38 protein-coding genes and 3 pseudogenes are annotated in these 54,642 nt (G+C 73.6%); 21 read left to right on the top strand and 20 right to left on the bottom strand.

Annotated elements, in window-relative coordinates:
- Positions 1-81 precede the first annotated feature (81 nt).
- The 5 genes from ACFW6P_RS19540 to ACFW6P_RS19520 all read right to left on the bottom strand — a co-directional run bounded on the left by ACFW6P_RS19540 (position 82) and on the right by ACFW6P_RS19520 (position 5,710).
- On the bottom strand, positions 82-327 hold the full coding sequence (locus ACFW6P_RS19540) for a type B 50S ribosomal protein L31 (protein WP_386354130.1): 246 nt from the start codon (positions 325-327) through the stop codon (positions 82-84).
- 35 nt (positions 328-362) lie between these two features.
- The gene (locus ACFW6P_RS19535) at positions 363-833 is read right to left on the bottom strand and encodes a DUF5709 domain-containing protein (RefSeq protein WP_386354128.1); all 471 of its coding nucleotides are present in this window, start codon (positions 831-833) and stop codon (positions 363-365) included.
- A 223-nt stretch (positions 834-1,056) separates the two neighbouring features.
- Positions 1,057-2,838: an ABC transporter ATP-binding protein gene (locus tag ACFW6P_RS19530; RefSeq protein WP_386354126.1), complete on the bottom strand. Its 1,782-nt coding sequence runs from the start codon at positions 2,836-2,838 to the stop codon at positions 1,057-1,059.
- Complete coding sequence (locus tag ACFW6P_RS19525) at positions 2,835-4,670, bottom strand: ABC transporter ATP-binding protein (protein WP_386424236.1); 1,836 nt, start codon at positions 4,668-4,670, stop codon at positions 2,835-2,837. Before ACFW6P_RS19525 ends, ACFW6P_RS19530 begins: the two co-directional genes overlap by 4 nt.
- A gap of 590 nt (positions 4,671-5,260) precedes the next feature.
- Complete coding sequence (locus ACFW6P_RS19520) at positions 5,261-5,710, bottom strand: MarR family winged helix-turn-helix transcriptional regulator (protein WP_386354122.1); 450 nt, start codon at positions 5,708-5,710, stop codon at positions 5,261-5,263.
- 102 nt (positions 5,711-5,812) lie between these two features.
- Between ACFW6P_RS19520 and ACFW6P_RS19515 the strand changes: the two genes are divergently transcribed.
- Positions 5,813-7,615, top strand: coding sequence for an ABC transporter ATP-binding protein (locus ACFW6P_RS19515; RefSeq protein ID WP_386354120.1), 1,803 nt, complete (start codon positions 5,813-5,815; stop codon positions 7,613-7,615).
- A gap of 43 nt (positions 7,616-7,658) precedes the next feature.
- On the top strand, positions 7,659-8,507 hold the full coding sequence (gene mltG / locus ACFW6P_RS19510) for an endolytic transglycosylase MltG (RefSeq protein ID WP_386354118.1): 849 nt from the start codon (positions 7,659-7,661) through the stop codon (positions 8,505-8,507).
- 15 nt (positions 8,508-8,522) lie between these two features.
- On the opposite strand, the gene ACFW6P_RS19505 is transcribed toward mltG, so the two are convergent.
- Entirely contained in the window at positions 8,523-9,599 is a 1,077-nt protein-coding gene (locus tag ACFW6P_RS19505; RefSeq protein WP_386354116.1) for an NAD(P)-binding domain-containing protein, read from the bottom strand.
- 71 nt (positions 9,600-9,670) lie between these two features.
- Between ACFW6P_RS19505 and ACFW6P_RS19500 the strand changes: the two genes are divergently transcribed.
- The 7 genes from ACFW6P_RS19500 (at position 9,671) to ACFW6P_RS19470 (ending at position 20,059) form a co-directional block, all read left to right on the top strand.
- A complete protein-coding gene (locus ACFW6P_RS19500) occupies positions 9,671-10,093 on the top strand; it encodes a YjbQ family protein (protein ID WP_386354114.1) in 423 nt (140 codons plus the stop codon).
- 177 nt (positions 10,094-10,270) lie between these two features.
- Complete coding sequence (locus ACFW6P_RS19495; RefSeq protein WP_386424234.1) at positions 10,271-13,660, top strand: SpoIIE family protein phosphatase; 3,390 nt, start codon at positions 10,271-10,273, stop codon at positions 13,658-13,660.
- A 101-nt stretch (positions 13,661-13,761) separates the two neighbouring features.
- Positions 13,762-15,312 carry a sugar ABC transporter ATP-binding protein gene (locus tag ACFW6P_RS19490; RefSeq protein ID WP_386354110.1) on the top strand — a complete coding sequence of 517 codons (1,551 nt, stop codon included), beginning with the start codon at positions 13,762-13,764 and terminating at the stop codon, positions 15,310-15,312.
- Positions 15,309-16,388, top strand: a complete 1,080-nt coding sequence (locus tag ACFW6P_RS19485) for an ABC transporter permease (RefSeq protein ID WP_386424232.1) — start codon at positions 15,309-15,311, stop codon at positions 16,386-16,388. Before ACFW6P_RS19490 ends, ACFW6P_RS19485 begins: the two co-directional genes overlap by 4 nt.
- A gap of 45 nt (positions 16,389-16,433) precedes the next feature.
- Positions 16,434-17,594, top strand: a complete 1,161-nt coding sequence (locus ACFW6P_RS19480; RefSeq protein ID WP_386424231.1) for a substrate-binding domain-containing protein — start codon at positions 16,434-16,436, stop codon at positions 17,592-17,594.
- Positions 17,595-17,621: 27 nt separating this feature from the next.
- Positions 17,622-18,203 carry an FAD-dependent oxidoreductase gene (locus tag ACFW6P_RS19475; RefSeq protein ID WP_386354106.1) on the top strand — a complete coding sequence of 194 codons (582 nt, stop codon included), beginning with the start codon at positions 17,622-17,624 and terminating at the stop codon, positions 18,201-18,203.
- Positions 18,204-18,574: 371 nt separating this feature from the next.
- Complete coding sequence (locus ACFW6P_RS19470) at positions 18,575-20,059, top strand: MFS transporter (RefSeq protein WP_386354155.1); 1,485 nt, start codon at positions 18,575-18,577, stop codon at positions 20,057-20,059.
- Positions 20,060-20,150: 91 nt separating this feature from the next.
- Here ACFW6P_RS19470 and ACFW6P_RS19465 read toward each other — a convergent pair whose 3' ends face one another.
- Positions 20,151-20,930: a hypothetical protein gene (locus ACFW6P_RS19465; protein ID WP_386354104.1), complete on the bottom strand. Its 780-nt coding sequence runs from the start codon at positions 20,928-20,930 to the stop codon at positions 20,151-20,153.
- A gap of 509 nt (positions 20,931-21,439) precedes the next feature.
- A complete protein-coding gene (locus ACFW6P_RS19460) occupies positions 21,440-21,865 on the bottom strand; it encodes a DUF779 domain-containing protein (protein WP_386354103.1) in 426 nt (141 codons plus the stop codon).
- A 155-nt stretch (positions 21,866-22,020) separates the two neighbouring features.
- On the opposite strand from ACFW6P_RS19460, the pseudogene ACFW6P_RS19455 reads away from it, so the two are divergent.
- Positions 22,021-22,206: pseudogene (locus tag ACFW6P_RS19455) on the top strand (Lrp/AsnC ligand binding domain-containing protein); the annotation flags it as partial.
- Between the two features lie 224 nt (positions 22,207-22,430).
- Positions 22,431-23,078: a DUF5701 family protein gene (locus ACFW6P_RS19450; protein ID WP_386354101.1), complete on the top strand. Its 648-nt coding sequence runs from the start codon at positions 22,431-22,433 to the stop codon at positions 23,076-23,078.
- Between the two features lie 66 nt (positions 23,079-23,144).
- Here the strand turns inward: ACFW6P_RS19450 and ACFW6P_RS19445 are convergent, their stop codons facing one another.
- The gene (locus tag ACFW6P_RS19445) at positions 23,145-24,635 is read right to left on the bottom strand and encodes an MFS transporter (RefSeq protein WP_386354099.1); all 1,491 of its coding nucleotides are present in this window, start codon (positions 24,633-24,635) and stop codon (positions 23,145-23,147) included.
- Between the two features lie 228 nt (positions 24,636-24,863).
- Between ACFW6P_RS19445 and ACFW6P_RS19440 the strand changes: the two genes are divergently transcribed.
- The gene (locus ACFW6P_RS19440; RefSeq protein WP_386354097.1) at positions 24,864-26,372 is read left to right on the top strand and encodes an MFS transporter; all 1,509 of its coding nucleotides are present in this window, start codon (positions 24,864-24,866) and stop codon (positions 26,370-26,372) included.
- A 108-nt stretch (positions 26,373-26,480) separates the two neighbouring features.
- Here ACFW6P_RS19440 and ACFW6P_RS19435 read toward each other — a convergent pair whose 3' ends face one another.
- Positions 26,481-27,362: an NAD(P)-dependent oxidoreductase gene (locus ACFW6P_RS19435; RefSeq protein WP_386424230.1), complete on the bottom strand. Its 882-nt coding sequence runs from the start codon at positions 27,360-27,362 to the stop codon at positions 26,481-26,483.
- Between the two features lie 139 nt (positions 27,363-27,501).
- Between ACFW6P_RS19435 and ACFW6P_RS19430 the strand changes: the two are divergent.
- Positions 27,502-28,100: pseudogene (locus ACFW6P_RS19430) on the top strand (TetR family transcriptional regulator C-terminal domain-containing protein).
- A 32-nt stretch (positions 28,101-28,132) separates the two neighbouring features.
- Here the strand turns inward: ACFW6P_RS19430 and ACFW6P_RS19425 are convergent.
- Entirely contained in the window at positions 28,133-30,874 is a 2,742-nt protein-coding gene (locus ACFW6P_RS19425; protein WP_386424240.1) for a SpoIIE family protein phosphatase, read from the bottom strand.
- A 103-nt stretch (positions 30,875-30,977) separates the two neighbouring features.
- Positions 30,978-35,249, bottom strand: coding sequence for a HAMP domain-containing protein (locus ACFW6P_RS19420; protein WP_386424228.1), 4,272 nt, complete (start codon positions 35,247-35,249; stop codon positions 30,978-30,980).
- Between the two features lie 443 nt (positions 35,250-35,692).
- Between ACFW6P_RS19420 and ACFW6P_RS19415 the strand changes: the two genes are divergently transcribed.
- Together ACFW6P_RS19415 and ACFW6P_RS19410 are read left to right on the top strand one after the other, a co-directional pair.
- Positions 35,693-37,405, top strand: a complete 1,713-nt coding sequence (locus tag ACFW6P_RS19415) for a SpoIIE family protein phosphatase (protein WP_386424226.1) — start codon at positions 35,693-35,695, stop codon at positions 37,403-37,405.
- A gap of 31 nt (positions 37,406-37,436) precedes the next feature.
- Positions 37,437-38,399, top strand: a complete 963-nt coding sequence (locus ACFW6P_RS19410) for a YihY/virulence factor BrkB family protein (protein ID WP_386424224.1) — start codon at positions 37,437-37,439, stop codon at positions 38,397-38,399.
- A 24-nt stretch (positions 38,400-38,423) separates the two neighbouring features.
- On the opposite strand, the gene ACFW6P_RS19405 is transcribed toward ACFW6P_RS19410, so the two are convergent.
- Positions 38,424-38,849, bottom strand: coding sequence for a DUF6003 family protein (locus tag ACFW6P_RS19405; RefSeq protein ID WP_386354149.1), 426 nt, complete (start codon positions 38,847-38,849; stop codon positions 38,424-38,426).
- Positions 38,850-39,033: 184 nt separating this feature from the next.
- On the opposite strand from ACFW6P_RS19405, the gene ACFW6P_RS19400 reads away from it, so the two are divergent.
- Both ACFW6P_RS19400 and ACFW6P_RS19395 read left to right on the top strand, forming a co-directional pair.
- Positions 39,034-39,915: a universal stress protein gene (locus ACFW6P_RS19400; protein ID WP_386354093.1), complete on the top strand. Its 882-nt coding sequence runs from the start codon at positions 39,034-39,036 to the stop codon at positions 39,913-39,915.
- Between the two features lie 100 nt (positions 39,916-40,015).
- The gene (locus ACFW6P_RS19395; RefSeq protein WP_386354091.1) at positions 40,016-40,177 is read left to right on the top strand and encodes a hypothetical protein; all 162 of its coding nucleotides are present in this window, start codon (positions 40,016-40,018) and stop codon (positions 40,175-40,177) included.
- A 34-nt stretch (positions 40,178-40,211) separates the two neighbouring features.
- Here the strand turns inward: ACFW6P_RS19395 and polX are convergent, their stop codons facing one another.
- Positions 40,212-41,939, bottom strand: a complete 1,728-nt coding sequence (gene polX / locus ACFW6P_RS19390) for a DNA polymerase/3'-5' exonuclease PolX (protein WP_386424223.1) — start codon at positions 41,937-41,939, stop codon at positions 40,212-40,214.
- Between the two features lie 116 nt (positions 41,940-42,055).
- Between polX and ACFW6P_RS19385 the strand changes: the two genes are divergently transcribed.
- Together ACFW6P_RS19385 and ACFW6P_RS19380 are read left to right on the top strand one after the other, a co-directional pair.
- Complete coding sequence (locus ACFW6P_RS19385; RefSeq protein ID WP_386354087.1) at positions 42,056-43,198, top strand: site-2 protease family protein; 1,143 nt, start codon at positions 42,056-42,058, stop codon at positions 43,196-43,198.
- A 114-nt stretch (positions 43,199-43,312) separates the two neighbouring features.
- Positions 43,313-44,647, top strand: a complete 1,335-nt coding sequence (locus tag ACFW6P_RS19380; RefSeq protein WP_386424221.1) for a phosphoribosyltransferase family protein — start codon at positions 43,313-43,315, stop codon at positions 44,645-44,647.
- A 573-nt stretch (positions 44,648-45,220) separates the two neighbouring features.
- Here the strand turns inward: ACFW6P_RS19380 and ACFW6P_RS19375 are convergent.
- Positions 45,221-45,340 (bottom strand): annotated as a pseudogene (locus tag ACFW6P_RS19375) (non-reducing end alpha-L-arabinofuranosidase family hydrolase); the annotation flags it as partial.
- A gap of 214 nt (positions 45,341-45,554) precedes the next feature.
- Between ACFW6P_RS19375 and ACFW6P_RS19370 the strand changes: the two are divergent.
- Positions 45,555-46,904, top strand: coding sequence for a DEAD/DEAH box helicase (locus ACFW6P_RS19370; RefSeq protein WP_386354146.1), 1,350 nt, complete (start codon positions 45,555-45,557; stop codon positions 46,902-46,904).
- A gap of 275 nt (positions 46,905-47,179) precedes the next feature.
- Positions 47,180-47,668, top strand: a complete 489-nt coding sequence (locus tag ACFW6P_RS19365; RefSeq protein WP_386354083.1) for a GNAT family N-acetyltransferase — start codon at positions 47,180-47,182, stop codon at positions 47,666-47,668.
- 242 nt (positions 47,669-47,910) lie between these two features.
- Here ACFW6P_RS19365 and ACFW6P_RS19360 read toward each other — a convergent pair whose 3' ends face one another.
- The 5 genes from ACFW6P_RS19360 to ACFW6P_RS19340 form a co-directional block, all read right to left on the bottom strand.
- A complete protein-coding gene (locus ACFW6P_RS19360; protein ID WP_386354081.1) occupies positions 47,911-49,596 on the bottom strand; it encodes a ribonuclease J in 1,686 nt (561 codons plus the stop codon).
- 313 nt (positions 49,597-49,909) lie between these two features.
- On the bottom strand, positions 49,910-51,427 hold the full coding sequence (gene adh / locus ACFW6P_RS19355) for an aldehyde dehydrogenase (RefSeq protein WP_386354079.1): 1,518 nt from the start codon (positions 51,425-51,427) through the stop codon (positions 49,910-49,912).
- A 109-nt stretch (positions 51,428-51,536) separates the two neighbouring features.
- Positions 51,537-52,766, bottom strand: coding sequence for a transcriptional regulator (locus ACFW6P_RS19350; protein WP_386354077.1), 1,230 nt, complete (start codon positions 52,764-52,766; stop codon positions 51,537-51,539).
- 647 nt (positions 52,767-53,413) lie between these two features.
- Entirely contained in the window at positions 53,414-53,902 is a 489-nt protein-coding gene (locus ACFW6P_RS19345; protein WP_386424238.1) for a hypothetical protein, read from the bottom strand.
- 347 nt (positions 53,903-54,249) lie between these two features.
- Entirely contained in the window at positions 54,250-54,633 is a 384-nt protein-coding gene (locus ACFW6P_RS19340) for a DUF5997 family protein (protein ID WP_386354075.1), read from the bottom strand.
- Positions 54,634-54,642: the final 9 nt, after the last annotated feature.

Genomic DNA, 54,642 nt, shown 5'->3' with positions numbered 1-54,642 from the left:
GTGTCTCCTCCCGCCGCGGGGGGGCGGGGGCCGCGGGGCCCCAACACAAACACGCCGCCCCCCCGCGCCTCCCACGGGGGATCAGCCGCTGCCGTAGCGGCGCTCGAAGGCCGCGACCCGGCCCTCCGAGTCCACCGTGCGGGCCTTGCCCGTGTAGAAGGGGTGGCTCTCCGAGGAGATCTCCACGTCCACGACCGGGTAGGTCTCGCCGTCGTCCCACTCGATGGTCTGCTCGCTGGTCGCGGTGGACCGGGTCAGGAACGCGTAGCCGGCGGCGCGGTCGCGGAAGACGACGGGGTGGTAGTCGGGGTGCTTGTCCTGCTGCATGGATGCTCCTCGGACGGCTCGGGCCGGGCTTGCGGTCAGCCGGGCAGGGTGTCCTCGTCGACGACGTGGACGGCGGCCTCCTCCGCCGACGCCGCTGCGCCGTCGATGCCCACGTCCGTGGCGACCAGCGCGCTCTCCTCGTCCTCGTGCGCGCCCTCGTCGGGTGCGACGAGCCGGCCGGAGCGTGCGGCGCCGACCTCGTTGTCGAGGAGCTCCCCGTCGGTGCCCGCGCAGTCCCCGAGGCCGTCACCGTCCTGGGCGGCGGCGTCGGGAAGCTCCTCGGCGAGCCGCTGGTCCAGGGTCTCGCCACGCTGCCGCTCGGCCGCCGTGACACCGCGGTGCTCCACGGCCCAGGGCCGCTCGGGAGGGGACCAGCCCCGGTCGAGGGGATCGTCCACGCCGTCGTGCTCCAGGGTGTCCTCGGCGTCGAGCAGCCCCGTGTCCTCTCTCTGCTCGTCCTGGTCCGGCTGGTAGACGTCGTCTCCCCAGCCGTCGGAGCTGTTCACGGGTACCTCCAGGGGGTGGGGACGGGCCCGCTCCTCATCGGGGCCCGCGCGGGGCCGCCTCCGCACGGAGCACCGGCGCCACCCGTCCCCGGACCGCTGCCGCGGTTCTGCGGGCGTTCCCCGAGCCGGTGCCTGCTTCCAGCCTTCCACCGTGTCTCGGGACCACGCAACGCCACGCAGCGGAAGGCCCCACCCCCCGTTCCGGAAGGCCCCACACCCTTTCTCACCCGTGCCAGGACCGCCACAGCGCCGCATACGCCCCGCCCGCCGCGACCAGTTCGTCGTGGCTGCCCAGTTCGCTGATCCGCCCGTTCTCCACGACGGCGATGACATCGGCGTCGTGCGCGGTGTGCAGCCGGTGGGCGATGGCGACGACGGTGCGTCCGTCCAGGACCCGGGCCAGGGAGCGTTCCAGGTGGCGGGCGGCCCGCGGGTCCAGCAGGGACGTCGCCTCGTCCAGCACCAGGGTGTGCGGGTCGGCCAGCACCAGCCGGGCCAGTGCGATCTGCTGGGCCCGGGCGGGTGTGAGGGCCAGCCCGCCCGAACCGACCTCGGTGTCCAGGCCGTTGTCGAGGTCCCGGGCCCAGCCGTCGGCGTCGACCGCGCCCAGCGCCGCCCACAGCTCGGCGTCATCGGCGCCGGTCCTGGCCAGCCGGAGGTTGTCGCGCAGGGAGCCCACGAAGACGTGGTGCTCCTGGTTGACCAGCGCCACGTGTGCGCGGACCCGCTCGGCGGGCATCCGGGACAGCTCGGCGCCGCCCAGGGTGATCCGGCCGTCCCGGGGCGCGTAGATCCCGGCGAGCAGCCGCCCCAGCGTGGACTTGCCCGCGCCCGACGGCCCGACCAGGGCCAGCCGGGTGCCGGGGGCCACCTCCAGGGACACCTTGCGCAGGACGTCCACGCCCTCCAGGTAGCCGAAGTGCACCCGGTCGGCCCGTACGTGGCGGCCCTCGGGGTCCACCGCGGGGTCACCCGCGTCCGGCTCGATGTCCCGGACCCCGACCAGCCGGGCCAGCGACACCTGCGCGACCTGCAGTTCGTCGTACCAGCGCAGGATCAGCCCCACCGGGTCGACGAGCATCTGGGCGATCAGCGCGCCGGTCGTGAGCTGGCCGACGTCGATCCAGCCCCGCAGCGCGAACACGCCGCCGATCAGCAGGACCGAGGCCAGCACGGTCACGTGGGTGACGTTGATGACCGGGAAGAGCACCGACCGCAGCGACAGCGTGTAGCGCTCCCAGGCCGTCCACTCCCGGATCCGCTGCTCCGACAGCGCGATGCGCCGGCCGGCGAGGCGGTGGGCCTCCACGGTGCGCCCCGCGTCCACGGTCTCGGCCAGCGTTGCGGCCACGGCCGCGTACCCGGCGGCCTCGGAGCGGTAGGCACCCGGCGCGCGCCGGAAGTACCAGCGGCAGCCGGCGATCAGCAGCGGCAGGGCGACCAGCACGGCGAGCGCGAGCGGCGGCGCCGTGACGACCAGCCCGCCCATCAGCAGCACGACCCACACCACGCCGATCGACAGTTGCGGCACGGCCTCGCGCATGGCGTTGGCCAGCCGGTCGATGTCCGTCGTGATCCGCGACAGCAGGTCGCCGGTCCCGGCCCGTTCCAGCACGCCGGGCGGCAGCCCGACCGAGCGGACGAGGAAGTCCTCCCGCAGGTCGGCCAGCATCCGCTCGCCCAGCATCGCGCCGCGCAGCCGCACCTGCAGGACGAAGAGGGCCTGGACGGCCAGCGCCGCCAGGAAGAGCCCGGCCGTGAGGCCCAGGCGCACGTCGCCAGTGCCGTCGGCCACCCGCTCCACCAGCGAGCCCAGCAGCCACGGGCCCACCATCGAGGCCACGACCGCGACCGTGTTGACGGTGACCAGCAGCGCGAACGCCCGGCGGTGCCGGCGCAGCAGCTCGGCCGCGTAGGCGCGCACGGTCGCGGGGGCTCCGACGGGCAGGGTGTGCGCCGTCGTCGGGGCCGCAGGGTCGTAGGCCGGTGGCGCGACGCCGATCATGCCGTCTCCTCGATCTCTTCCAGTGCCCGCAGCACGTCGTCGTGCACCGCGTCCTCACGCCGGGCGTCCGTCGGAGCGGCCGGACCGCCGGCCGCGGCCTCGGCGTCGGTCTCGCGCGTGACCACCGCCCGGTAGCGGGGCTCGGCGTGCACCAGTTCGCGGTGGGAGCCGACCGCCACGACCTCGCCCTCGTACAGGAAAACGACCCGGTCTGCGACGTCCAGCAACAGCGGCGAGGTGGTGAACACCACGGTCGTGCGCCCCGCCCGCACCTCCCGGACGCCCTGGGCGATCCGGGCCTCGGTGTGCGAGTCGACGGCCGACGTCGGCTCGTCCAGTACCAGCACCCGGGGGTCCGTGAGCAGCGACCGGGCCAGTGCGAGCCGTTGGCGCTGACCGCCGGACAGGGACCGGCCGCGTTCGGTGATCCGCGCGTCCAGGGGGTCGGCGGCGTCCAGCGACCCCTGCACCAGCGCCGCCAGCACGTCGTCGCACTGCGCGGCGGCCAGCGCGGCCCGGGGCTCGACGGCTCCGGAGGCGGGGACGTCGAGCAGCCCGCGCAGGGTGCCCGAGAGCAGGACCGGGTCCTTGTCCTGGACCAGGACGGCCGTACGGGCGCTGTCCAGGGGGAGTTCGTCGAGCGGCACCCCGCCCAGCAGCACGGAGGTGCCCGCCCGCGGGGGGTGCCCGCCCAGCCGTTCGGCCAGCCGGCCCGCCGCGTCAGGGTCCCCGCACACCACGGCGGTCAGCGAGCCCCCGCCGGCGAGCAGCCCGGTCTCCGGGTCGTACAGATCACCCGAGGGGAGACCGTCCGGGCGCGTCCCCGCGCTGTCCGTGGCCCGCTCCAGCGCCAGCACGCCCGCGGCCCGGGTGGCGGAGGGCCGGGAGAAGGAGTACGCCATGGCGATCTCCTCGAAGTGCCGCAGCGGATACGTGAGGACCATGATCGAGCTGTAGACGGTGACCAGTTCGCCCACGGTGATCTCGCCCTGGCCGGCCAGCCGCACACCGTGCCAGACGACGGCGATCAGCAGCAGCCCTGGCAGCAGGACCTGGATCGCCGAGATCAGCGACCACATCCGGGCGCTGCGCACGGCGGCGTGGCGGACCTCCTGGGAGGCACGGCGGTAGCGGTCGAGGAACAGCTCCTCCCCGCCGATGCCGCGCAGCACGCGCAGGCCCGCGACGGTGTCCGAGGCGAGTTCGGTGGCGCGTCCGGCCTTCTCGCGCTGGGTGTCGGCACGGCGGGTGGCGCGGGGCAGCAGGGGCAGCACGGCGAGCGCCGGCACGGGCAGGCCGACGGCGACCACCACGCCCAGCGCCGGCTGGTACACGAGCAGACCGGCGCAGACCAGCACGACGGTGGCCAGGGCCGCGGTGAACCGGGACAGGGCCTCCACGAACCAGCCGATCTTCTCGACGTCGCCCGTGGAGACCGCGACCACCTCCCCCGCCGCCACGCGCCGGGTCAGCGCCGAGCCCAGCCCGGCCGCCTTGCGGGCCAGGAGCTGCTGGACGCGGGCGGCGGCCGTGATCCAGTTGGTGACGGCGGCGCGGTGCAGGAAGGTGTCCCCGATCGCGCTGCCGGCACCGGCCAGCGCCAGCAGACCGCCCGCGAGGGCCAGGTGCGACCCGGAGCGGTCCACGACGGCCTGCACGGCGACACCGACGCCGAACGGCAGCGCGGCGACGGACGTGAAGTGCACCAGTCCCCAGGCCAGCGACTTGAACTGGCCGCCCAGCTGGTTCCGGAACAGCCACCACAGGAAGCGGGGCCCGGAACGCGCGTCCGGCACGCCCGGGTCGGGATACGGAAGGTCTTGGATCTGCATGACGTCCCAGTGGCTCGTGTCAGGGCAGGGGAGGGGGTGCGGCCGGCCGCAGCAAACCGTGACAGGTTCGCGGCGGTGCGTGGTCGATGGCAAACGGTTTTCCACCCAGGGGCGGGAACCGGCCGACGGGATCCCCGACGGGCGTGTCCGGCTGGGCGGGTGCGCTGTGCGGAGACGGCCGGGATCCCGTGGAGCACCGCTCACGAGGAGACGGTCGGTCACGTCCCCGCTCCTCGGCGACGGCCGTCCGCACCGCGTCGAGGTCTCCGTCGCCGGCCTCCCCGAGGGGCGGAGCGGCCGAAGCGCACCGGTCAGCGTCCTCGTCCGGCAAGGCGAGCACCGCGCGCAGAAGACCGACGGGCTCGAAGCGCTCCGGAGGGACGGGGGTCGACGACCCAGCTGGGGGTGCGCACGGGGGAGCGCCTGCGGTGGTGAGGAGGCCCGCGCGGTACGGATGACGCGCGTCGGGCAGGAAGCGCCTCGTGGCAACAGGCGCGCTTGCCGGGGAGATTGACGCGTTCCGGCGGGGCGCGGGCACCGCTCCTGGAGGAACGAGTGGTGCCCGCGGGCCACCGCCCGGCCCGCGTCCGTCAGCAGCGCTCCACGGGCGCTCCGTCGACCAGCGTGTCCAACAGCCCTCCGAGCGCCGCGCGCTGGTCCTCCGTCAGGGGGGCGAGGATCTCCTCCGCAGCCGACCTGCGCGCGGCCCTCAGCTCGCGCAGCGCGGCCCGCCCGTCGTCGGTCAGTTCGATGCGGATCACCCGCCGGTTGTCCGGGTCGGGGACCCGCCGCACCTTGCCGCTCGCCTCCAGTCCGTCGACCAGCGTCGTCACGGCGCGCGGCACCACTTCCAGGCGCTCGGCCAGGTCGGCCATGCGCGGCGGCGAGCCCCAGTGCGCGAGGGTGCGCAGCAGGCGGGACTGGGCCGGGGTGATGCCGAGCTCCCGCTGCTCCAGGTGGCGCTTCTGGATGCGGTGCACCCGGCGCGTGAGCCGCAGCAACTGCTCGGCGAGCAGGCCGTCGGAGTCGGGCGTGGTCATGCGGGGACACTATCAGGACGCCGTTCATTGTGAGTATAGGTAACAATGAGCTACGATCCGATCCGTCCTGCCGATCCGGCCGTACCGCCCCCGAAGGAGCCCATGCGTCCCGACCGCGAATCCTCCTGGACCCCGCCCGACGGCATGCAGGATCAGCCCCGGCAGGTCCGTCGCATCCTGAGACTCTTCCGTCCCTACCGGGGCCGCCTGGCGGTCGTCGGTCTGCTGGTCGGCGCCTCGTCGCTGGTCTCGGTCGCCACGCCGTTCCTGCTGAAGGAGATCCTCGACGTCGCGATCCCCGAGGGGCGTACGGGCCTGCTCAGTCTGCTCGCCCTCGGCATGATCGTCGGCGCGGTCCTCACCAGCGTCTTCGGTGTGCTGCAGACCCTGATCTCCACGACGGTCGGCCAGCGCGTCATGCACGACCTGCGCACCGCCGTCTACAGCCGGCTGCAGCGCATGTCGCTCGCCTTCTTCACGCGCACGCGCACGGGCGAGGTGCAGTCCCGCATCGCCAACGACATCGGCGGCATGCAGGCCACGGTCACCTCCACCGCGACCTCCCTGGTCTCGAACGTCACCAGCGTGGTGGCCACGATCGTGGCGATGATCGCCCTGGACTGGCGGCTGACCGTCGTGTCGCTGGTGCTGCTGCCGGTCTTCGTGTGGATCAGCCGCCGCGTCGGCGACGAACGGCGGAAGATCACCACCCGGCGCCAGAAGCAGATGGCCGCCATGGCCGCCACGGTCACCGAGTCGCTCTCCGTCGGCGGCATCCTGCTCGGCCGCACGATGGGCCGCTCCGACTCCCTCACCAGCACCTTCGCCGACGAGTCCGAGGAGCTCGTCGACCTGGAGGTCCGCTCGAACATGGCGGGCCGCTGGCGCATGGCGGTCATCACGATCGTCATGGCCGCGCTGCCCGCCGTCATCTACTGGACCGCCGGTCTCGCCCTCCAGCTGGGCGGCCCCCAGGTCTCCATCGGCACCATCGTCGCCTTCGTCTCCCTCCAGCAGGGCCTGTTCCGCCCGGCCGTGAGCCTGTTGTCGACCGGGGTGCAGATCCAGACCTCGCTCGCTCTCTTCCAGCGCATCTTCGAGTATCTCGACCTGCCCGTCGACATCACCGAACGCCCCGATCCTGTCCGCCTCGACCGCGTCAAGGGCGAGATCCGCTTCGAGAACGTCTCCTTCGGCTACGACGCCCAGGCCTGCCCCGTCCTCGACGGCATCGACCTCGCCGTCCCGGCCGGCGGCAGCCTCGCCCTGGTCGGCCCCACCGGCGCCGGCAAGTCCACGCTCGGCTACCTGGTGCCCCGCCTCTACGACGTCACCGCAGGCCGGGTCACCCTCGACGGCGTCGACGTCCGCGACCTCGACTTCGACACGCTGGCCCGCGCGGTCGGCGTCGTCTCGCAGGAGACCTACCTCTTCCACGCCTCGGTGGCCGACAACCTGCGCTTCGCCAAGCCCGACGCGACCGACGAGGAGCTGCACCGGGCGGCGAAGGCCGCGCAGATCCACGACCACATCGCGTCCCTGCCCGACGGGTACGACACGGTCGTCGGCGAGCGTGGCCACCGCTTCTCCGGGGGTGAGAAGCAGCGCCTGGCCATCGCCCGCACCATCCTGCGCGACCCGCCCGTGCTCGTCCTCGACGAGGCCACCAGCGCCCTGGACACCCGCACCGAGGCCGCAGTCCAGGCCGCTATCGACGCCCTGTCGGCGAACCGCACCACCATCACCATCGCCCACCGGCTCTCCACCGTCCGGGGCGCCGACCAGATCGCGGTCCTCGAAGCGGGGCGCGCGGTAGAGCGCGGCACACACGAGGAACTGCTCGCGCGCGACGGCCGGTACGCCGCGCTCGTACGCCGGGACGCCCAACTGGAACCGACAAGATGAAAATATGCCGGGTTTGTGACGGTATGGGGGTTACCGTGCCCGCATGGAGAAGAACACTCCGCCACAGAGCACGATTCGACTGACGCGCCGGGGCCGCATCGCCCTCGTCGCGACCGGAGCCGTCGTGGTCGGTACCGCCGTGGCGGTGCCGCTGCTGACCCTGGCGCCCGAGAAGGACAGCCGGCCCACGACCCTGGTCGTCCCGGAGGGCTGGCGGGCGAGCCAGGTCTACGCCGCCGTCGACAAGGCCCTCGCCCTGCCCGCGGGCAGCACGAGGAAGTCCCTCCCCAAAGCGATGCTGAAACTGCCGAACGACGCCGAGGGCAATCCCGAGGGCTACCTCTTCCCGGCCACCTATCCGCTCCAGGAGAGGGCGACGCCCGAGAAGCTCCTGGCGCTGATGGTCGACACGGCCAACGACACGTTCAACGGCGCGCCCATCGCGGCCGGGGCGCAGCGCAACGCCATGAACGTCTACCAGGCCGTCACCATCGCGAGCCTCGTCCAGGCGGAGGCCCCCACCAAGGCCGACATGGGCAAGGTCGCCCGGGTGATCTTCAACCGCCTGGAGCGCGGCATGCCGCTGCAGATGGACTCCACGATCAACTACGCCCTGAACCGCTCCAGGCTCCGCACGACGGCGGACGACACCCGCATCGACAGCCCCTACAACTCCTACCAGCGCATGGGGCTGCCGCCGACCCCCATCGACAACCCCGGCGAGGAGGCGATGCGCGCGGCCATCAACCCGACCCCGGGGGACTGGCTCTACTTCGTCACCGTCCGCCCGGGCGACACGCGCTTCACCGCGGACTACGCCCAGCACCAGCGCAACGTCGCCGAGTTCAACGCGCAGCAGAAGAAGAGCGCCGGCAAGCAGGCGACCGGGTAGCGGTGTGGGGCCGCGTCACGCGGCGAGCGGCCGGTGCTCCAGCAGGCGCCTGATGTCCCGTACCGCGGCGCGGCCGGCGCGGTTGGCGCCGATCGTGCTGGCCGACGGGCCGTAGCCGACGAGGTGGACGCGCGGGTCGGCCGCGGCGTGCGTGCCCTCCATGCGGACGCCGCCGCCCGGGCCGCGCAGCCGCAGCGGGGCGAGGTGGCCGATCGCGGGGCGGAAGCCGGTTGCCCACAGGATGACGTCCGCATCGACGTGCCGGCCGTCGTCCCACTCCACCCCGTCCGCCGTGATCCGGTCGAACATCGGCCTCCGGTCGAGCACACCGTCCTCGATGCCCTTGCGGACCGCGTCGTTCAGCGGCAGCCCGGTGACGGAGACGACGCTCCTCGGAGGCAGCCCCCGCCGCACCCGCTCCTCCACGAGCGCGACGGCGGCGCGCCCGGCGTTCTCGTCGAAGGATCCCTCGCGGAAGACGGGCGGGCGCCTCGTCACCCAGGTCGTGGTCGCGGCGTACGGGGCGATCTCCAGCAGATGCTGCGTGCCCGAGGCGCCGCCGCCCACCACGACGACCCGCTGCCCGGCGAACGCCTGCGGCCCGGGGTACCGCGCGGTGTGCACCTGCCGGCCGCGGAAGGTCTCCTGGCCCGGACAGCGCGGCCAGAACGGGCGGTCCCAGGTGCCGGTCGCGTTGATCAGAGCCCGCGCCGACCACACTCCGTCCGCGCTCTCCACCAGCAGCCGCCCGTCCGCGCCCCCGCGCACGGCACGGACGTCGACCGGCCGCCGCACCCGCAGGCCGAAGGCGCGCTCGTAGCGGTCGAAGTACGCGCCGATCACCTCGGACGACGGCCGTGCCGGGTCCGCGTCCGTGAGCTCCATCCCCGGCAGCGCGTGCATCCCGTGCACCGTGCCGTACGTCAGCGAGGGCCAGCGGAACTGCCACGCCCCGCCGGGCCCGGGGGAGTGGTCCAGCACCACGAGGTCGCGGTCCGGCTCGAAACCGGACCGCCGCAGGTGACAGGCCGCGGCCAGACCGGCCTGGCCGGCGCCGATGACGACCACCTGGACCTCGCGCGAGTCGTTCACGCTTCTACCAACTCTCCCGAGGGCGTGGATCTTCCCGGGTGCCTCCCCGGCGAGTGCGTCAGGATGGGGGCATGTCAGATGTCTTCACCACCCGAGTCCTGAACGTCGCCACCGGTTCCACCGAGCGGGTCGCCGACATCACCGGCGACTGCGCGTCGTTCCTGCGCGAGGCCGCCGCCGGCCGCGACGGCCTCCTGAACGTCTTCGTCCCCCATGCGACGGCCGGGATCGCGGTCCTGGAGACGGGCGCCGGCAGCGACGACGACCTGCTGGCCGCGCTGCACACCCTGCTGCCCGCCGACGACCGCTGGCAGCACCGGCACGGCAGCCCCGGTCACGGCCGCGACCACGTCCTCCCGGCCATCGTCCCGCCGCACGCCACCCTCCCGGTCATCGACGGCAGGCTGGAGCTCGGCACCTGGCAGTCGGTGTGCCTGGTGGACACCAACAAGGACAACCCGGACCGGAAGGTGCGGCTGAGCTTCCTCGCCTGAGCGCGGCCCGCTTCCTTGGCTGAGCGCGGTCCGCCGGTCCGCCGGGCCGGTCGTGCCGGGGTGCGGGGCTCGGGGGCGCTCGCACGCCGTGACGCCTGACGCGGATACCCGTATTGTCATCAATGCGAGATTTTCCACTCGCGCAGCGGACACATCACCGGCGCAAGAGAGGCGAGCGTGGTTCGGTCCGGCGAGGAATCCCGGCCGGCGGGTCGTGCGACACAGGGCACGGGGCCCGCCCGCCTTCGCGAGCGGTTTCTGCAGGGCGAGGCGGTCGGGACGGGCGTGCGGGCGTCCATCCTGAACTCGTGGCAGCGCTGCCGGTCCCTAGGCCTCTCGCCGGACCGTGCCGATCTGCCCTACACCGACGACTTCGATCCCGGTGGCCGCATCGTGCGCGCGGCCGTGCCGGTGCTCGACCGGCTGCAGGCCGAGTTCTCCGGGAGCCAGGTGAACATCTCGGTCGCCGACGCCGACGGGACGGTCCTGCTGCGGCGGTTCGGAGACCCGGCGATGGTCAGGAACCTCCCGCCGATCCAGGTCGTCCCGGGCTTCGTCTTCGCCGAGCAGGTCGCCGGCACCAACGGCATCGGACTGGCCCTGGCCGAGCGGCAGCTCATCCACGTCTACGGCGCCGAGCACTTCGCGGAGCGCTCCCAGCGGAGCGCCTGCGTGGCGCTGCCCGTGCGTGACCCGCTCAACGGGCGGATCGAGGGTGTCCTGTGCTTCGGCTATCCCCACGGCTTCGAGCACCCCGCGCTCGGCATCGCCATCCGCCAGGCGGCCGAGGGCATCGAACGGCGGCTGCTGGGCCAGAGCTCGGCGCACGAACGGGCGCTGCTGCGGGCGTACCTGACCGCCGGGGCCGAGGCCCCTGGTACCGGTGCTGCCGGTGCCGATTCCGGTCGCCTCGTTTCGGCGGAGGCGCTCGCGCGCGAGTTCCCTCCGCGTGATCAGGCGCTTCTGATGGAGAAGGCCGCCGAGCTGATCTCCCGCGCACAGCGGGCCGCCGTCGACGTGGTGCTGCCGGACGGTCGGCGGGTGACCCTCGTGAGCCGTCCGATGGCCGACGCCTCCGGAGCGCGGGGCTTCGCCGTCGAGGCCGTGCTGTCGGACTCCCCGGCGGGGCCATCCCTCCTGCTCCCGCGTCAGGCGGTGACACCTCCCGCCCCCGTGTCCGTCCCGCTTCCCACCCGCCCGACGCTCACCCTGCCCGCCGGGCTCCTGGGAGCCGGTCCCGCACCGGTCGTCCCGGCCGACAACGGGCGGCGGGCTGCCGAGCCGCCCGGCTCTCCGGGCGGTGACGCGTCTCCCGCGGAGCGCGGCGAAACCGGCCGTGCCGGTGGCCTGGGCGGTGGGGCGGGCGAAGCGGCTGCGGCGAAGCCGCCTGCGGGTGGGGCAGCCCCAGAGGCGTCCGACGTACGTCCGAAGACCTCCGAGCGCGGCTCTCACCCCTCCGACCCTGCCCGGCTGTCTTCCGAGCGGGGCCCGGACACTCCTGACCGTGCCCGGCTGTCTTCCGAGCGGGGCCCGGACACTCCTGACCGTGCCCGGCTGTCTTCCGAGCGGGGCCCGGACACTCCTGACCGTGCCCGGCTGTCTTCCGAGCGGGGCCCGGACACTCCTGACCCTGCCCGGCTGTCTTCCGAGCGGGGCCCGCACCCCTCTGACCGAGCCCCGCAACCTTCCGAGCGCGGCCCCCACACCCCCGACCGCGCCCCGTTGCAGCCCGACCGCGACCCCCTCGCCCCCGGCAAGACACCTGCCACCCCCGGCGACACCCCGTTGATCCCCGACGCCGGGCCCTTGACCCCCGACGCAGGGCCGCTGACGCCCCGGGACCGTCCCGCCTCCGCGTTTCCGGCGCGTGGGCTGCTCATGGTCGGGGAGCCGCATGTCGGGGCCTACGCCCTGGCCGCGCGGCGGCGCCTCGAGCTGCTGTCCGAGGCCAGTGCCCGGATCGGGACCACCCTGGACGTGCGCCGTACCGCCGAGGAGCTGGCCGAGACGGCGGTGCCGCGGCTCGCCGACTTCGTCACCATCGACCTGTCCGACGCCGTCCTGCGGGGAGAGGAGTCCGCCGACCCCCTGGCCGACCTGCGCCGCACGGTCGTGCACGGCGTCCGCGAGGGCCTGCCCTTCACCCCGCCGGGCGCACGCATGGACTACGGGCCGACGGCACCGCAGCTGCGGTGCCTGACCGGCGGCGAGGCGGTGCTGGAGCCGGACCTGGAGGCGGCGGCCGGCTGGCTGGCCCAGGACCCCGAGCACACCGCACGCCTGCTGAGCCACGTCCGGTCCCTCGTCGCGGTGCCCCTGCGCGCACGCGGGGTCGTCCTGGGCGTCGCCGGTTTCTACCGCGCCGGGAGCTCCTTCGGCGACGACGACCGCTCGCTCGCACAGGAACTCGCCACCCGCGCCGCCCTGTCCATCGACAACGCCCGCCGGTACACCCACGAGCGCGCCATGGTCCTGGCCCTCCAGCGCCGGCTCCTGCCGCACGGCCTGCCCGACCAGGACGCCGTCGACGTCGCCCACCGCTATCTGCCCGCCGAGTCGGACGTGGGCGGGGACTGGTACGACGTCATCCCGCTCTCCGGCGCCCGCGTCGGCCTCCTCGTCGGCGACGTCGTCGGCCACGGCATGCTCTCCGCGGCCACCATGGGCCGGCTGCGCACCGCCGCCCGCAGCTTCGCCGAGCTCGACTTCCCGCCGGACGAGGTCCTCACCCACCTCGACAACCTCGTCGGGCGCCTGGACCGGGAGGACCCCGACGGCCAGGGCGCCGGCGTGATCGGCGCGACCTGCCTGTACGCCGTGTACGACCCGGCCGCGCAGCGGTGCCTGATGGCCCGGGCCGGTCATCCGCCGCCCGCGCTGGTCCACCCCGACGGCACCGTCACCTACCCCGACCTGCCCGCCGGTCCCCCGCTCGGCCTCGGGGGCCTGCCCTTCGACGCCGTCGAGGTCGACCTGCCCGAGGGCAGCCAGCTGGTGCTGTACACCGACGGGCTCATCGAGGACCGGCACCGCGACGTCGACGAGGTCCTGGACCGTCTGAGCACCGCCCTGGCCCACCCGGAACGCGCACCCGAGGAGACCTGCCGGGCGATCCTGGACGCCGTGGCGCCCGCGCACCCCTGCGACGACATCGCCCTGCTCGTGGCCCGCGCCCACGCCTTCGACCCGGACCGGATCGCCGCCTGGGACCTCCCCGCCGAGGACCCGGCACTCGTCGGAGAAATCCGGGCCTGCGCGACGCGCCGCATGGCCGACTGGGGCCTGGAGGAGACCGCGTTCGCCGCCGAGCTGATCCTCAGCGAGCTGATCACCAACGCCATGCGGCACGGCACCGGTCCCATCCGGGTCCGGCTGCTGTACGGCCGCACCCTGATCTGCGAGGTCTCCGACGCCAGCAACACCGCCCCGCACCTGCGCCGGGCGGCCACCACCGACGAGGGCGGGCGCGGACTGTTCCTCGTCGCCCAGCTCTCGCGGAGCTGGGGCACGCGCTACCTCCCCGAGGGCAAGGTCATCTGGGCCGAGTGCGGGCTGGACGCGGCCTGACCCACCCACCGGGTGAAGGAGACCGCGCACCGTGGGCCGACGCCGCCGGCCGTCGACGTCCCAGCGGACGAAGAGTGCCCGAAATGCTGTAATTTGACAGGGTGCGCGACGCCTCTGACACGCCGACGAAGGCTGCTTCGCCCCTCGGGCCGGAGCCCCTGGTCCGGATCCGCGGGCTCGGGAAGCGGTTCGGCGGGACCGTCGCGCTCGCCGGGGTCGACCTCGACATCCACGCCGGCAGCGTCCTCGCCCTCCTCGGCCCCAACGGCGCCGGGAAGTCCACGCTCATCAAGGTGCTCGCCGGCGTCCACCACGCCGACACGGGGCAGATCACCGTGGCCGGCGAACCCCTCGGCAGCCACGCCGCCACCCGCGGCATGTCCTTCATCCACCAGGACCTCGGACTCGTGGACTGGATGACGGTCGCCGAGAACATCGCCCTGACCACCGGCTACGGCCGCCGGAGCGGGCTGATCTCCTGGCGGCGCACCCGGGAACGCTGCGTCGGTGCCCTGCGGACCGTCGCCGGGCACCTCGACCCCGACGCGGAGGTCTCCGCCCTCGCGCCGGCCGACCGCTCACTGGTCGCCGTCGCCCGGGCCCTGGCCGCCCGCGCGAAGGTCGTCGTCCTCGACGAACCGACCGCCCGGCTGCCCGCCGCGGACAGCGCACGGCTCTTCGGCGTCCTGCACGACCTGCGCGACCGGGGCCACGGCCTGCTCTACGTCAGCCACCGCCTCGACGAGGTCTACCGGGTCGCCGACACCTTCGCCGTCCTGCGCGACGGCCGGCTCGTCAGCCACGGCCGGCTCGCGGGCCACCGCCCCGCCCGGCTGGTGCGCGACATCGTCGGCGAGGAGGCACCGCAGCCCGTCCACCGCCCCGCGCGGGACCGCGTGGCCGCACCGACCGTCCTGGCCCTCGACGGAGCCCGCACCACCCGGACAGGCCCGGTCGGTCTGCGCCTCGCCGCGGGTGAGGTCCTCGGCCTGGTCGGCCTCTCCGACGCCGGTCACACCGACCTGGGCCGCGCCCTCGCCGGCGCCCTGCCGCTCCTGGGCGGGCGGGCCGCGCTGCTCGGACGGCCGTACCGCCCCCGCACGGTCGCGGACGCCGTCGCCCGCGGTGTGGGCTTCGTGCCGGGCGACCGGCTGCGGGAGGGCTGCCTGCCCGAACTGACCGTCCGGGAGAACCTCCTGGCCAACCCCCGCGCCGGAGGGGCGCGAGCACCGCGCTGGATCGGCCCCCGGGCCGAACGCGCCAGGGCCGCCGCCCTGATCGACCGGTTCTCCGTGCGTCCCCGCGACAGCGAGGCACCCCTCGCCACCCTGTCCGGCGGCAACCAGCAGAAGGTCGTGATCGGCCGCTGGCTGCGCACCGATCTGCGGCTGCTCATCATCGAGGAGCCGACCGCGGGCGTCGACGTCGGCGCCAAGGCCGCCATCCACCGCCGGCTCGGCGAGGCGCTGGAGGCGGGGATCGCGGTCCTGCTGCTGTCCACCGACTTCGAGGAGGTCGCCGACGTGTGCCGGCGCGCCCTGGTCTTCGTCCGAGGGGCCGTGACGGCCGAGCTGAGCGGCCCGGACCTCACGGTCGCCGGGCTCACCCGGGCGGCCTCGGCCCTGCCCCCGGCCGCCGCCGGACAGCCGTGACGACCCCGGTCCGGCACCGGCGACGCGCCGGGCGCCCGCACCGCCCGGCCGGCCACCACGTCGGCGCCTACGGCCTGCTCGTCCTCACCGCCCTGCTCTACCTGGCCTTCTCCCTCGCCCTGCCCGACACCTTCCCCACGCTGGACACCGTCGACGCGATCCTGTCCAGCCAGTCGATCCCCGCCGTCCTGGCGCTCGCCGCCATGGTCCCCATCGTCACCGGGGCGTTCGACCTGTCCATCGGCTACGGTCTGGGCCTGGCCCACGTGATGGTGATGCAACTCGTCGTCCACCAGGACTGGCCCTGGCCGCTCGCCTGCCTCACCGTGATCGCCGGCATGCTCGGCGTGGGCGTGCTCAACGGCGTCATCGTCGAGTTCGGCCGGATCGACTCCTTCATCGCCACCCTCGGCACGGGCAGCATGATGTACGCGGTGACCGGCTGGATCACCGACGGCGGGCGCATCGTCCCCGGTCCGCAGGGCCTCCCCGCCGCCTTCACGGACCTCTACGACTCCTCGTTCCTCGGCCTGCCGGTGCCCGCCTTCTACGTGCTCGCCCTCGCGGCCGTCCTCTGGCTGCTGCTGGAGCGCCTGCCGCTCGGCCGGTACCTGTACGTCGTCGGCTCCAACCCGCGCGCGGCCGACCTGCTCGGCATCCCGACCCGCCGTTACACCGTCTACGCCTTCGCAGCCTCCGGTCTGATCGTCGGCTGCGCCGGGGTGCTGCTCGCGGCGCAGCAGCAGATCGGCAACCCCAGCGTCGGCCTCGACTACCTGCTGCCCGCCTTCGTCGGCGCCCTGCTCGGCTCCACCGCGATCAAACCCGGGCGGCCCAACGCCCTCGGCACGGTCGTCGCCGTCGCCGTCCTGGCGGTCGGGCTCACCGGCATCGCCCAGCTGGGCGCCGAGTTCTGGACGGTGCCGCTGTTCCACGGCGGCACCCTGCTCATCGCCGTGGGCCTCGCCGGCTACGCCGCCCGCCGCCGCATGCGCGGCGGTGCCGCCGCCCGCGACACCCCTGCCGCCCCGCCACCGCCCCCCGCGGTTCCGGAGGGGGGTACGGCACCGCCCTGACCCGCGGCGCATCCCGCCGTGTCGACCCCCTCACTGGAGTTCCCCGTGTACAGCATCCGCAGCGCCGCCGCAGTCCGCACCGGGCGGCTCGCCTCCTGTGCCCTGCTGGTCACGGCCGCAGCCCTCACCGGGTGCGAACGTGGTTCCTCGGGCGGCCCGCAGGAGACCGCCACCGGCACCGGCGGCTGTCCCGCCGTCCAGGACCGGGCCCGGGAAGCGGTCCGGAAGGCGGAGCGGGCCGACATCCCCTGGGGCGGGCCCACCAGCGGCCCGGAGGCGGCCTCGGGCAAGTCCCTCGTCTACGTCGCCCAGACGATGACCAACCCCGGTGTCGCCGGCGCCGCCGACGGCGTGCGGGAAGCCGCCCGGGCCATCGGCTGGACGGTCCGCGTGATCGACGGCGGAGGCACCCCGGCCGGCATCCAGGCGGCCATGAGCGAGGCCGTGGCCCTGCGCCCCTCGGGCATCGTCGTCGGCGGGTTCGACCCCGACTCGACGGCCCGCCAGGTGGCGCGGGCCGGCGCGCGCGGCATCCCGCTCGTGGGCTGGCACGCGGTGGCCTCGCCCGGCCCCGGCGAGCAGCCCGGTCTCTTCAGCAACGTCACCACCCGGGTCGAGGGCGTGGCCCGCATCAGCGCCCAGTGGATCATCGCCGACTCGAACGGCCGCGCCGGGGTCGTGCTCATCACCGACGCCTCGATCCCCTTCGCCCGCAACAAGTCCGACCTCATCGAGAAGGAGCTGAGGAGCTGCCGGGGCGTGCGGCTGCTGGCGGTGGAGAACATCCCGATCCCGGACGCCGGCAGCCGCACCCCGCGGGAGGTCTCGTCGCTGCTCTCCCGGTTCCAGGACCGGTGGACCCACTCCGTCGCCATCAACGACCTGTACTTCACCGACGCCGCCCCGGCCTTCCGCGCGGCCGGCGAGAAGGGTTCCGGCCCGCCCTACAACATCGGCGCCGGCGACGGCGCGCCCTCCGCCTTCCGGCGCATCAACACCGAGCAGTACCAGGCCGCCACCGTGCCCGAACCGCTGGCGCTCCAGGGCTGGCAGATCGTCGACGAGTTCAACCGCGCCTTCTCGGGCCGCCCCGCCAGCGGGTACGTGGCCCCCGTCCACATCGCCACGGCACGCAACAGTGACGGCGCCTCGTCCTGGGACCCCACCGGCTTCCGGGAGGCGTACCGGGAGATCTGGGGGAGGTGACGGGACGTCACGTGACCATCCCTTCATGTGTACGACGGCGACGTAGTGGTGATCGGCGGCGGCTACGCCGGTGTCCGGCTGGCGATGCGGCTGGACGGCACGGCCCGGGTCACGCTGGTGGACCGCAAGGAGGTCTTCTTCCACCGCGTCGCCTGCCTGCGCGCCGGGATCCGCCCCGAGCGGAGGAACACCCCCTCCATCCCGTACGACCGGTTACCGGCCCACGGCCGGGTGACGACGGGCAAGGCCGTCCGGATCGACACCACGGAGCGGCAGGTCGTGCCCCGCCACCGGCGAGCGGCTGCCGTACGACGGGTCGTGATCACCACCGGCGCCGACTGTCCCGAGCCCGCCCGCTCCACCGGCACCACCGAGGAGGCCGCCACGTCCTTCGCGGAACGCCAGCGCGAGGTCGCCGCCGCCGGCCACGTCCTCGTCGTCGGGGGCGGCCCCGGCGGCGTCGAACTGGCCGCCGTGATCCGCCTCGCCCGCCCCGGCGCCCGGGTCACCCTCGCCCACTCCGGGCCCGCCCCGCTCCCGTCCGCGGGCAGCACGCGGCCCGGGCTCAAGGCCCTGGCCTGGCTCGAGTCCCACGACGTCCGGACGTGACGGCGAACTCCCGCCCTCCTGGGAGTCCGTGTCGATCAGGGCCATGCCGGGACGGCACGCCACGGTCCGCGCCACCAGACCCGCCCTCCGCGCACCGTGAGCGGTCGCACGCCGTACAGTGTGGCCGCCGCTGCCCCGGCACCACTCGTTCTCCCCGCCACCGCCGGAGCCGGGCCCGCACCCCCCGGCGACTGACCGCCCCGTGCGGCGCCGGCCCTCGCCGGGAGGCGGCGGCCGGGGCCGGCGGTGATCGAGTGGTGGGGCCGGTGAGCCGGGCGTACCGTCGAACGGTGGACACCGCAGGCAGCAGCCCGCAGCCGGCCTCCCCACAGACGACCACCACCGGGAAGCCCGGCGGTGGCGGACACGCGATGGCACTGTTCGTCATCGCCTCGTGCCAGCTGATGGTGGTCCTCGACATCACCATCGTGAACATCGCGCTGCCGCACATCCAGAGTGCGCTGCACTTCTCCACGACCAGCCTGTCCTGGGTGGTGAACGCCTACACCCTCACCTTCGGCGGCCTGCTGCTGCTCGGCGGCCGGGCCGGCGACATCCTGGGCCGCCGGCGCGTGTTCATCTTCGGCGTCCTGCTCTTCGTGCTCGCCTCCCTGCTCGGCGGGTTGGCGCAGAACTCCGGCCAACTCCTCGGCGCCCGCGCCCTGCAGGGCGTCGGCGGCGCCATCGCCTCCCCGACCGCCCTCGCCCTGATCAGCACCACCTTCCGCGAGGGGCCCGAACGCAACCGCGCCTTCGGGGTGTTCGCCGCGGTCTCGGCCGGCGGCGGCGCGATCGGCCTGCTCGCGGGCGGGATGCTCGTGGAGTGGCTCAACTGGCGCTGGGTGCTGTTCGTCAACGTGCCCATCGGCCTGCTGATCGCGCTCGCCACCCCCCGCTGGATCAAGGAGTCCGAACGCCACCCCGGCCGCTTCGACATCGCCGGCGCGCTCACCTCCACCGCGGGCATGGTCCTGCTCGTCTACGGCTTCATCAGGGCCGCCCAGGACGGCTGGCGCGACCCGTTCACCCTCGCCTCGTTCGCCGGGGCGGTCGCCCTCCTGGCCGCCTTCATCCTGATCGAGCGGCGCTCCAGACAGCCCATCACGCCGCTGCACATGTTCGCCGACCGCAACCGCGCGGGCACCTACGGCATCATGCTGTGCCTCGCCGCCGCGATCTTCGGCATGTTCTTCTTCCTGACGCTCTTCGTGCAGAACGTGCTGGACTTCAGCCCGCTCCAGGCGGGCCTCGCCTTCCTGCCCGTCAGCGCGGTCATCGCCATCGGCGCGGGACTGGCCTCCCGGTTCCTGCCGGTGTACGGGCCCAAGCCGTTCATGGTGCTGGGCGCGATCCTGGCGGCGGCCGGGCTGGCCTGGCTCACCCTGACGGACGTCGACTCCACGTACGCCGGCAGCGTCCTCGGCCCGATGCTCGTCTTCAGCCTCGGCATGGGCATGGAGTTCGTGTCGCTGACCCTGATGGCGCTGTCGAACGTGCCCGCACCGGAGACCGGCGCGGCCTCCGGCCTCCTCAACGCCACCCAGCAGGTCGGCGGCTCCCTCGGCCTGTCCATCCTGGTCACGATGTTCGGCACGGCCAGCACCAACGAGACGGAGAAGCAGGTCCAGAACTTTCTCCAGCAGGCCACCCCCGCCCAGCGCCTCGGCTTCGAACGCACCGGGCAGCTGCCCAAACCCTGGTCCGACGAGATCCTCACGGCCGGTGTCTCCGCCGCGTTCGTCATGGCCGCGATCTTCACCGCCGCAGCCGCGCTGATCGCCCTGTTCGTCATCCAGGTCCGACCCTCCGACCTGGAACGCCTGCAGGGCGGGACGACGCCCTCCGGCCCGGGCTGAGACCACCGGCCCTGCGGCATACGGGAACCGGGTCCTGCCCGTGCGGCCGAGCGGGCCGCCGCCACGCGGCCGCGGGCGACGAGGGTCTGGATCAGGATGCCGACGGCGAACCACGGGGCGGGTTCCGCGCCCTCCACCCGGTCGGCGATGCCCAGCCCCTCCCGTACCAGGTTCTCGGCCTCGGCCAGGCAGCCCCGGCGTAGCGGAGGTACGCGGAGAGCGTCCGGCCGAGGGGCAGATGGGAGCCGCGCCAGCCCTTGGACTCGCACTCGGCCATGCCCCGCGCGAACAGTTCCTCGGCCCGGCGCGGCTGGTCGCCGTACATGAAGACCAGGGCCACGGAGACGGGAACCTCGAAGCCTCGGTTCTCGTGGGTCCAGCTCAGCCCGCCGCGCAACGCCTGCTCCGCGTAGGCCAGGGCCTTCCACCGGGGCTCGCCGCACATCATGGCGTCCCAGGCGCGCAGGCCCAGGATGTACCGCTCCTCCAGGCCGCGGCCGGTGAGCGGGTCGGCCAGCCGGGCCAGCGAGCGAGAGCGGGCCGCGGAGTCCCGCTCGTCGGTGCGGAACGCGCTCCACACGAAGTGGTCGGCCTGCATCCGCAACCGGATCCGGGGATGACCGGCCCGCTGCGCCTCCTCGGCGGCCACCGTGGCGGCATCCGCCATCCGGTCCGTGTGGGCCAGCGCCTGGGCCAGCCGGTACACCATCGACGCGCGCAGCTCGGGCTCGATGCCGGGCCCGGTGAGCGCCTCCCGCAGATGCACGACCGCGGCCATGGGCTTGATGAGGAAGGTGGCGCAGGCGAGTTCGTGCAGCAGTACGGCGCGCAGCTCCGGCAGCGGGGGTTCCTGCAGGGCCCGTTGCAGCATGCGCCGGGTCGCCTCCGGGGCGCCGGAGTGCAGATACTGGCGGGCCGCCTGCCGCAGACAGTGACCGCCTCGGTGCTGCCCTCGCAGGGCACGTCCAGCAGGTGCGGGGCCGCGGCGGCGGGACCGTACCCGGCCGCCCGGACGGCCTCAGCCGCCGCGTCGTGCATGCCCTCCCGCAGACCCGGCCTGATGGACCGGTAGATCGTCGTGGCGATCAGCGGGTGCACGAACTCCAGGGTGTCCCCGGGCCCGCCGCCTTCGGCCAGGATCCGGGCGGCGCGCAGCGTCTCCGTCGCCTCGGCCGCCGCCGTGCCGCCGATGGCCGTGACGCGGGCGGCCAGCTCCGGCGGGACGGCCCGGCCGAGGACGGCCGCCGCGTAGGCGAAGCGGACCGTGGTGGTGCCGAACCCGTGCAGGCGCGCGGTCAGCCCGGGTCCCTGCCCTCGGTCTTCCTCACGCCCCAGGTTTTTCTCTTTTTCCGCAAGTCCTCTTTTTCGAAGACGTGTCGATCACTCGGCGCCCGTCGGCAGCGGCGGTTCCGACGCGGCGAGCCGCAGCTCCTCCTCGGTGAGGAGGCGGGAGCGGATCAGGAAGCGGACGCCCTCGGGGGCCTCCAGGGAGAAGCCGCTGCCGCGCCCGGGCACCACGTCCACGGTGAGGTGGGTGTGCGACCAGTACGCGTACTGGTCGGCACTCATCCAGAACGGGACGTCCCCCGCGACCCGTCCCAGCAGGACGTCCGAGGCGCCGACCCGGAACTCGCCGCGCGGGTAGCACATCGGGGCGCTGCCGTCGCAGCAGCCGCCGGACTGGTGGAACATCACCGGCCCGTGCGCCGCGGTCAGCCGCCGCAGCAACTCCTCGGCGGCTGGCGTCAGCTCGACGCGGGCCGTGCGGGTGGTGGCCGGGGGCTCGGGGGCGGGACGGTCGGGCATGTGATCCCCTCCGGACTGTGTCTCACTCCGGCGGCGCCGGATCCCCACCGTAGGCCGGGACCCGGCGCGGTGGGAACGCCGTGTGAGGCTTCGGTTTCCGCCGCTCCCGGGCCGGCCGGTGGCTACAGCAGGTCCCGCGGCACCTTCTCGGTCCACTTCCGCACGTCCTGCAGGCCCAGCGTCTGTTCGGCGGCCCGGACTAGCTGCTGGTGGCCACCGCCGACCTGGCCGCCTTCCAGCAGCTCCACGACCAGCGCCTCGCCCGGCTGCCCGGCGTGCAGCGCCTCACCTCCACCCTCGTGATGGAACACGTGGTGGACGGCCGCCCGCTGCCCGCGTAGCGAGCGGCCGGCGGCGTCGCACCGGGCGGTCCGGTGAGGGAGACCCTCGACCTGCCCGGCGCCGTCCTCGCCGTGTCCTCGAGGGTATGGGCCGCCCGGTACGTGTCCGCCCACGGGCTCCCGCCGGGTCGCCGAGGCCGCCTTCCGGAGCAGGAGGGAGGAACGCCACCGCGGACCTGCCCGTTAGCCAGGGGCACGCCCACATCACCGAACAGAGGAGCATCGTGCCCGACACGACCACCGCCCTGCCCACCCTCCCGGCCCTGACCGCACAGGCCGAACGGCTGATCGAGCTGGGGGTGCACGAGATCGCCGGGCTGTCCGCCGGGGAGGTCCGGGCCTTCGCGGCCGGGGCCGAGGGCGACGGTGCCCTGCTGGCCGTGCACCCCGGCAGGGCTCCCGCCTCCGCCCTCGCCCCGCTGCTGCGCCGCGACGCAAAGCCGGGCTTCGTCGTCGTCGACATGGCCGACGTCGACGCCTTCGCACCCGACGGCGGCGTCGAACTGCCCGGCGCCCCCCTCTACCTCGTCACCGGCGTCGACCGCGGCGACCACCTGTCCGGCTGGAGCCCCGAGGAGGCGCTGCCCGTCCTCAACCGGGACGGCCGCACCCCCCTGCTGCTCAGCGAGGGCATCCACTGGGTGCTCCAGCAGCCGCAGGCCCTGGAGCGCAACCGCTGCTTCATGACCATCGGCTCCCGGCTGCGCAAGGCGGACGGCAGGCTGGACGCCCGCACCCCGGCCATCTGGATCAGCAACGGCACGGGACGGGACGGCCGCGACCGCCGCGGCGCCCCCAAGGTCGGCTGGTGCTGGTGGAACAACCGCCACACCTGGCTGGGCTTCGCCTCGGCGACGGGCCGCAGCGCCTGAGCCGGACCCCTGCGAGCAGGCCGGTGGGGCGGGCGGCCCGGGCCGCCCGCCCCACCGGTGCGGGCGTCAGAACCTGGGACGCGGGGCCCGCGCCTGGACCAGTTCCGCGGCCTCCCGCTCCGTCTCCACGGACGGAGGGGAGCCCGCCAGCGGCTTGTTCGCCGTCTCGCGCATGCACAGCACGGCGATGACGCCCACGGCAGCCGCGCCGGTCGCGTAGTACGCCGGCATGAGCGTGGAGTCGAACGCGCTGATCAGCGCGGTGATCACGAGCGGTGTCGTACCGCCGAAGACGGAGGTCGCCAGGTTGTAGGCCACCGAGAGGGAGCCGTAGCGGACCTGTGTCGGGAAGATCGCCGGGAGCGCCGCCGACATCGTGCCGAGCATCATCACCAGCGACAGCCCCATCATCAGCAGCCCCAGCACGACGAGGACGACGCTGCCCTGCCGGATCAGCAGGAACGAGGGCACGGACAGGAAGAGGAAGCCCAGCATCCCCGCCATCAGCAGCGGCTTGCGCCCGAAGCGGTCCGAAAGCCGCCCCACCTGGTTGATGACGCACATCTGCAGCACCATCACCAGCAGCAGGATCAGCAGACCGTGGGTGGTCTCGTACCCCAGCTCGTCCGACAGGTACGTCGGCATGTACGACAGCAGCATGTAGTCGGTGATGTTGTACGCCGCCACGAGCGCGAGGCACAGCAGCAGCGGGCGCCAGAACAGGGTGAAGATCCGCCCGAGGTCGGCGGTGGCCGACGTCTCCACCGCCTCGGCGGCCTCGGTCGCCTTGGCCGTGCCCCCCTCCAGCTTCCGGAAGGCGGGCGTCTCGTCCAGCTTCAGCCGCAGGTACAGGCCGATGAACCCCAGCGGGGCCGCGACCAGGAAGGGGACGCGCCAGCCCCACTGCAGCATCTGGCCGTCGCTGAGCAGGCTCTCCAGGACGACGACGAGACCGGAGGCCCCGACGTAGCCGGCCAGCGTGCCCAGCTCCAGGAAGCTGCCGAAGAACCCGCGCCGCCTGTCCGGCGCGTACTCCGCGATGAAGGTCGACGCTCCGCCGTACTCCCCGCCCGTGGAGAACCCCTGCACCAGCCGGAAGAAGATCAGCAGGGCCGGGGCCCACAGGCCGATCACGGCGTGCGAGGGGATCAGGCCGATGGCGAACGTGCCCACCGCCATCATGATCATCGTCAGCGAGAGGATGCGCTTGCGGCCGACCTTGTCACCGAGCGGCCCGAAGACCATGCCGCCCAGCGGACGCACCAGGAAAGCCACCGCGAACGTCGCGAACGAGCTCAGCAGCTGGGCCGTGTCGTTGCCGGACGGGAAGAACACCTTCCCGATCGTCACGGCCAGATAGCTGTAGATCCCGAAGTCGTACCACTCCATCGCGTTGCCGAGCGCGGCCGCCTTCGTGGCGCGCCGGACCGCCGCCTCGTCGGTCACGGTGATGTCGCTGCGGCGCAGCCTCGGATTCCGCCGCTTCTCCATCGCCCGGAACAGCACCCGGTGCCGCCGCACCGCCGCGGGATCCACCGACCCGTCGTTGTCGGGCACGTCGTTCCTCTCGCCGGTCGTCCTTACCAGCACAACGCCTGCACAGATCCGGCGCGCTCAAACGAACCCGTTCGCGCGGCGTCCGGCCGACCACCGCGCGTCACGCGGGTACCCCGGAAGGAGACGCGCGTCCGTCCGCCGTACCCCGCCGAGCACGCCGCCGGGTGTGCTGATGCGCTGGTGGGGAACTGGACAGGGCAGAGCGCGCGCCTGGTGAGAGGAACTCCTGTGACAGCATCAGCGCCGGGCGGCCGGGACCAGGAAGCGCAGGCCGGGCACGAACCGGACCCCCGCCGGTGGAAGGCCCTGTGGGTCACCCTGGTGGCCGGTTTCATGAGCCTGCTGGACGTCTCGATCGTCGCGGTCGCCCTGCCCACCATCCAGCGGGAGCTGCACGCGTCCGCCGCGGAGGTGCAGTGGGTGGTGTCCGGATACGCACTGAGCTTCGGCCTGGCCCTTGTCACCGCCGGACGCCTCGGCGACGCACTGGACCGGCGCCGCATCTTCCTCCTCGCCCTCAGCGGCTTCGTGCTGTTCAGCGCGGCGTGCGGAGCGGCCCCGAACATCACCCTGCTGGTGGTGGCCCGCCTCTGCCAGGGCCTGGCGGCCGGCTTCATGGCCCCGCAGAACTCGGCGCTCATCCAGCAGATGTTCCGGGGCGGTGAGCGGGGCCGGGCGTTCGGCCTCTTCGGCGCCACCGTCGGGATCTCCTCCGCCGTCGGACCCCTCACCGGCGGCGTCATCCTCGCGCTCGCCGACGGCGGCCAGGGCTGGCGGTGGATCTTCTACGTCAACGTGCCCATCGGCGTCCTGGCCGTCCTGCTCGGCCGACGCCTGCTGCCCCGCACACCGCGCTCGGGCCGGGGCCACGTGGACGTGCCGGGCGTGCTGCTCCTCGGCTCCGGGGTCCTGGCCCTGATGTATCCGCTGGTCCAGGCGGAGTCCGGCGGCCTGAGCCGGCTGTGGTGGCTGTTCCTCGCGGGGGCCGCGCTGCTCGCCCTCTTCGCCCGGTGGCAGTACCGCCTCGTCGCCCGGGGCAGGCAGCCGCTGCTCGACCCGCGGCTTTTCACCACCGTGCGCGGCTACGCCGTCGGCGCCGGCATCGGCACGCTGTACTTCGTCGGCTTCAGCGGCATCTGGCTGGTCTTCGCGCTCTTCTACCAGCACGGCCTCGGCTTCTCCCCGCTGCGGTCCGGCCTCGCCGTGACGCCCTTCGCCCTCGGCTCGGCCTGCGCGTCCGTCGTCTCCGGGCGGCTGGTGGACCGGCTCGGGCGGATGCTCACGGTGGGCGGCCTCGCGGGGGTGCTCCTCGGCCTGGGCGGCACCGCGCTGCTGCTCCGCCTCGCGCCCCTCGACATCGCGCCCTGGGTCGCCGCCCCGGCCCTGTTCGTGGGCGGCCTGGGCAGCGGCTGCGTGATCTCGCCGAACATCACCATGACACTGCGGGACGTGCCCGTGCACATGGCGGGGGCGGCGGGCGGAGCCCTGCAGACGGGCCAGCGGCTCGGCGCCGCCGTGGGCACCGCCGCCCTGCCCGGCCTCTTCTACCTCGTGCTCAGCCGGGGCGACGACTACCGGGAGGCCCTCGTCATCGCCCTCGGCGCCGCCCTCACCGGCATGCTGGCGTCCCTCGCCCTCGCGGCGTACGACTGGCGGCGCGACCGGCGCAGCGGGGAACCGCACCGCACGTGTCCCGACGACGTCGCCCACAACCCCGTCCACGCCCGCCACTCCTGACCGCCGCGGCGGCATCGCCGCGGGTCCCCTGCCGAACGCCGTCATCGGGCCCCGCGGGAACCCCCCCGCGCCACGGATGAGTCCGACCGGGGCTGTGGGACGGCACGTTCAGCCTGTTCCGCCGGTGGTCCTGGCCTCCAGGGCGCGCAGCACCGCCACCATGTCCTCGCCGCCGTGGCCCCGGGTGACCGTCTCGTCGTAGAGGGCGTGGCAGGCGTCGAGGAGGGGGGACGCCAGGCCGGCCCTCCGGGCGGCCTCGGCGATCAGGCGGTTGTTCTTCAGGACGTCCGCTGCGGCCGCCTGGACCGTGAAGTCGCGCTCCAGCAGCTTGGGCGCCTTCATCCGGGAGACCGGGCTGGCCATCGGGCCCGCGTCCAGCACGTCCCGCAGGAGCCGCTGGTCCAGCCCGTGGCGGTCGGCGAAGTGGAACGCCTCGGCGAGGCCCGTGACCACCGTGATGAGGAACAGGTTCACCGAGAACTTCATCAGCAGCGCGCCCGGCACCGCCCCGCATCCGAACGTCTCCCGGCACAGCGGCGCCAGCAGGGGCCGCACGGCCGCCACGGCCTCGTCGTCGCCCGCCAGCATCCCCACCAGTTCGCCCCGCTCGGCAGGGACCCGGGAGCCGGAGACCGGGGCCTCCGCGTAACGCCCGCCGGCCGCCCGGACGTCGTCCTGGAGCCCGCAGGAATAGGCGGCCGACGTCGTGCCCATGTGGACGACCGTCCGTCCGGCGACCCGCGCGGCGAACCCCGGGCCGCCGCGATCCAGCACCGCGTCGACGGCGGCCTCGTCGGCCAGCATGAGGAACACGGTGCCGGCCCGCTCGAACACCTCGGCGGCGCTCGCCGCGACCTCGGCACCAGCCTCCCGCACCGGTGCGCACCGGTCGGTGGAGCGGTTCCAGACGAGGAGCGGCGTCCCCGCACGGGCGAGGTTGACGGCCATGGGCTGCCCCATGACGCCCAGCCCGATGAAACCGACGTACATGAGCCCACCGCCTTCCCCGGGCCCCGCGGAGCCGTTCCCGGCGCCCCGGCAACCGCCGCTATGACAGCCGGAATAGTAGCCGTGTGCTCATGACGACGGTCATGGGGGCGGCGGGGGCGCGCGCGACGGGAGGCCCACCATGACGAGGGGCGAACGAGGGCCGCGCGAGCGCAGGGTGTCCGGCGCGACGCAGCTCATCCGGCGCGGCGGCGTCGCCGCCACCGGCATGCGCGGAGTCGCCGCCGCGGCCGCCGCTCCGCGCGGGTCGCTCCAGCACTGTTCTCCCGGGGCAGCAACCGGCTGGTCGAGGGGGCGGTGGGCCGGGCCGGCGGGTACGCGGCGCGCCGGGTCGCCATGTTCCTGGCCGCACTGCCCGAGCCGACGCCGAGCGGGCCGTTCGCCGCGATGGTGCGTCAGTGGACCGACGAGTACGAGGCCGCGGGCTTCGCGGGCGGCTGCCCCGTCGCGGCCGCGACCGTGGACCGCGCGGAGTGCGCCCCTTCCACACGCCGGGCCGCCTCGACCGCCTTCGCCGACCGGACCGGTGCGGTGGCCCGGGCTCTGGTGGGGATGGACGTGCCCGGGGAGCGCGCCCCCGCGCTGGCCACGCTCGTGATCAGCAGCCTGGAGGGCGCGATCCTCCTCGCCCGGGCCGAGCGGGACGTCCGGGCCCTGACGACCGTGGCCCGGGAACTCGGCCCGGTCCTCGACGCGGCGGTGAGCGGACAGGACGGCTGACTCACCGGCACGGCACGGACGCCGCCCGGTCCTCAGCCGACCCGGATGCCGACGATGCAGGTGTCGTCGTCGGTGTCCGACTTGCTGTAGGTCAGCAGGCGGTCCAGATGTTGGTCCAGGGTGCTGGGCGCCGAGCGGGCGGTCGTCAGCAGGTGGGTGAGGGACTCCTCCACCGGCCGGTCACGGCGCTCGATCAGACCGTCCGTGTACATCAGCAAGGTGTCTTCCGGGGCCAGCTGCATCTCGGTCTCCTCGTACACGGCCTCCGGCACCGCTCCGAGCAGCAGCCCCTTGACCAGCGGCAGGGCACTGGCGTCGGAGTCCCGGACGAGCACCGGCGGCAGATGTCCGGCCCGGGCCCAGCGCAGGGTCCGCCGCTCGGGGTCGTAGAGCCCGCAGACCGCGGTCGCGGTGACCGCGCCCGTCAGATGGTGCGCCACGATGTTGAGCCACGACAGCAGCTGGGCCGGTCCCGCGCCGGTCACCGCCAGGCCGCGCAGCGCGTTACGCAGAACGACCATGCTGGTGGCGGCCTCGATGCCGTGCCCGGCCACGTCCCCCACGCACAGCAGCACCAGCCGCGACGGCAGGACGACGGTGTCGTACCAGTCGCCGCCCACCAGCTGCTCCGTCTCCGCGGGCCGGTAGCGGACGGCCACCTGAAGGCCGGACACCTGCAGCGGCGCCTGCGTCGGGGGCATGATCGCGTGCTGCAGCTGCAGGGTCAGGCGGGCGCGTTCATGGGCCTGCTGCTCGGTGTGCGCCAGCTGGTCGCGCGTGGCGGCGAGCGCCACCTCCGTCCAGTGCTGGGAGGAGATGTCCTGGTAGGCGCCCCGGACCAGCAGCAGCCGCCCGTCCGTGTCGAGCACCGGCTCGGCGACGATCCGGATGTGCCGCGTCACCCCGTCCGGCCGCTGCAGCCGGAACGCCGCCGCGGCGGGCCGCCGGTGGTGCAGCAGCGTCCGCAGGAACCGGCGGATGGAGACGCCGTCGTCCGGGTGCGCGTAGGACGGCAGCTCCTCCAGCGGTACCGGGGAGTTCGACTCCGCGCGCCCGTAGAGGTCGAACAGCTGCCCGTTCCAGGTGATCTCACCCGTCAGCACGTTCTCCTCGAACCCACCGATGCGGCCCAGACGCTGGGCGTGCTGCAGGAGGCTCGCCAGGCGCGCCGTCTCGTCCTCGATGCGCCAGATGAGCAGGACGGCGCTGCCGTGCCGGCTGATGCTGATGTCGGCGATCGCCGAGAGGGGAACCTGGTCGACGAGGGCGGTGAGGTTCAACCGCTGGGCCCGGAACGGCTCACCGGTGGCGTAGACCCGTTCCACCCGCTGGAACAGCTCGCTGTCCCCGGCGGCCATCGGATAGGCCTCCAGCAGCAGCGCGCCGTTCACGACCGCCCGGGGTCGGCCCGCCGGGTCCAGGAAGCGGTTGTTGACGTGCTGGATGCGGAAGTCCGCCAGGTTGCCGTCCGCGTCCAGGTACGGCACCAGGACCAGGGAGGGGTCGTGCAGCCCGTCGGCCAGGTCCATCAGCTCCGCCGCGTCGGGCAGCACCCGCGGCTCCTGGGCACCTCCCCGGGGTGGCGTGTACGTCTCCAGGGTGTGCGCGCACAGCTCGGCCAGCGCCTCCACCTGGCGGACGATCTGCGGCGGCTGCGGCTCCAGCGGGCCGGGCCAGGCGATCTCCAGCACGCCGTGGATCCGGCCGCCCGTCCCGGCGGGCAGGGCGACCCGGCCGCCGTCCGGATGCTGGTGCAGACCGATGCTGGGCAGCCCGGTCCGCCCGAGGGAGGTGATCCACTGGCCCTCGCGCTCGATGAGGCCCCGTCGCGCCACCGTCACCACGTCCGGCGGGACGTAGTGCCAGCGCCTCGCCTCGGCCAGGGAGAAACCGGCGCTGCCCGCCAGGGTGAACGAGCCGTCGGAGCCCGCGGCCCATATGGCGACGGCCACCGCGCCGAGCGGGCGCAGCGCCTGCTCCAGCAGGGCGTCGGCGACGGCCTGGGTGTCGTCCGCCGCCAGCACCCCGCTCTCGGCCGCGCGCAGACGCACCGCGGCCGACTCGGCCTCCGCCTCGTCGGCGGCCCGTGTGGCGGCGACGAACGCGTCCGTCACCTCGGACATCCGGTCCCGGGCGGCCTGGTTGATGACGTCGACGGCGAGTTCCAGAGGACTGACCTGGGCCTGTTCGGCCAGCTCGGCGAGCTGCCGGGCGGCCTGGGCGGGCCCGCACTTCAGCCGCTCGACCAGGACGCCCTTGGCCAGCTCGACCAGGGCTCGCCCCTCGGCCTCGGCCTGCGCGATCCGTACCTCGCGGCTGAGCCGCTCCACGGTGGCGGCCAGCCTGCCGACCGGCGAGGAGGGCGAGAGGCCCTCCGGATCCGCGGACGGCTCGTCGGAGGGCTGGTGGCCCCCGGCGGACTCCGCCGCCGCGCCGAGGGGCACCGGGTCCCCGGCACCGGCCGTGAGGGCGCCGCCCGCCAGGGCCAGCGCCTGCGCCGACAGCGACACACCGTCGGGCAGGGACATCCCCTCGGGCAGGGACACACCGCCCGGAAGCGGCACCCCGTCGGGCAGGGACACACCGCCCGGAAGCGGCACCCCGTCGGGCAGGGACACACCGCCCGGAAGCGGCACCCCCTCGGGCAGCGGCACCCCCTCGGACGTCGCAGGAGACCCGCCGGACGCTGCCGGTGGGGGCGGGGACTCCGGCCCGGTGGCGGAGTCGCGCTGCGGCTCGCCGCCCTGACCCGGTTCGCGCGGCTGCTCGGACATGCTCACGGTGTGGATGCTCCTCGGCTGGAGCGCCCTGGGGCGCGGGACGACAGGCGCTGCGGGGCGCCCGGACCACCGGTGTGCGGGACGGGCGCCGGGAACCTCATGCCGGCAGCCAGCGGCGTACGCAGGCCATGAGGTCGCGCGTGTCGACGGGCTTGGTGACGTAGTCGCTGGCACCGGAGGCCAGGCTCTTGTCCCGGTCGCCGGGCATCGCCTTCGCGGTGACGGCGATGATGGGCAGCTCCGCGTACTGGGGCATCTTGCGGATCTCGGCCGTGGCCGTGTAGCCGTCCATCTCCGGCATCATCACGTCCATCAGCACGATGGCGACGTCCGGGTTGTTCACCAGCGCCTCGATGCCCTTGCGCCCGTTCTCGGCGTGCAGCACCCGGAAGCCGTGCAGCTCCAGGATGCCGCTGAGCGCGAAGAGGTTGCGGGCGTCGTCGTCGACGACGAGCACCGTCCGGCCCGCCGACGCGTCGTCGGCCGAGGGCGGCGCCGACTGCTGCTGGCCCTCGGGGAGGACCAGGGACAGCACGTCACCGGGCTCCTCGGCGGACAGGTGCAGGGCGATGCGCTCACGCAGCTCGTCGAGGCTGGACAGCAGCTCCAGGGCCCCGCCCGCCGAGCTGGACCGCAGCGTCTCGTCCAGGGCCACGCCCGCGGGGTGGCTGCTGTGCACCAGCACCGGGACGCTCGTCAGCGCGGAGTCGCCCTCCAGGGCCTGCAGGAAGCGCGACGCCTGGTCGTCCCGCATGCCCAGCTCCAGCACCACGCAGTGGCACGGCTCCGCGGCCAGGGCACCGGCCGCCTCCTGCGCGCCGACGGCGGTGATGACGTCGACTGCGGGCTGCTGCCCGCCGTCGGCGCGGCCGTGCGACAGGTCGGCGACCACGCTCTCCGCGACCAGGGTCAGCAGACCGCGTGAGCGCTCCTCGACGACCAGCAGCCGCCGGGGCCGCGGACCGGGCCCGATCGGGGGCACCGGCGCCGACTCGGGTTCTTCCCCGGGCAGGGCCTCGGCCGCCGCCCGCTCCGGGGCTCTGCCGAGACGCAGCAGCTCCTCGAAGTCCGGACGCGCCACGGGCAGGAACAGTGTGAAGGTGCTGCCCTGGCCGGGCGTGCTGTGCACGGTCACGGCGCCACCGAGCAGCTGGGCGATCTCCCGCGTGATGGACAGGCCCAGGCCCGTGCCGCCGTACTTGCGGCTCGTGGTGCCGTCCGCCTGCTGGAACGCACCGAAGATCGACTCCAGGTGCTGCTCCGGGATGCCGACGCCGGTGTCCTTCACCCGGAAGGCCACCACCGGCCCGCCCCGCACCACGCCCCGGGGCACCTCGTCGTCCGTGGCGGGCTCGATGCTCAGCTCCACGCTGCCCTGCTCGGTGAACTTCACGGCGTTCGACAGCAGGTTGCGCAGCACCTGGCGCAGCCGGGAGTCGTCCGTGAGCACGTCCGCGGGCGCGCCCGTGGCGGTCGTCACCGTGAAGTCCAGGCTCTTCTGCGTCGTCATCGGCCGGAAGGTGGCCTCGACGTACTCGATCAGCTGGCGCAGCGTCACCCGCTCCGGCGTGACGTCCATCTTCCCGGCCTCGACCTTCGACAGGTCGAGGATGTCGTTGATCAGCTGCAGCAGGTCCGAACCGGCCGAGTGGATGATCTGCGCGTACTCGACCTGCTTGGGCGTGAGGTTGCGGGACGGGTTCTGCGCCAGCAACTGGGCCAGGATGAGAAGGCTGTTGAGCGGGGTGCGCAGCTCGTGGCTCATGTTCGCCAGGAACTCCGACTTGTACTTGGAGGCCAGCGACAGCTGCTGCGCACGCGTCTCCAGCTCCTGCCGCGCCTGCTCGATCTGCAGGTTCTTCGCCTCGATGTCCCGGTTCTGGGCGGCCAGCAGCGAGGCCTTCTCCTCCAGCTCCGCGTTGGAGCGCTGCAGCTCCTCCTGCTGCACCTGCAGCTCCGTGGAACGCGCCTGCAGCTCGACCGTCAGCCGCTGCGACTCCACCAGCAGCTCGTCGGTGCGGGCGTTGGCCACGATGGTGTTGACGTTGACGCCGATGGTCTCCATCAGCTGCGCCAGGAAGTCCTGGTGGGTCTGGGTGAACGGCGTGACCGACGCCAGCTCGATGACGCCGAGGACCTGGCCCTCGACCACGATGGGCAGCAGCACCAGCGCGGTCGGCACCACCTCGCCCAGCCCCGAGGAGATGGTCACGTAACCGGCCGGCAGCTCGTCCACGACGATGGTGCGCCGGCTGCGCGCGGCCTGCCCGACGAGGGTGCGGCCGAAGGCGATGCGCGTGAGGCGGCTGCTGTCCTCCGGGTAGCCGTAGGAACCGACGAGCCGCAGCTCGGGCCCTTCGTCGCCGTCCTCGGCGAGGTAGAAGGCGCCGTACTGGGCGGACACCAGCGGAACCAGCTCGTCCATGATCAGCTCGGCGACCACGGGCAGGTCGCGGTGGCCCTGCATCAGGCCGGAGATCCGGGCGAGGTTGGTCTTGAGCCAGTCCTGCTCCTGGTTGGCCCGGGTGGTCTCGCGCAGGGACTCCACCATCGAGTTGATGTTGTCCTTGAGCTCGGCGACCTCGCCGGACGCCTCCACGTTGATCGAACGGGTCAGATCGCCCTCGGCGACCGCGCTGGTCACCTCGGCGATCGCCCGCACCTGCCGGGTCAGGTTGCCCGCCAGCTCGTTGACGTTCTCCGTCAGGCGCTTCCAGGTGCCCGACACGCCCTCGACCTCGGCCTGGCCGCCGAGGCGGCCCTCGGTGCCGACCTCGCGGGCGACGCGGGTGACCTCGTCGGCGAAGGCGGAGAGCTGGTCGACCATCGTGTTGATCGTCGTCTTGAGCTCGAGGATCTCGCCGCGGGCGTCCACGTCGATCTTCTTCGACAGGTCGCCCTTGGCCACCGCGGTCGTCACCAGCGCGATGTTGCGCACCTGGCCGGTGAGGTTGTTGGCCATCGAGTTGACGTTGTCGGTGAGGTCCTTCCAGGTGCCGGCGACGTTCGGCACGTGCGCCTGGCCGCCCAGGCGCCCCTCGGTGCCGACCTCGCGGGCCACGCGGGTGACCTCGTCGGCGAAGGCCGACAGCGTGTCGACCATCGTGTTGATGACCTCGGCCAGCGCCGCGACCTCGCCCGCGGCCTCGACCGTGATCCGCTGCGAGAGGTCGCCGCGGGCCACGGCGGTGGCGACCTGGGCGATGGAGCGGACCTGGCCGGTCAGGTTCGACGCCATCACGTTGACGTTGTCGGTGAGGTCCTTCCAGGTGCCCGACACCCCCCGCACCTGCGCCTGGCCGCCGAGGCGTCCTTCGGTGCCGACCTCGCGGGCGACGCGCGTCACTTCGTCGGCGAAGGCGGAGAGCTGGTCGACCATCGTGTTGATGGTGCTCTTGAGTTCGAGGATCTCGCCGCGGGCGTCCACGGTGATCTTCTGGGAGAGGTCGCCCTTGGCCACGGCGGTCGCCACCAGGGCGATGTTGCGCACCTGGCCGGTGAGGTTGCCCGCCATGAAGTTCACGGAGTCGGTGAGGTCGCGCCAGGTGCCCTTGACGCCCTTGACGTCCGCCTGGCCGCCGAGGCGTCCTTCGGTGCCGACCTCGCGGGCGACGCGGGTGACCTCGTCGGCGAAGGCGGAGAGCTGGTCGACCATCGTGTTGATGGTGCTCTTGAGTTCGAGGATCTCGCCGCGGGCGTCCACGGTGATCTTCTGCGAGAGGTCGCCCTCGGCCACCGCGGTGGTGACCTGGGCGATGGAGCGGACCTGGCTGGTGAGGTTGCCCGCCATGTGGTTCACGGAGTCGGTGAGGTCCCGCCAGACCCCGGCCACCCCCGGCACCTGGGCCTGACCGCCGAGCCGCCCCTCGCTGCCGACCTCGCGGGCCACGCGGGTGACCTCGTCGGCGAACGCGGAGAGCTGGTCGACCATCGTGTTGACGGTCTCCTTCAGCTGCAGGATCTCACCGCGCGCGGGCACGTCGATCTTCTGCGAGAGATCGCCCTTGGCGACCGCCGTCGCCACCTGGGCGATGTCGCGGACCTGCGTGGTCAGGTTGCCGGCCATGGCGTTGACCGAGTCGGTGAGATCGGCCCAGGTGCCCGACACCCCCGGCACCTCCGCCTGCCCGCCGAGCGTTCCCTCGGTGCCGACCTCCCTCGCCACGCGGGTGACCTCGGAGGTGAACACGGACAGCTGGTCCACCATGCCGTTGAAGACCTTGGCGATGTCGCCCATGAGGCCGTCGGCGTCGTCCGGCAGCCGGGTCCCGAAGTCCCCGTCCCGCACGGCCGTCAGGCCGGCCAGGAGCCGTCGCAGCTCCTGATCGCCCGGAACCGCGTCGACGACCCCAGCGCTGTCACTGGTCATGCGCATCCTCGTTCCGCTCCCCAAGAGTTCCCGGACGCCGGAAACTCGGAACTCCCAGGACCGAAAGGACGGCCCGGCTGTCGTGCCCGCATTTCCGCGACCCCGGATCTGCGCGATGAGAAATACGCCGCAGGCTAACCCACCTTTCGAGTCCCCCACAAAGGGCGAGCCGAACAGTCCCGCAGGCAGGAATGGGAATCGGCCCCGCGGGGCCCCGCCCACGGATCCCGCGCCACCTCGCGCGCCGCCCCGCACCGGACGCGACCATCGCCGCCGCCCCGCCCCCGGCCGCGGGGCAGGGGCGGGGACCACCCGCAGCGGCGGGCGACGTGGATTTCTCCTCCGCATGGGCATACGGGGAAGGGCGGGCATGCAGGATCCGAACCGGACAGGGGGCCGTCGCGCAGCGATGAGCCGGTCCCCTCAGCAGCGAGGAGACCAGGATGGCGGGGCGTGAGGACAGCGGAACCGTCGGCGGGCCGTTCCCGCCCGCGGCGCCCGCCCCGCTGACCGCGGCGCTGGAGGCGATCGGCGCCGGTGCCTACGTCGTGGACGACAAGGGCTGCATCGCCGCCGTCAACTCCCGCGCCGAGCACCTGCTGGGCCGCCCCTCCCACGAGCTCCTCGGACACGACGCCCACGACCTGCTGCACCGGGGCCCCCAGGGGCAGCCGCTGCCGAGGACCCAGTGCGCCATGAGGCAGGCGTTCCACGCCGGGCGCGCCGCCCAGGCCGACGAGGACTACTTCGCCCACGCCGACGGCTCCCTGCTGCCCATCTCCTGGATGATCACCCCGTACGACACCGGCGAGCCGGAGCCCGGCACGCTCGTCGTCTTCCACGCCCCCGGGCGGGACACCGGCGCTCAGCCCGAGCCGACGGCCCGGCAGCTGTCGGAGCTGCAGCGCCTCGCCCTGCTGGCCGAGACCACCGCGCAGCTGACCTCCACCCTCGACGTCGACGAGGCGCTGCGGCGGCTGGTGAGACTGGTGGTGCCCCGGCTGGCGGACTGGGCGATCGTGGACATGATCAGCGAGCGCGACGAGGTGTGGCGTGCCGTCGTCGTCCACGCCGACGGCGACGGGCTCCTCGATCACGAGGACCTGCGCGGACCCATGCCGCCGATCGCGGCGAAGTCCCCGATGCCCCTGTCCCGGGCGCTGCGCGGCGTCGCCTCCACCCTGGCCGGCCCGCACACCTACCGGGGGACACCCGACTCGGGCATCGCGGTGGAGCAGCGCCGGCTGTTCGAGGCCACGGGCATGCACTCCGCGGCCATCGCACCGATCCGCAGCACCCGCGCGGTGCTGGGCGCGCTGACCGTGGGCCGCGCCGAGAACCCGGCGGCCTTCACCCCGGCCGATCTCCCGCTGATCGAGGACGTCGCCCGCCGAGCGGGACTCGCCCTGGACAACGCCCGCCTCTACCAGCGGCAGCGCAAGGTGGCCGAGACCATGCAGAACCACCTGCTGCCCCAGATGCCGGGCGTCCCGGGCCTGGAGATGACCGTCCGCTACCTGCCGGCGCCCGACGCCTCGCAGGTCGGCGGCGACTGGTACGACGCCTTCCCGCTGGCCGACGCGTCCACCGCCCTGGCCGTCGGGGACGTCGTGGGACACGACCTGGAGGCGGCGGCCGGCATGGCCCAGGTCCGCAACATGCTCCGCGCCTACGCCTGGTCCCAGCACGAACCCCCGAGCCGGATCGTCGAACGGCTCGACGAGGCGATCCGGCACATCACCGACGTCACCATGGCCACCATGATCTTCGCCAGGATCGAACCGGCCGACGCCGGTCACTGGCTGCTGTCCTGGACCAACGCCGGTCACCCGCCGCCCCTGCTGATCAGCAAGGACGGCCTGGCGAGCTACCTGACCGACGGGCACGGCATCCTGCTGGGCACCCAGGCGAACACCCGGCGCCCCGACGCCACCGCGCTGCTGCCGCCCGACTCCACCCTGGTGCTGTACACCGACGGGCTCATCGAAGGGCCCGGCCACAGCCTCGACACGGGCCTGGAGCAGCTGCGCCGGCACGCCGCCGCCCTCGCCCACCGCACCCTCGCCTCGTTCACGGACCAGCTGCTGCGCCGGGTACGCCCCGCCGCCAACGACGACGACGTCGCGCTGCTGGCCCTGCGGGTCCCCGAGAGCTGATCCCGACCCCACCCCGAGGAGCGCCGCCGCCATGGGCACTGCCGTGCACGTCCCGCAGACCCGGGACATGATCGGGGAGGAGCTCTCCGGCGACGAGGCGTTCGCCGCCCTGCGCCACTACGGGGGGCTGCGGCTGCTGGCCGACTCCTTCGCCCGGTTCCGCTACGCGGACGGCTTCACCAACGCCCGCGCCCTCGCCTTCCAGGTGGTCCTCGGGCTGGTGCCGTGCACCGTGGCGCTCGTCGGTCTCGCCACGTCCGTGCACACGGAGAGCGTGGGCCGGGTCATCGAGCTCACGCTCGGCCGGATCGTGCCCGGCGCCAGCGCGGACATCGTCGAGGAAGCCCTCGACGGGACGCGGCGCACCGCGCACGGCGGCGTCTGGAGCACCCTCGCCCTGTGGCTCGGCCTCGGCTTCGCGCTGCTGAACCTCGCCTCGGCCATGGGGCAGATCGAGCGCGGCGCCAACCGCATCTACGGCATCGAGCGCGACCGTCCCTTCCCGCGCAAGTACGGCCGGGGCATCATGCTCGCGCTCGCCGCCGGTCTGCCCCTGATCCTGGGATTCGTCGTCCTGGTCGCCGGTGAGGCCGTGGGGGACGCGGTGGCCCGGACCACCGGCCTGCAGGACGGCGGGCGGTGGTGGGAGGCGTTGCAGATCCCCGTGGGACTGGCCCTGGCCTGGGTGGCCTCCGCCGTGATCTTCCGCTGGTCGCCCCGCCGCGTCCAGCCCGGATACACCTGGCTGGCCTTCGGGTCGGCGGTGCACCTGCTGCTGTGGGTGGTGGCCACCCTGCTGCTCGCCCTGTACGTCGAGGAGAGCGGCTCCTTCGGCACCTTCTACGGGCCGCTCACCGCCTTCGTCGCCCTGCTGCTGTGGGCGAACCTCACCGCCGTCGCGCTGTTCCTCGGCATCGCGTTCGCCGCCCAGCTGGAAGCGGCCCGGGCCGGCATCGAGTCTGCCGTCCGGCCGGACCCGGGACCGGGAGCCTGAGGCCGGACGGCGCCTGATGAACCGTCAGCGCGCGGCGGCGGCCGTCACCGTGGCGGGGTCCACCCCCGTCAGCTCGACGATGCGGTGCGGCGCCACACCGGCGGCCAGGGCCCGTCCGATCAGGCCGTCCCGTCCGTCCGTGCTGTCGCGGTAGGCGAGCAGCTCCTCCTCCAGGCGGGCGAGCGGCTCCGGCGTCATCCGGTGGCGTACGCGGCTCAGTTCCTCGTCGCTCAACGGGACGGGCAGCCGTTCCGCGTCCTCGGGCACGGCCGCGGTCTCCTCCGGCGGCAGCAGGCGCAGGTGCGGCGAGGTCGCCGAGCTCCCGTGCGCGTCCAGCCACGCGTGGACCGCCGGGGTCCGCATGCAGGCGAGCTCCCCGACGGCGGCGGGGACCACGCCGAGCGGCACGGACGGGTCGTCCAGCAGGAACAGATACGCGTCGTCGGTCATGCTCGACTCCTTCTCGACGGGGGTCATGGACGTCCCCTTACCCCGCCGCGGCGGGATTACCGCCGGCTCACCCTGCCGTGTCACGGCAGGGCGGCCGCACCGCCCGGCGGGCACGGCCGGTGGCCGGGAGGTTCACTGGAAGGGCACGGGAGGACCGCCGTCCGCCGGGAGGAGCTGGTGGCACATGCCTGAAGGGCCCGTGGTCGTGGGAACGGACGGATCGGCGGGAGCGGCGCGCGCGGTGCTGTGGGCGGCGCGGGAGGCGGCCCTTCGGCACCAGCCCCTGCACATCGTGTGCGCCGCCGACCTCGACCTGGCCGAACGCCTGGGCGCCGGCACCGCGCGGCGGGTCCGCGAGGCGGCCCGCTCCCTGCTGACCGAGGCGGCGTCCGCGGCGTCCGCGAGAGCACCCGGCCTCGAGATCTCCACCGAGGTCGGCCGTGAGCCCGCGGCCGACGCCCTGCTGCGCGCCGCCGGTGCCCAGGCCGCCCGGGTACCGGGCGTGACGGCGGCCGAGGCGACGATCGTCCTGGGCTCCCGCGGACTGGGCGGGTTCGCCACCCTGCTGATGGGCTCGGCCGGGCTGGCCGTCGCCGGACGGGCCACGTGCCCCTTGGTCGTCGTACGCGGCACGGAGCCTCCCGCGAGCGGGATCGTGGTGGGCGTCAGGGACGAGGAGGACCTCGAAGCGGTGCGCTTCGCCGCGGAGACCGCCAGACTGCGGAAGGCACCGCTGCGCCTGCTGAGCACCTGGACCTACCTCCAGTACGTCGGGAGCATGGCGCCCCTGGCCGACGTGGTGCGGGTGGCCGTGGAGGCGGAGGCGGCGGCGAGCACCCGCGTGCTCGGCTCCGTCCAGGAGGAGTTCCCGGACCTGGAGGTGACCGAGGAGGTCGTGCGGGTCCCCTCGCCCGCCGGTGAACTGGTCGCCGCGTCCCTGCGCGCCGAACTCGTCGTGGTGGGCGCGCACCGGCCCGCGCACCACATGGGCCGTGCGCTGGGCCGGGTCACGCACGCCGTGCTGCAGCACGCGCACGGCCCGGTGGCCGTCGTCCCTCGCGGCTGACCGTCCCATTGCGGGGGGCCGCAGCCGGGGTGACGCTGGGATGATGACGCATTTCGCACCAGCGGTGGTATACCCGCCCGGACCGGACGGCGGGCGGCGTGTGACGATCCACGGGCGGCAGGTGGGGACGGCCTACCACCTGCTCGACGTGCTGGAGTTCCTGCGCCGGGCCGGCCTGCCGCAGGCACACGAGGGAATCGACGACTCCGACCTGGTCGACTGGCGCGGCGGCGACTCCAGGATGTGGCGCGAGGACGCCTAGCGCCGTGTCCCTGCGCGCGCGGGCGCCGTACGCGTCAGCCCGCCCGGTCCTTGCGCAGGAACCGGCGCAGCCGTCCCAGCGGCCAGGTGTTGATCACGTCGTCGGGGGTGAGCCAGCCGCGCTGGGCCGTACCGACGCCGTAGCGCAGGTACGCGAGCTGGGGGATGGAGTGCGCGTCGGTGTCGACGGCGAACTTCGCCCCGTGGCCCTTGGCGCGCAGGATGTCCTCGTCGCCCAGGTCGAGGCGGTCGGGCTGGGCGTTGACCTCCAGGGCCGTGCCCGTGCGGGCGGCAGCGGCGAACACCTCGTCGAGGTCGGCGTCGATGCCCGGCCGTTTGCCGAGCAGCCGGGTGGTGGGATGGCCGATGACGTCGACGTACGGGTTCTCGCAGGCGCGGACGAGCCGCCGGGTCATCGCCTCCCGCGAGAGGTTGAAGTGGGAGTGCACGGACGCCACGCACAGGTCGAAGCCCCGCAGGAAGTCCGCGGGCCAGTCCACGTCCCCGTCGGGGTCGATGTTGAGCTCGGTGCCGTGCAGCAGCCGCATCCCGTGGTGCCTCCCGTCCAGTGAGCGGACCTCCTCGCGCTGGGCGAGGACCTTCTCGTCGGTCATGCGCTGCATGTACAGGTTCGGTGCGTGGTCGGTGACCGCGTAGTACGCGTAGCCCCGCGCGGCCGCCGCCGCCACCATGTCCGCCAGCGGTGTGAGGCCGTCGGTGAGGTCGGTGTGGGTGTGCAGGTCGCCGCGGACGTCCCGCTCGGTCACCACCTCCGGCAGCTCGCCGCGCAGACCGGCCTCGATCTCCCCCCGGTCCTCGCGCAGCGTCGGCGGGATCCACGGCAGGCCCAGCCGGTCGTACACCTCCTCCTCGGACCGGGAGGCGACCCGCTTGCCCCCCTCGGCCTCGAACAGGCCGTACTCGGAGAGCTTCAGCCCCAGGTGGACGGCGATCGTGCGGGTGCGGATGTTGTGCGCCTTGGAGCCGGTGAAGTACTGCATCCCGCCGCCCCACGCGTCCGGCCGCACCACCCGCAGATCGACCTGGACGCCCGTGACGGTCCGGATCGAGGTCTTCTTCCGGCCGTGGGCGACGACCTCGGCGGTGGCGGGCAGTGCGGTCAGGGCGTCCATGAAGGGCGCCGACCGGCCGGCCCCGACCAGGACGTCGATGTCGCCGACGGTCTCCCTCAGCCGCCGCAGCGAACCGGCGTACGCGCACCTCTCGCAGCCGCTGATCCCGGACAGTTCGGCGACGATGTCCTCCGCGGTCTCCGTCGCGGTGCTCAGCAGGAACCGCCCCCCTGCCTGCCGCATGAGGGCGATGCCGTGCAGGATGTTCTCCTCGGTCCGCTCCCCGAAGCCCTTCAGGTCGCGCAGCTTCTCCTCCTTGATGGCGTCGGCCAGCTCGTCCACCGAGGAGATGTGCAGGTCCTCGTAGAGCGCCAGCGCCTTCCTGGGGCCGAGGGTGGGGATGGTGATGAGCTGCCGGACCCCGGCGGGGATCCGGGCCCGTCGCTCCTCGACCGCCGTGACGCTGCCGGTGCGGAAGTACTCGACGACCTTCTCGGCGATCGACCTGCCCACGCCCGGGATCTCCTTCAGGCCCGCCGTGTCCAGGTGGGAGACGTCGGCCGGGTAGCCGCCGATCGCGCGGGCGGCCTTCTCGTAGGCGCGCGCCTTGAACGCCTCGCCTCCGGTGATGGCGATGAGGTCCGCGTACTCCTGAAGGAGCGCCTCGACCTCCTCGTTGGGCCGGACCACCCCTCAAGTCTAGAAACGCGGGGGAGCGGTCCGCCAGCTCGGCACCTCCCCGGCGCGCGGAGCCGCCGGACGGAGCGTGTACTGGGAGGGGGGACGTCCGAGCTGGGGAGAAGGCCGTGCGGGCGACGTTCGTTCTGGGGCGGATCGCCGGTATCCGGGTCGGCGTCCACTGGAGCGTCCTGTTCATCTTCGGCGTCATCGCCTTCGGCCTCTCCGAGGGCCGGCTCCCCGAGACGTATCCGGGACGGGTCTGGCCGGTGTACTGGGCCGCCGGGCTGTGCACGGCCGTCGTCTTCTTCGCCTCCCTCCTCGCCCACGAGGTGGCCCACGGCGTCGTGGCCCGGCGCAACGGCGTCGAGGTGGACGACATCGTGCTCTGGCTGCTGGGCGGGGCGGCCCGGCTCAAGTCCGAGGCGTCCGGGCCCGGCGCGGAGCTGAGGATCGCCGGTGTCGGGCCCCTCGTCAGCCTCCTGCTGGGCGGGCTGTTCGCGCTCGTCACCTGGCTGCTGGACGCGGTGTCCGCCTCCGGAATCGTGGCGGAGATGGCGGCGTGGCTCGCGGGCATCAACGTGCTGCTCGCCGTCTTCAACGTGCTGCCCGCGGCCCCGCTCGACGGCGGCAGGCTGCTGCGCGCGTTCCTGTGGTGGCGCACCGGGGACCGGCTGCGGGCGACCGCGGGCGCCACCGCGGCGGGCCGGGTCTTCGGCTGGGGGCTCGTCGCCCTCGGCCTGGTGGTGTTCATGAGGACCGGCGCGTTCGGCGGTCTGTGGCTGTCACTGATCGGCTGGTTCCTCATCACGGCCGCCACCGCCGAGGGACGGCAGGCCCAGCTGCGCAGCGTGCTCGCCGGGGTCCCCGTGCGGGACGCCATGACGCCCGAGCCGCTGACGGTCCCCGCGGACTCGACGGTCGCGGACCTCCTCTCGGGCGGGCGCTACCGCTACCGGCACTCCGCGTTCCCGGTGACCGGGCACGAGGGCGCCCCCGTCGGGCTGGTGACGCTCGACAGCGCCCGCGCCGTGCCGCAGGCCGAGGCCCGGTCCGTGACGGTGGCGGACGTCATGGTGCCGCTGGTGGAGACCACCGTGGCCGGGCCGGACAGCCCGCTCGCGGATCTGCTGCCCCGCATCGAGCCGGGCGCCGAGCACCGGGTCCTGGTCGTCGACGACGGCAGGCTCGTCGGGATCCTCTCGCTGTCGGACGTCAGCCGGACGGTGACCTGGCTGATGAACACCGCAGGGCGCCGCGACGGCCGGTGAGCCCGCCCGGGGGCGACGCGCGCAGCGGTGCGCGCTCGCGCGGCAGGGTGAGGATGGAAGTACGGCGCCGCACGTGCGGTCCGCCGTGTTCCTCCGCGACGAGGAGGTCGGATCGTGTTGTTCAGGGATCGTCGTGACGCCGGCCGGCAGTTGGCCGCCCGGCTGGGGCACCTCGGGCAGGCCGACGTGGTGGTACTGGGGCTGCCCCGGGGCGGGGTCCCGGTCGCCGCGGAGGTCGCCGGCGCGCTCGGCGCGCCGCTCGACGTCTGCCTGGTGCGGAAACTGGGGGTGCCCTACCAGCCCGAGCTGGGGATGGGCGCGATCGGTGAGCGCGGTGTGCGCGTGATCAACGAGGAGGTCGTGCGCGGCGCGCGTGTCACCCCGGAGGAGCTGGCCCGGGTCGAGGCCCGTGAGCGGGGGGTCCTGGAGCGGCGCGGCCGGCACTACCGGAGGGGACGGGAGCCGGCCGCTCTGGAGGGCCGTACGGTGCTGGTCGTCGACGACGGCGTGGCCACGGGGTCGACGGCCCGCGCCGCCTGCCGGATCGCCCGCGCCCGGGGAGCGGCCCGCATCGTGCTGGCGGTCCCCGTCGCGCCCGCGGACTGGACCGCGCGGCTCGGGCAGGACGCCGACGAACTGGTCTGCGTGAACACGCCGCGGGAGTTCTACGCCATCGGGCAGTTCTACGCCGACTTCTCCCAGACCGCCGACGACGAGGTCGTGGCCTGCCTGGACGAGGCGCGCGCCGGCCCGGAGAGCGCCCACCGGAGCGCATCCGGTCCCGCCGTGCCCGAGGACCGGGAGGTGGAGGTGCGGGCCGGTGCGGTGGTGCTGCGCGGTCAGCTGACGGTGCCCGACGGGGCGGTGGGCGTGGTGCTGTTCGCACACGGCAGCGGCAGCAGCCGGCACAGCCCCCGCAACCGGTTCGTCGCCGCCGGTCTGAATCGGGCCGGGCTCGGCACCCTGCTGTTCGACCTGCTCACCGAGGAGGAGGAGATCGACCGGGCCAACGTGTTCGACACGGACCTCCTGGCCCGGCGGCTCGCGGACACCACCGGCTGGTTGCGCGAGCAGCCCGAGGCGCAGGACCTGGCGCTGGGGTACTTCGGTGCCAGCACCGGCGCGGCCGCGGCACTGTGGGCGGCCGCCGAGCCGGACACCCGGATCGCCGCGGTCGTCTCGCGGGGCGGAAGGCCCGACCTGGCCGGGCCGCGGCTGGCCGGCGTGACGGCACCCACGCTGCTGATCGTCGGAGGGCACGACCGGCTGGTCCTCGGCCTCAACCGCGAGGCGCAGTCCCGGCTGCGCTGCGAGAACCGGCTCGTGGAGGTCCCGCGCGCCACCCACCTCTTCGAGGAACCCGGCGCCCTGGAGAAGGTCACCGAGCTGGCCCGGGACTGGTTCACGGACCACATGGTGCCGGTCTCCCACGCCACCGCCCGACACTGACGGCCGGACGGACCCCTCGGGCGCCCGCCCGGGCCGGTACGGCGCGCCTCAGGCGTCCGCCCGCCCGGGGACCTCGCTCGCCGGCTCCCCGCCCGGCAGGAGGATCCGGCTCGCGGCCAGTGCGTGGGTGGAGGGCGCTGGAGGAGAGCAGTTCCTCGTGGCGCCCGGGCTGGTGGGGCACGCCCGGTTTCCGCACCAGGCAGACGTCGAGCGGCGCGCCGAGCCGACTGGACCGCGCGGCTCGGGCAGGACGCCGACGAACTGGTCTGCGTGCCGGCCGTCCGGGGTGTGCGCACCTCCGGCCCGGCACGCCGTCGAGGGCGGCAAAGGGACGAACAGGCCGTGCCGTACCGGCCCGAGTGAGGCGTCCGGACGGTCTGAGGTGCCCGCGGGCACGTGCTTCCCGTAGGTCAGTTGCCGGAGGCACCTGCCGTCGGCCGCGGGAGAGCGGCTCCGGGCGCTTTCCCGGCCTCCGCGCGTGCTCCCTTTGGCCGTCGATCCGCCCCGGGGACATCACGCCGGCCCGGGCTCCTCCGGACGCGGAGCCGTCCGGCGGGCGCACCGGGACGACCCGGGCGGGCCCGGGTCGTCCGACGTGCGGTACGAGAAGGCGGTCCGGCCCCACTGGTAGGCGAGCACCCAGATGTTCTTCGGCGCGAAGCAGAGGAGTGTGGGCGCGACCGTGGAACTCGAGGGAGCCCTGGACGGTGTGGCCCCGTGCTACCGTTGCGCTTTTGCTGTGTCGTTGTGCCGGTGCTCCGTCGGGTGTCTCCGGTCGGCGGTCGCGTCCCTGCCGCGCCTTCCTCGGTACGGTCCCTTCGGAGGAAGGCTCTCTGTGAGCGAATCAACACGCGCCGAGGCCCGGCGGCAGGGCGATGCGCCCGAGGCGCCGGGCGCCACTTCGGCAGTGCCCACGGCGTCCTTCGCCCAGTTGGGATTGCCGGCCGAGGTTCTGCGGGCGCTCGATCAGCAGGGTGTGACCGTGCCCTTCCTCATCCAGGCGGCGGCGCTGCCGAGTGCGCTCGCGGGGCGGGACGTCCTGGGCAGGGGCCGCACGGGATCCGGCAAGACGCTCGCCTTCGGCCTGGGGATGCTCGCCCGGACGGCCGGGCAGCGCGCGCAGCCGAAAGAGCCGCTGGCGCTCGTTCTGGTGCCCACCAGGGAGCTGGCGCAGCAGGTCGGTGAGGCGCTCACCCCGTACGTCGAGGCGCTGCGGCTGCGGCTCGCGACCGTGGTGGGCGGCGTGTCCATCGGACGGCAGGCCGCCGCGCTGCGGGACGGTGCCGAGATCCTCGTCGCCACGCCCGGTCGGCTGCACGACCTCGTCGAGCGCAAGGGCTGCCGACTGGGACGAGTGCGCACCGTGGTCCTGGACGAGGCCGACCAGATGTGTGACATGGGATTCCTGCCGCAGGTCACCGGGATTCTCGACCAGGTGCGTCCCGACGGGCAGCGGATGCTGTTCTCCGCGACGCTCGACGACGACGTCGACCAGCTGGTGCAGCGCTATCTGCGCGACCCCGCCGTCCACTCGGTGGACCCTTCGTCCAGCGCCGTCTCCGCGATCGAGCACCACGTCTTCGTCGTGCACGGCCCTGACCGGTACGCCGTGACCACGGAGATCGCCGCCCGGGACGGCCGGGTCCTGCTGTTCCTGGACACCAAGCACGGTGTCGACCAGCTCACGCGGCATCTGCGGGCCAGTGGCGTGGCCGCCGCGGCCCTGCACAGCGGGAAGTCCCAGCCCCAACGCACCCGGACCCTGGCCCAGTTCAGGAACGGGCAGATCACCGCGCTGGTAGCGACGAACGTCGCCGCGCGCGGCCTGCACGTCGACGACCTCGACCTCGTGGTCAACGTCGACCCGGCCAACGACCCGAAGGACTACCTGCACCGCGCGGGCCGCACGGCCCGGGCCGGCCGCTCCGGCACCGTCGTGACACTCGTCCTGTCAGGGCAGCGCCGCGAGACGAGCCAGGTCATGGCGGACGCCGGCGTCGCCCCCAAGGTCACCAAAGTACGGTCCGGGGAGGCGGAGCTGAGCCGCGTCACCGGCGCCAGGGCCCCCTCCGGAGAGCCTCTCGGCGGCGGGTCGGCCGTACCGCGCCCGAAGAACCACAACGTTCCGTTCGGCGGCCTGGGCAGCACCAAGGACGCGAAGAGCGGTTCCGGTGGCAGGTCGTCGTCCCGCAAGAGCAGCGAGGCCCGCAAGCTCGCGGAGGCCCGCAAGGCGGCCCGAGTGCGGCGCGGCGGCTGAGACCGGTTTCCCGGCCTGCTGGGCGGTGTCTTCGTCGATGCTGCTGGACGGATACGCGGGACCGGAGATCGGCCGGGGTGCACCGGATGGCCTCACGCACCGGTGACCGCGCAAGGGGGAGCGTGCAGGCGAGAGTTGCGGTCGCCGGTCGCCACCCGCCCCCCCAGGGATCAGGTCGGCCGTCCCACGCCCGAGGAGCTCCGCGGTGTAGAAACGCCTGCCCGAGCAGCCGACCAGCCGTACGAAGGCACTCTCCGCTGCGACATACTCCCCCGATGAGTTCACGCCCTTTCCCGACCTGCCAGCCGATCACGATACGGAGGGCCGTCGCGCGGGACGCCAGACGGCTCACCCGGCTCGTGCGTGGCTCGGGCGCCTACGAGGGAAAGTACGCAGCCGCGGTCGCGGGCTACCGGGTCGGCCCTGATTACATCGAGGCGCACCGCACCTTTGTGGCCGTCGGCGCCGACGAGCATGGAGGCCGCGTCCTCGGGTTCTACTCGCTCGTCCTCGCGCCACCGGAGCTCGACCTGCTGTTCGTCGCCGATGAAGCGCAAGGACGGGGTATCGGACGGCTGCTCGTGGCGCACATGCAGTCCGAGGCCCGTGCCGCCGGGCTCGACCGTCTCAAGGTCGTGTCGCACGTTCCCGCCGAGGACTTCTACCGCCGCGTTGGTGCGGTGCGGACCGGGACCGCGTTCGCCGACCCGCCCGCCGTGCCGTGGGACCGTCCCGAATTCGAGTTTCGCATTCCTTCTGAATGACCCGGTGGGCCGGTCGGCGGGGCACCGGCTCCTGCGTGGTGGCCCATGCAGGAGCCGGTGGACGCCGAGCGCTCCGTGTGCGCCGTCGCCTCTGCCCTGGCGGGTGATCGCTTGCGCCAGCGGACTGCTGGCCGGGGTGTGGCGTTGCCACCCCGGCGGCTGGCGTGGCCACCGCCTCCGTGCCCGACCTCGATGCCGGCGGCCCCGGGGCCGGGAGCAGGACCGTTCTGCCGGGCTGTGGTTCAGGCGTCGATGATGACGGGGATGATGAGGGGCCTGCGACGGTGGGCGCGGAACGCCCAGTTCGCGACGGCCCGGGCGAGGAGCTGTTCGAGTTGGTGCGCGTCCCCGACGCCTTCCTCGGCCGCGGTGGCCAGGGTCTTCTCGATGACGGGGATGACCGGCTCGAAGGTGGCGTCGTCGTGGACGAAGCCCCGGGCCAGGAAGTCGGGGGCCTCGGCCAGGGCGCCGGTGTCCGCGTCGACGATCGCCACCACCGTGACCACGCCCTCGGCGGCGAGGGTGAGGCGGTCCTTGAGTGACGCCTCCGTGGCGCCGCCGACTTCCATGCCGTCCACGTAGACGTTGCCGGCGGGGACCTTGCCGGTGATGGACGCCCGCCCGTCGACCAGGTCGACGACGACGCCGTCCTCGGCGATGACGACCCGGTCCGGGTCGACACCGGTACGGATGGCGAGGTCGCCGTTGGCCCGCAGATGGCGCCATTCCCCGTGTACCGGCATCACGTTGCGGGGCTTGACGATGTTGTAGCAGTAGACGAGTTCGCCGGCGCTGGCGTGCCCGGAGACGTGCACCTTGGCGTTGCCCTTGTGGACCACGTGGGCGCCCCACCGGGTGAGCCCGTTGATCACCCGGTAGATGGCGTTCTCGTTGCCGGGAATCAGGGAGCTGGCCAGCAGGACGGTGTCGTCCTTGCCGATGCGGATCATGTGGTCGCGGTTGGCCATCCGCGACAACGCGGCCATCGGTTCGCCCTGGGAGCCGGTGCACACCAAAGTGATCTTGTGGTCCGGGAGCTTCTCCAGCTCCTTCGTGCTCACCACCAGACCGGAGGGAACCTTCAGATAGCCGAGGTCACGGGCGATGCCCATGTTGCGGACCATCGAACGGCCGACGAAGGCGACCTTGCGGCCGTGCTGGTGGGCGGCGTCCAGGACCTGCTGGATGCGGTGCACGTGGCTGGCGAAGCTGGAGACGATGACCCGGCGGGGCGCGGTGCGCATCACCTGCTCGATCGCCGGGTTCAGCTCTCGCTCGGAGGTGGTGAAGCCGGGTACTTCAGCGTTGGTGGAGTCGGTGAGGAACAGGTCCACACCCTCCTCGCCGAGGCGGGCGAAGGCGCGCAGATCGGTGATGCGGTCGTCGAGGGGGAACTGGTCCATCTTGAAGTCGCCGGTGTGCAGCACCATCCCGGCCCGGGTGCGGATCGCGACCGCGAGGCTGTCGGGGATGGAGTGGTTGACCGCCACGAACTCGCAGTCGAAGGGCCCGAAGCCGCGCCGGTCGCCCTCCCGCACCCGCACCATGCGCGGCCGGATGCCGTGTTCCTTGAGCTTGGCCTGCAGGAACGCCAACGTCAGCTTGGAGCCGACGACGGGAATGTCGGACCGCTCGCGCAGCAGGTACGGCACGCCGCCGATGTGGTCCTCGTGGCCGTGGGTGAGCACCACGGCCACGATGTCGTCCAGCCGGTCCCGGATCGAGGTGAAGTCCGGCAGGATCACGTCCACGCCGGGCTGGGTCTCCTCGGGGAACAGCACGCCGCAGTCGACGATGAGCAGCTTGCCCGCGTGCTCGAAGACGGTCATGTTACGGCCGATCTCACCCAGACCGCCCAGGGCGATGACCCGCAGCCCTCCGTCGGGAAGGGGCGGGGCGGCTTTCAGCTCGGGATGCGGATGACTCATACCCTGACGGTACCCGGAGAGCGGGACGGGTGATCCACTGCCATGACGGAAGCCGATGCGGTTGCCCCATGAACCCGACGACGAGGTCGCGCGGGGGCGGCACGGCCGTTGTCGCGAGCCGGTCCGGGCGGTCCTGGAACTCGCGGCGCTCATGAGCGGGCGGCTCGTGCGGTGATGTCGTTCGGCGCCGTCCACGACCCCTCCGGACGGGAACCCCTTCGGTGTCGGAGAGTAGCGTGAAAGCTGTAGAGGGTAGCCGTCATGCCGAGTTGCCTGGAGCGCAACGATGCCTCCAGGCAACCGACTTCAGGCGCTAGAAGAAGCCAAGCTTCTGAGGGCTGTAGGAACAAAGAATGTTCTTCGTCTGCTGGTAGTGGTCGAGCATCATCTTGTGTGTCTCCCGGCCGATGCCCGACTTCTTGTAGCCGCCGAACGCCGCGTGCGCCGGGTACGCGTGGTAGCAGTTCGTCCACACGCGGCCCGCCTTGATCGCGCGGCCGAGGCGGTACGCCGTGTTGCCGTCTCGGGTCCAGACGCCCGCGCCGAGACCGTACAGCGTGTCGTTGGCGATCTTCAGGGCCTCGTCGACGGAGTCGTAGGTCGTGACCGAGACGACCGGGCCGAAGATCTCCTCCTGGAAGATCCGCATGTCGTTGGTGCCGCGGAAGATGGTCGGCTCGATGTAGTAGCCGCCCTCCAGGCCGGGGACCGTGCGCGGGTTGCCGCCCGTGACCACTTCGGCGCCCTCCTGCCTGCCGATGTCGAGGTAGGAGAGGATCTTCTCGTACTGGTCGTTGCCGGCCTGCGCGCCGATCATGGTGGCCGGGTCCAGCGGGTCGCCGCTGACGATCGCCCGGGTGCGTTCGACGCAGCGGGCCATGAACTCGTCGTAGATCGACGAGGCGACCAGGGCGCGGGACGGGCAGGTGCAGACCTCGCCCTGGTTGAGGGCGAACATCACGAAGCCCTCGACGGCCTTGTCCAGGAAGTCGTCGTCGGCGGCCATCACGTCGGGCAGGAAGATGTTCGGGCTCTTGCCGCCCAGTTCGAGCGTGACGGGGATGATGTTCTCGCTCGCGTACTGCATGATCAGGCGGCCGGTCGTCGTCTCGCCGGTGAACGCCACCTTCGCCACCCGCGAGCTGGAGGCCAGCGGCTTGCCCGCCTCGACGCCGAAGCCGTTGACGACGTTCAGCACGCCGGGCGGCAGCAGGTCGGCGATCAGGTCGATGACATAGAGCAGGCTGACCGGGGTCTGCTCGGCCGGCTTGATGACCACGCAGTTGCCCGCGGCCAGCGCCGGGGCCAGCTTCCAGGCGGCCATCAGGATCGGGAAGTTCCACGGGATGATCTGGCCGACCACGCCCAGCGGTTCGTGGAAGTGGTACGCGACCGTGTCCTCGTCGATCTCCGCGATGCTGCCCTCCTGCGCGCGGACGGCCCCGGCGAAGTACCGGAAGTGGTCCACGGCCAGCGGGATGTCGGCGGCCAGGGTCTCGCGGACCGGCTTGCCGTTCTCCCAGGTCTCGGCGACCGCGATCTTCTCCAGGTTCTCCTCGATGCGGTCCGCGATGCGGTTGAGGACGCCCGCGCGTTCCGCGGTGGAGGTGCGGCCCCACGCGTCGGCGGCCCGGTGCGCGGCGTCCAGCGCCAGGTCGACGTCGGCCGCGGAGGAGCGGGCGACCTCGCAGAAGGTCTCGCCGGTCACGGGGGTCGGGTTGTCGAAGTAGCGGCCCTCTACGGGGGCGACCCAGTCGCCACCGATGAAGTTGTCGTAGCGGCGGGCGAAGCTGACGATGCTGCCGTCCGTACCGGGCTGCGCGTACACCATGGCGGCTCTCCTCGGTGAAGGGAGGTGACGGGTGCGGGTGACGGCCCACGCCGTCGTGACGCCCACACTGTGCCCCCGGGAGGTTGGCGCAAGGTTGGTGCAGCGGCCGTCAGTCGTGCACGGCCGTGCTCAGCCGTCCCGCCGCGAGCGCCCGGCGCGTGTCGTCCGGGCCGAGCAGACGCAGCGCGTGCTCGTGGACCTCCGCGTCGTACGGGGCCCGTTCCCCGTAGCGCAGGGCGTGTTCCGGGCGCGAACTCGCGAGGACCGCCTCCCGTACGGCCACTTCGAGGCGCGTGCGCCACTCCTCGATGCCCGGTGCCCCGGAGCGGGGGAGCAGCGGGCCGCCGTAGCGGCCCAGGGCGGTGTCCGTGTCGCCCTGCTCCAGGGCGCGCAGCACGTCGGCGGCGTCGCAGGACACCGGGGTGGTGAGGGTGTAGCGGCGCGGGGCGACACCGCCGCCGAGTGCGCGGCGCAGGTGGGAGACCTCCGCCTTGAACGTGGACGCCGTCACCGGCCGGTCCCCGTACAGGGCGGCGCGCAGCCGCTCCGGGGAGAAGCCGTCGGGTTCCAGGGCGAGCAGGGCGAGGATCTCCATCTGGCGCGGGCGCAGGGACAGGGGCCGGCCCTCCCGCTCGGCCTGCTCGGCGCCCAGGCAGGTGAGGTGCAGCCGGGGCGAACGGGACGGCTGCGGCTCCGCGGCGAGACGGGCCTCGATCGTCGACACCAGTGTCCGTACGGTCGACATGGCCAGCGGGTGCGAGCGGTCCCAGGTGGTGGAGAGGTCCAGCACGCCGAGGACCCGGCCGTCCGGTCCGTGCACGGGGGCGCAGTAGCAGACCCAGCCGTGCAGGGCCGACACCAGGTGCTCGGCCGAGAAGACCGAGCTGGGACGGCCGGTGCGCAGGGCGAGTGACAGCGCGTTGGTGCCCATGGCCTGCTCGTCCCAGCGGCCGCCCGGCGCGAAGTTGACCCGCTCGGCGCGGTGGCGCATGGCCGGGCCGCCGCAGGTCCACAGGATGGTGCCGGACTCGTCGGTGACCGCCGTGACGAAACCGGCGTCCTCGGCGATGCTGTGCAACTCCCCGGCCAGGGCGGACACCGGCCGGTACAGCGGGGAGGAGGTCCAGCGCTGGTGCACCGAGCCGTCGTCGGTGACGGGTGCGCTGTCCCGGCCCGGGTCGACGCTGCTCAGCGAGCGTGCCCAGGACTCCGTCACCTCGTGGCGCAGCGCCACGCTGCCGCCCGGCCGCGCGCCCGGCACGCCGAGCCGCGGCACCCATCGTGACCACTCGTGCTCCAGCACGGCCCTGCGCTGCCGGAGGTCGGGGCGCTGTGACATGGCCTCCCCTGCCGTCGTACGGGACGACCGACGCCCGGGCGATGTCCGGCTCGTCCGTCGGCCTGAGTCAGTGTTACCGGATTCGGGGCTCCGGGGCGAGAACCCCGTTCGAGCGGGGTACGGACGCCCGACCCGCCGCGAGCGGGTGACCGTCCGGTGCCCGGGTGCCGCCGTGCGGGTGACGGGTTCACTCGACCCGACGGACGAGGGTCCGCCCGTGTACCACCGGCGCGCGGCGCCGCGTTGGCCCGGCATGGAGAGCACCGACACGGCGCGGCGCCCTCTCGGCCACGACGTGGCGCCCCGCGCGTACGCCGAGCTCACCACCGCCTTCGGGGGCCATCCGCCGATCCACGCGGCCCTGGCCGCCGAATGGGAGGCCCGGGGCCATGCCGTCCCGGAGCACGCGACGGCCAGTGGGTCTCCTTCGCCGCGCCGGGCGAGAGCGAGACCTGGAGCTCCGTGACCTGCTGGACGTCCGGTGCGCACCCGGGTCCGCGGCCGCGGCCGGCGTCCCCCCGGGCGCCGAGCGGGCGGCTCGCCCGACCCGCCGTCCGTGACCACCGGTGCGCGCCGACCGCGCCCGGACCGCGCGGGACGGAGGACGAGACGGGGGAGGTGAGCGGCCGTGCGTGCGGGCGCCTGCCTCACCAGCCCTCCGCCGGCACCGGTTCCGCGCTGACGGGTGCCAGGACCGCGAGGGTGCCGGTGGCCTCCCGCAGGGCCTTTTCCAGGGTGCCGGGGGTGTGCAGCGCGCCGGTCCCGTCCGGGGGCACGAGCCACTCCAGGCGTCCGGCCGGGCGGTAGGGCGGGGGCACCGCCACCCACGAGCCCCGGCCGACATGGCGGACGCCGGACCCGACCCACTCGCTGACCGGATCGGGCGGCAGGAAGAAACCCACTCTGCGTGCGGCGCAGTCCACGAGGGTGGGACCGGGCACCTTCAGCGGGTCGCGCCACAGGAGGTCGAGGGCGAGCAGCCCGAGGCGGTCGGGGACGCTGAGCACGTCCCAGTAGCGCCCCGCCTCCACCAGGGCGGTTCCGGTGCCGTGGTCCCACTCGCGCTTGCACTGCTGGGGGTCCTTGGCCGCCGCGGCGAGCCACTCGACGGCTTGCTTCCCCATGACGCTCTGCATGACCACCCCAGCACGGTCGGCGCGCCACGACGGCGCGGGCGGGACACGGGCCGGCGACCCGCGGGGTTCGCGAGCCGCACGGCCGTAGCCATGCTCGTAGATATTTCTACGCGCAGGAAGGGGTGGCGCGGCCTGGCGTTTACGCCGACGCCTGTCCCGGTCGAAAAGGTGGCGGTCGAAGGCCCGTCTCGTAAGCCCGGGATCAACTCCTAAGCCGGAGCCGGAGCCGGAGCCGGAGCCGGAGCCGGAGCTGAAGCCGATGCCGATGGCGGGGCCGGGATCTGGTTCCCAAGCCGGAACTGAAGCCGGAGCCGTCGCCGAAGACCGGGCCTGTGAAGGGGGCGAGGTCAGCCGGTGCGCTCGGCGTTCTTCTTCTTGAGGCGGGCCGCCTCCTTGCGGACCTCCGCCTGGGTGGCGCGCTCCCGCTTCAGCCACTCGGGGCGCTCCTGCTCGAGCGTCTCGATCTGCTCGGTGGTGAGCGGCTCGGTGACGCCTCCGCGGGCCAGGCCCGCGATGGAGACGCCGAGCTTCGCCGCGACCACCGGGCGCGGGTGGGGGCCGTCGCGCCGCAGGTCCTGCAGCCACTGCGGCGGGTTCGCCTGGAGCTCGCCGAGCTCGGCGCGTGAGACGACACCCTCCCGGAACTCGGCGGGGGTGGCCTCGAGGTACACACCCAGTTTCTTCGCCGCGGTGGCGGGCTTCATCGTCTGGGTGCTCTGGTGCGACGTCATGGCGCCAGG

The sequence above is a fragment of the Streptomyces sp. NPDC058741 genome, assembly GCF_042746715.1.
In the GTDB taxonomy this organism is placed as follows: Bacteria; Actinomycetota; Actinomycetes; order Streptomycetales; family Streptomycetaceae; genus Streptomyces.
This window is presented reverse-complemented; position numbering and strand designations above follow the sequence as displayed.

Excerpts from the sequence above, each read along its gene's own strand:
- ACFW6P_RS19540 (WP_386354130.1), bottom strand. The coding sequence starts at position 327 with ATGCAGCAGGACAAGCACCCCGACTACCACCCCGTCGTCTTCCGCGAC.
- ACFW6P_RS19530 (WP_386354126.1), bottom strand. The coding sequence starts at position 2,838 with ATGATCGGCGTCGCGCCACCGGCCTACGACCCTGCGGCCCCGACGACG.
- ACFW6P_RS19525 (WP_386424236.1), bottom strand. The coding sequence starts at position 4,670 with ATGCAGATCCAAGACCTTCCGTATCCCGACCCGGGCGTGCCGGACGCG.
- ACFW6P_RS19520 (WP_386354122.1), bottom strand. The coding sequence starts at position 5,710 with ATGACCACGCCCGACTCCGACGGCCTGCTCGCCGAGCAGTTGCTGCGG.
- ACFW6P_RS19515 (WP_386354120.1), top strand. The coding sequence starts at position 5,813 with ATGCGTCCCGACCGCGAATCCTCCTGGACCCCGCCCGACGGCATGCAG.
- mltG (WP_386354118.1), top strand. The coding sequence starts at position 7,659 with ATGGAGAAGAACACTCCGCCACAGAGCACGATTCGACTGACGCGCCGG.
- ACFW6P_RS19500 (WP_386354114.1), top strand. The coding sequence starts at position 9,671 with ATGTCAGATGTCTTCACCACCCGAGTCCTGAACGTCGCCACCGGTTCC.
- ACFW6P_RS19470 (WP_386354155.1), top strand. The coding sequence starts at position 18,575 with ATGGCACTGTTCGTCATCGCCTCGTGCCAGCTGATGGTGGTCCTCGAC.
- ACFW6P_RS19465 (WP_386354104.1), bottom strand. The coding sequence starts at position 20,930 with ATGCTGCAACGGGCCCTGCAGGAACCCCCGCTGCCGGAGCTGCGCGCC.
- ACFW6P_RS19460 (WP_386354103.1), bottom strand. The coding sequence starts at position 21,865 with ATGCCCGACCGTCCCGCCCCCGAGCCCCCGGCCACCACCCGCACGGCC.
- ACFW6P_RS19435 (WP_386424230.1), bottom strand. The coding sequence starts at position 27,362 with ATGTACGTCGGTTTCATCGGGCTGGGCGTCATGGGGCAGCCCATGGCC.
- ACFW6P_RS19425 (WP_386424240.1), bottom strand. The coding sequence starts at position 30,874 with ATGTCCGAGCAGCCGCGCGAACCGGGTCAGGGCGGCGAGCCGCAGCGC.
- ACFW6P_RS19420 (WP_386424228.1), bottom strand. The coding sequence starts at position 35,249 with ATGACCAGTGACAGCGCTGGGGTCGTCGACGCGGTTCCGGGCGATCAG.
- ACFW6P_RS19415 (WP_386424226.1), top strand. The coding sequence starts at position 35,693 with ATGGCGGGGCGTGAGGACAGCGGAACCGTCGGCGGGCCGTTCCCGCCC.
- ACFW6P_RS19410 (WP_386424224.1), top strand. The coding sequence starts at position 37,437 with ATGGGCACTGCCGTGCACGTCCCGCAGACCCGGGACATGATCGGGGAG.
- ACFW6P_RS19405 (WP_386354149.1), bottom strand. The coding sequence starts at position 38,849 with ATGACCGACGACGCGTATCTGTTCCTGCTGGACGACCCGTCCGTGCCG.
- ACFW6P_RS19400 (WP_386354093.1), top strand. The coding sequence starts at position 39,034 with ATGCCTGAAGGGCCCGTGGTCGTGGGAACGGACGGATCGGCGGGAGCG.
- ACFW6P_RS19365 (WP_386354083.1), top strand. The coding sequence starts at position 47,180 with ATGAGTTCACGCCCTTTCCCGACCTGCCAGCCGATCACGATACGGAGG.
- ACFW6P_RS19360 (WP_386354081.1), bottom strand. The coding sequence starts at position 49,596 with ATGAGTCATCCGCATCCCGAGCTGAAAGCCGCCCCGCCCCTTCCCGAC.
- adh (WP_386354079.1), bottom strand. The coding sequence starts at position 51,427 with ATGGTGTACGCGCAGCCCGGTACGGACGGCAGCATCGTCAGCTTCGCC.
- ACFW6P_RS19350 (WP_386354077.1), bottom strand. The coding sequence starts at position 52,766 with ATGTCACAGCGCCCCGACCTCCGGCAGCGCAGGGCCGTGCTGGAGCAC.
- ACFW6P_RS19345 (WP_386424238.1), bottom strand. The coding sequence starts at position 53,902 with ATGCAGAGCGTCATGGGGAAGCAAGCCGTCGAGTGGCTCGCCGCGGCG.
- ACFW6P_RS19340 (WP_386354075.1), bottom strand. The coding sequence starts at position 54,633 with ATGACGTCGCACCAGAGCACCCAGACGATGAAGCCCGCCACCGCGGCG.